At 65.9% G+C, this 56,916-nt stretch carries 50 protein-coding genes, 1 pseudogene and 1 riboswitch; of the genes and pseudogenes, 30 read left to right on the top strand and 21 right to left on the bottom strand.

The features are described 5' to 3' along the window. Nucleotides 1–135: 135 nt before the first annotated feature. The 7 genes from QMA10_RS04770 to QMA10_RS04740 are packed head-to-tail and all read left to right on the top strand — an operon-like array spanning nt 136 to nt 8,061. Complete coding sequence (locus QMA10_RS04770; RefSeq protein ID WP_290166586.1) at nt 136–1,611, top strand: fumarylacetoacetate hydrolase family protein; 1,476 nt, start codon at nt 136–138, stop codon at nt 1,609–1,611. After that, the gene (locus QMA10_RS04765; protein ID WP_290166584.1) at nt 1,608–2,300 is read left to right on the top strand and encodes a GntR family transcriptional regulator; all 693 of its coding nucleotides are present in this window, start codon (nt 1,608–1,610) and stop codon (nt 2,298–2,300) included. The genes QMA10_RS04770 and QMA10_RS04765 overlap by 4 nt, the downstream gene beginning before the upstream one ends. Before the next feature lie 43 nt (nt 2,301–2,343). After that, on the top strand, nt 2,344–3,861 hold the full coding sequence (gene hpaE, locus QMA10_RS04760) for a 5-carboxymethyl-2-hydroxymuconate semialdehyde dehydrogenase (RefSeq protein ID WP_290166583.1): 1,518 nt from the start codon (nt 2,344–2,346) through the stop codon (nt 3,859–3,861). Nucleotides 3,862–3,906: 45 nt separating this feature from the next. Then, on the top strand, nt 3,907–4,992 hold the full coding sequence (hpaD, locus tag QMA10_RS04755) for a 3,4-dihydroxyphenylacetate 2,3-dioxygenase (protein ID WP_290166582.1): 1,086 nt from the start codon (nt 3,907–3,909) through the stop codon (nt 4,990–4,992). 30 nt (nt 4,993–5,022) lie between these two features. Then, nucleotides 5,023–5,808 carry a 2-oxo-hept-4-ene-1,7-dioate hydratase gene (gene hpaH / locus QMA10_RS04750; RefSeq protein WP_290166580.1) on the top strand — a complete coding sequence of 262 codons (786 nt, stop codon included), beginning with the start codon at nt 5,023–5,025 and terminating at the stop codon, nt 5,806–5,808. Then, nucleotides 5,793–6,599, top strand: a complete 807-nt coding sequence (locus tag QMA10_RS04745) for an HpcH/HpaI aldolase/citrate lyase family protein (RefSeq protein ID WP_290166578.1) — start codon at nt 5,793–5,795, stop codon at nt 6,597–6,599. The genes hpaH and QMA10_RS04745 overlap by 16 nt, the downstream gene beginning before the upstream one ends. A 13-nt stretch (nt 6,600–6,612) precedes the next feature. After that, on the top strand, nt 6,613–8,061 hold the full coding sequence (locus QMA10_RS04740; protein ID WP_290166576.1) for an MFS transporter: 1,449 nt from the start codon (nt 6,613–6,615) through the stop codon (nt 8,059–8,061). Here QMA10_RS04740 and QMA10_RS04735 read toward each other — a convergent pair. Beyond that, nucleotides 8,058–8,801: a M23 family metallopeptidase gene (locus QMA10_RS04735; protein ID WP_290166574.1), complete on the bottom strand. Its 744-nt coding sequence runs from the start codon at nt 8,799–8,801 to the stop codon at nt 8,058–8,060. The two genes, QMA10_RS04740 and QMA10_RS04735, sit on opposite strands and share 4 nt — an antisense overlap. Further along, nucleotides 8,798–10,018: a low temperature requirement protein A gene (locus QMA10_RS04730; RefSeq protein ID WP_290166572.1), complete on the bottom strand. Its 1,221-nt coding sequence runs from the start codon at nt 10,016–10,018 to the stop codon at nt 8,798–8,800. The genes QMA10_RS04735 and QMA10_RS04730 overlap by 4 nt, the downstream gene beginning before the upstream one ends. Nucleotides 10,019–10,146: 128 nt before the next feature. Between QMA10_RS04730 and QMA10_RS04725 the strand changes: the two genes are divergently transcribed. The 3 genes from QMA10_RS04725 (at nt 10,147) to QMA10_RS04715 (ending at nt 13,043) form a co-directional block, all read left to right on the top strand. Next, nucleotides 10,147–11,037: an alpha/beta fold hydrolase gene (locus QMA10_RS04725; RefSeq protein WP_290166571.1), complete on the top strand. Its 891-nt coding sequence runs from the start codon at nt 10,147–10,149 to the stop codon at nt 11,035–11,037. A gap of 56 nt (nt 11,038–11,093) precedes the next feature. Beyond that, nucleotides 11,094–12,230, top strand: coding sequence for a serine hydrolase domain-containing protein (locus QMA10_RS04720; protein WP_290166569.1), 1,137 nt, complete (start codon nt 11,094–11,096; stop codon nt 12,228–12,230). A 111-nt stretch (nt 12,231–12,341) separates the two neighbouring features. Next, nucleotides 12,342–13,043, top strand: coding sequence for a maleylpyruvate isomerase family mycothiol-dependent enzyme (locus QMA10_RS04715; protein WP_290166568.1), 702 nt, complete (start codon nt 12,342–12,344; stop codon nt 13,041–13,043). On the opposite strand, the gene QMA10_RS04710 is transcribed toward QMA10_RS04715, so the two are convergent. Next, nucleotides 12,938–14,239 (bottom strand): glycosyltransferase 87 family protein, encoded by a 1,302-nt coding sequence (locus tag QMA10_RS04710; RefSeq protein WP_290166566.1) that lies wholly within the window; start codon nt 14,237–14,239, stop codon nt 12,938–12,940. The genes QMA10_RS04715 and QMA10_RS04710 overlap by 106 nt on opposite strands. A gap of 119 nt (nt 14,240–14,358) precedes the next feature. On the opposite strand from QMA10_RS04710, the gene QMA10_RS04705 reads away from it, so the two are divergent. Next, nucleotides 14,359–15,198: a formate/nitrite transporter family protein gene (locus tag QMA10_RS04705; protein WP_290166565.1), complete on the top strand. Its 840-nt coding sequence runs from the start codon at nt 14,359–14,361 to the stop codon at nt 15,196–15,198. Here QMA10_RS04705 and QMA10_RS04700 read toward each other — a convergent pair. Further along, nucleotides 15,195–16,616: a PLP-dependent aminotransferase family protein gene (locus QMA10_RS04700; RefSeq protein WP_290166563.1), complete on the bottom strand. Its 1,422-nt coding sequence runs from the start codon at nt 16,614–16,616 to the stop codon at nt 15,195–15,197. The genes QMA10_RS04705 and QMA10_RS04700 overlap by 4 nt on opposite strands. Between QMA10_RS04700 and QMA10_RS04695 the strand changes: the two genes are divergently transcribed. The 3 genes from QMA10_RS04695 to QMA10_RS04685 all read left to right on the top strand — a co-directional run bounded on the left by QMA10_RS04695 (nt 16,615) and on the right by QMA10_RS04685 (nt 19,208). Further along, complete coding sequence (locus tag QMA10_RS04695; RefSeq protein ID WP_290166561.1) at nt 16,615–17,550, top strand: DMT family transporter; 936 nt, start codon at nt 16,615–16,617, stop codon at nt 17,548–17,550. The two genes, QMA10_RS04700 and QMA10_RS04695, sit on opposite strands and share 2 nt — an antisense overlap. A 436-nt stretch (nt 17,551–17,986) precedes the next feature. After that, nucleotides 17,987–18,751, top strand: coding sequence for a hypothetical protein (locus QMA10_RS04690; RefSeq protein ID WP_290166560.1), 765 nt, complete (start codon nt 17,987–17,989; stop codon nt 18,749–18,751). A 34-nt stretch (nt 18,752–18,785) separates the two neighbouring features. Next, complete coding sequence (locus tag QMA10_RS04685; RefSeq protein ID WP_290166559.1) at nt 18,786–19,208, top strand: DJ-1/PfpI family protein; 423 nt, start codon at nt 18,786–18,788, stop codon at nt 19,206–19,208. A 43-nt stretch (nt 19,209–19,251) separates the two neighbouring features. Here the strand turns inward: QMA10_RS04685 and QMA10_RS04680 are convergent, their stop codons facing one another. Both QMA10_RS04680 and QMA10_RS04675 read right to left on the bottom strand, forming a co-directional pair. Beyond that, nucleotides 19,252–19,476: a GrpB family protein gene (locus QMA10_RS04680; protein ID WP_290166557.1), complete on the bottom strand. Its 225-nt coding sequence runs from the start codon at nt 19,474–19,476 to the stop codon at nt 19,252–19,254. A gap of 61 nt (nt 19,477–19,537) precedes the next feature. Beyond that, a pseudogene (locus QMA10_RS04675) lies at nt 19,538–19,681 on the bottom strand (GrpB family protein); the annotation flags it as partial. 82 nt (nt 19,682–19,763) lie between these two features. Between QMA10_RS04675 and QMA10_RS04670 the strand changes: the two are divergent. Continuing rightward, on the top strand, nt 19,764–22,217 hold the full coding sequence (locus QMA10_RS04670; protein ID WP_290166555.1) for an alpha/beta fold hydrolase: 2,454 nt from the start codon (nt 19,764–19,766) through the stop codon (nt 22,215–22,217). A 6-nt stretch (nt 22,218–22,223) separates the two neighbouring features. On the opposite strand, the gene QMA10_RS04665 is transcribed toward QMA10_RS04670, so the two are convergent. Genes QMA10_RS04665 through QMA10_RS04655 form a run of 3 tightly spaced genes read right to left on the bottom strand, consistent with a single transcriptional unit; the run spans nt 22,224 to nt 24,470 of the window. After that, complete coding sequence (locus QMA10_RS04665) at nt 22,224–22,490, bottom strand: hypothetical protein (protein ID WP_290166553.1); 267 nt, start codon at nt 22,488–22,490, stop codon at nt 22,224–22,226. A gap of 39 nt (nt 22,491–22,529) precedes the next feature. Further along, on the bottom strand, nt 22,530–23,360 hold the full coding sequence (locus QMA10_RS04660) for a putative protein N(5)-glutamine methyltransferase (RefSeq protein WP_290166552.1): 831 nt from the start codon (nt 23,358–23,360) through the stop codon (nt 22,530–22,532). Between the two features lie 60 nt (nt 23,361–23,420). Continuing rightward, nucleotides 23,421–24,470 carry a DUF4334 domain-containing protein gene (locus QMA10_RS04655; RefSeq protein ID WP_290166551.1) on the bottom strand — a complete coding sequence of 350 codons (1,050 nt, stop codon included), beginning with the start codon at nt 24,468–24,470 and terminating at the stop codon, nt 23,421–23,423. A gap of 512 nt (nt 24,471–24,982) precedes the next feature. Between QMA10_RS04655 and hrpB the strand changes: the two genes are divergently transcribed. The 5 genes from hrpB to QMA10_RS04630 all read left to right on the top strand — a co-directional run bounded on the left by hrpB (nt 24,983) and on the right by QMA10_RS04630 (nt 31,429). Next, nucleotides 24,983–27,751: an ATP-dependent helicase HrpB gene (hrpB, locus tag QMA10_RS04650; protein WP_290166549.1), complete on the top strand. Its 2,769-nt coding sequence runs from the start codon at nt 24,983–24,985 to the stop codon at nt 27,749–27,751. Between the two features lie 63 nt (nt 27,752–27,814). After that, nucleotides 27,815–28,876 carry an FUSC family protein gene (locus QMA10_RS04645; protein WP_290166548.1) on the top strand — a complete coding sequence of 354 codons (1,062 nt, stop codon included), beginning with the start codon at nt 27,815–27,817 and terminating at the stop codon, nt 28,874–28,876. 39 nt (nt 28,877–28,915) lie between these two features. Further along, the gene (locus QMA10_RS04640) at nt 28,916–29,584 is read left to right on the top strand and encodes a response regulator transcription factor (RefSeq protein ID WP_290166547.1); all 669 of its coding nucleotides are present in this window, start codon (nt 28,916–28,918) and stop codon (nt 29,582–29,584) included. Beyond that, nucleotides 29,581–30,849, top strand: a complete 1,269-nt coding sequence (locus QMA10_RS04635; RefSeq protein WP_290166545.1) for a HAMP domain-containing sensor histidine kinase — start codon at nt 29,581–29,583, stop codon at nt 30,847–30,849. Before QMA10_RS04640 ends, QMA10_RS04635 begins: the two co-directional genes overlap by 4 nt. Before the next feature lie 97 nt (nt 30,850–30,946). Then, the gene (locus QMA10_RS04630) at nt 30,947–31,429 is read left to right on the top strand and encodes a hypothetical protein (RefSeq protein ID WP_290166543.1); all 483 of its coding nucleotides are present in this window, start codon (nt 30,947–30,949) and stop codon (nt 31,427–31,429) included. Between the two features lie 152 nt (nt 31,430–31,581). Here the strand turns inward: QMA10_RS04630 and QMA10_RS04625 are convergent, their stop codons facing one another. The 3 genes from QMA10_RS04625 to QMA10_RS04615 form a co-directional block, all read right to left on the bottom strand. Further along, nucleotides 31,582–32,463, bottom strand: a complete 882-nt coding sequence (locus tag QMA10_RS04625; protein WP_290166542.1) for a LysM peptidoglycan-binding domain-containing protein — start codon at nt 32,461–32,463, stop codon at nt 31,582–31,584. Nucleotides 32,464–32,466: 3 nt separating this feature from the next. Next, a riboswitch (cyclic di-AMP (ydaO/yuaA leader) is annotated at nt 32,467–32,619 on the bottom strand. Between the two features lie 558 nt (nt 32,620–33,177). Continuing rightward, nucleotides 33,178–33,822: a response regulator transcription factor gene (locus QMA10_RS04620; RefSeq protein ID WP_290166540.1), complete on the bottom strand. Its 645-nt coding sequence runs from the start codon at nt 33,820–33,822 to the stop codon at nt 33,178–33,180. Further along, nucleotides 33,810–35,117: a histidine kinase gene (locus QMA10_RS04615; protein ID WP_290166633.1), complete on the bottom strand. Its 1,308-nt coding sequence runs from the start codon at nt 35,115–35,117 to the stop codon at nt 33,810–33,812. The genes QMA10_RS04620 and QMA10_RS04615 overlap by 13 nt, the downstream gene beginning before the upstream one ends. Nucleotides 35,118–35,280: 163 nt before the next feature. On the opposite strand from QMA10_RS04615, the gene QMA10_RS04610 reads away from it, so the two are divergent. From QMA10_RS04610 to QMA10_RS04585, 6 genes are all read left to right on the top strand, one after another. After that, nucleotides 35,281–36,036, top strand: coding sequence for an ABC transporter ATP-binding protein (locus QMA10_RS04610; RefSeq protein WP_290166538.1), 756 nt, complete (start codon nt 35,281–35,283; stop codon nt 36,034–36,036). A 2-nt stretch (nt 36,037–36,038) separates the two neighbouring features. Continuing rightward, nucleotides 36,039–38,528 carry an ABC transporter permease gene (locus QMA10_RS04605; RefSeq protein WP_290166537.1) on the top strand — a complete coding sequence of 830 codons (2,490 nt, stop codon included), beginning with the start codon at nt 36,039–36,041 and terminating at the stop codon, nt 38,526–38,528. Between the two features lie 224 nt (nt 38,529–38,752). Next, entirely contained in the window at nt 38,753–40,153 is a 1,401-nt protein-coding gene (locus QMA10_RS04600; RefSeq protein ID WP_290166631.1) for an MDR family MFS transporter, read from the top strand. Nucleotides 40,154–40,364: 211 nt separating this feature from the next. Continuing rightward, nucleotides 40,365–40,697, top strand: coding sequence for an Lsr2 family protein (locus QMA10_RS04595; protein ID WP_290166535.1), 333 nt, complete (start codon nt 40,365–40,367; stop codon nt 40,695–40,697). A gap of 377 nt (nt 40,698–41,074) precedes the next feature. Next, on the top strand, nt 41,075–42,313 hold the full coding sequence (locus tag QMA10_RS04590) for a cobalamin-independent methionine synthase II family protein (protein WP_290166534.1): 1,239 nt from the start codon (nt 41,075–41,077) through the stop codon (nt 42,311–42,313). Between the two features lie 84 nt (nt 42,314–42,397). Further along, nucleotides 42,398–43,678 (top strand): acyl-CoA dehydrogenase family protein, encoded by a 1,281-nt coding sequence (locus tag QMA10_RS04585; RefSeq protein ID WP_290166532.1) that lies wholly within the window; start codon nt 42,398–42,400, stop codon nt 43,676–43,678. A gap of 320 nt (nt 43,679–43,998) precedes the next feature. Here the strand turns inward: QMA10_RS04585 and QMA10_RS04580 are convergent, their stop codons facing one another. After that, nucleotides 43,999–44,580, bottom strand: a complete 582-nt coding sequence (locus QMA10_RS04580; protein ID WP_290166531.1) for a TetR family transcriptional regulator — start codon at nt 44,578–44,580, stop codon at nt 43,999–44,001. Nucleotides 44,581–44,700: 120 nt separating this feature from the next. Continuing rightward, complete coding sequence (locus QMA10_RS04575; protein WP_290166529.1) at nt 44,701–45,522, bottom strand: SMP-30/gluconolactonase/LRE family protein; 822 nt, start codon at nt 45,520–45,522, stop codon at nt 44,701–44,703. A gap of 190 nt (nt 45,523–45,712) precedes the next feature. Between QMA10_RS04575 and QMA10_RS04570 the strand changes: the two genes are divergently transcribed. Continuing rightward, nucleotides 45,713–47,305, top strand: coding sequence for an ABC-F family ATP-binding cassette domain-containing protein (locus tag QMA10_RS04570; RefSeq protein ID WP_290166528.1), 1,593 nt, complete (start codon nt 45,713–45,715; stop codon nt 47,303–47,305). 49 nt (nt 47,306–47,354) lie between these two features. Here QMA10_RS04570 and QMA10_RS04565 read toward each other — a convergent pair whose 3' ends face one another. From QMA10_RS04565 to QMA10_RS04535, 7 genes are read right to left on the bottom strand one after another with little or no spacing between them, the layout of a single operon-like run. Further along, nucleotides 47,355–48,476, bottom strand: coding sequence for an acyl-CoA dehydrogenase family protein (locus QMA10_RS04565; RefSeq protein WP_290166526.1), 1,122 nt, complete (start codon nt 48,474–48,476; stop codon nt 47,355–47,357). After that, nucleotides 48,457–49,674 (bottom strand): acyl-CoA dehydrogenase family protein, encoded by a 1,218-nt coding sequence (locus QMA10_RS04560; protein ID WP_290166524.1) that lies wholly within the window; start codon nt 49,672–49,674, stop codon nt 48,457–48,459. Before QMA10_RS04560 ends, QMA10_RS04565 begins: the two co-directional genes overlap by 20 nt. A gap of 17 nt (nt 49,675–49,691) precedes the next feature. Further along, nucleotides 49,692–50,870 carry a lipid-transfer protein gene (locus QMA10_RS04555; RefSeq protein WP_290166523.1) on the bottom strand — a complete coding sequence of 393 codons (1,179 nt, stop codon included), beginning with the start codon at nt 50,868–50,870 and terminating at the stop codon, nt 49,692–49,694. After that, entirely contained in the window at nt 50,867–51,274 is a 408-nt protein-coding gene (locus QMA10_RS04550) for a MaoC/PaaZ C-terminal domain-containing protein (RefSeq protein WP_290166522.1), read from the bottom strand. The genes QMA10_RS04555 and QMA10_RS04550 overlap by 4 nt, the downstream gene beginning before the upstream one ends. Continuing rightward, nucleotides 51,271–51,720, bottom strand: a complete 450-nt coding sequence (locus tag QMA10_RS04545; protein WP_290166520.1) for a zinc ribbon domain-containing protein — start codon at nt 51,718–51,720, stop codon at nt 51,271–51,273. The genes QMA10_RS04550 and QMA10_RS04545 overlap by 4 nt, the downstream gene beginning before the upstream one ends. Beyond that, the gene (locus QMA10_RS04540) at nt 51,717–52,277 is read right to left on the bottom strand and encodes a MaoC family dehydratase N-terminal domain-containing protein (RefSeq protein WP_290166518.1); all 561 of its coding nucleotides are present in this window, start codon (nt 52,275–52,277) and stop codon (nt 51,717–51,719) included. Before QMA10_RS04540 ends, QMA10_RS04545 begins: the two co-directional genes overlap by 4 nt. Further along, nucleotides 52,274–53,977, bottom strand: a complete 1,704-nt coding sequence (locus tag QMA10_RS04535) for an AMP-binding protein (protein ID WP_290166517.1) — start codon at nt 53,975–53,977, stop codon at nt 52,274–52,276. The genes QMA10_RS04540 and QMA10_RS04535 overlap by 4 nt, the downstream gene beginning before the upstream one ends. Before the next feature lie 188 nt (nt 53,978–54,165). On the opposite strand from QMA10_RS04535, the gene QMA10_RS04530 reads away from it, so the two are divergent. The 3 genes from QMA10_RS04530 to QMA10_RS04520 are packed head-to-tail and all read left to right on the top strand — an operon-like array spanning nt 54,166 to nt 56,821. After that, nucleotides 54,166–54,903: a helix-turn-helix domain-containing protein gene (locus QMA10_RS04530; RefSeq protein ID WP_290166516.1), complete on the top strand. Its 738-nt coding sequence runs from the start codon at nt 54,166–54,168 to the stop codon at nt 54,901–54,903. A 47-nt stretch (nt 54,904–54,950) separates the two neighbouring features. Next, nucleotides 54,951–55,709, top strand: a complete 759-nt coding sequence (locus QMA10_RS04525) for a hypothetical protein (RefSeq protein WP_290166515.1) — start codon at nt 54,951–54,953, stop codon at nt 55,707–55,709. Next, nucleotides 55,706–56,821: an MBL fold metallo-hydrolase gene (locus tag QMA10_RS04520; RefSeq protein ID WP_290166513.1), complete on the top strand. Its 1,116-nt coding sequence runs from the start codon at nt 55,706–55,708 to the stop codon at nt 56,819–56,821. Before QMA10_RS04525 ends, QMA10_RS04520 begins: the two co-directional genes overlap by 4 nt. The last annotated feature ends 95 nt before the right edge of the window (nt 56,822–56,916 follow it).

The following is a 56,916-nucleotide window of genomic DNA, read 5'->3' as shown; positions in this document are numbered from 1 at the left end:
TAGTCATCCGGCATCCGTCGGTTTGTGAAGTGGGTGGGGGATTCGGTTGGGTAAGGAGCAGCCCCACCGCTTGACGTGACCCACTACACATGTAATCCTCATCATATACGATTTCGTACTTGATCCAGGAGAGACATGTCCCCGAGCAACGTAGCCACCACGGACACGCTGAAGCAGGCCGGTAAGGTCATCGCCGTCCACATCAACTACCCCAGCCGGGCGGCAGAACGCGGACGCACCCCGGAGCAGCCCTCCTACTTCCTCAAGCCCGGCTCTTCCCTCGCCCTCAGCGGCGGCACGGTGGAACGCCCGGCCGGTTGCGAACTGCTCGGCTTCGAAGGCGAAATCGCCCTGATCATCGGCAAGACCGCCCGCCGCGTTTCCGTCGAAGACGCCTGGAGCTACGTCGGGGGAGTGACCGCCAGCAATGACCTGGGCGTATACGATCTGCGCTGGGCCGACAAGGGCTCCAACCTCCGTTCCAAGGGCGGCGACGGCTTCACCCCCGTAGGCCCCGCCATTCTGGACGCCGCCGACGTGGACCCCGCAGCACTGCGCATCCGCACCTGGGTCAACGGCGAGCTCGCCCAGGATGACACCACCGCAGACCTGCTTTTCCCCTTTAGTCAGCTGGTCGCAGACCTCTCCCAGCTCCTCACCCTCGAGCCCGGGGACATGATCCTCACCGGCACCCCGGCTGGCGCCTCCGTGGCCGTCCCCGGCGACGTCCTGGAAATCGAAGTGGATGTCCCCGGCACGGGCAAGACCACCGGCCGCCTCACCACCACCGTCACGGAGGGCACGACGGCGCTGGCCGCCTTCGGGGCACAGCCCAAGATTGACGACAAGCAGCGCGAAGAAGCGTGGGGCTCCGCCGAAAAGGCGGGGCTCAAGCCCGAGGAAGAGCAGAAAACCCTCACCCCGGAGCTGAAGGCCAAGCTGGAATCCGTCGCCACCGCCACTCTGTCCTCGCAGATGCGCGCCCGCGGCCTGAACAACGTCTCCATCGACGGCCTCACCGGCACCAAGACCGGACGCAAGGTGGTTGGCACCGCCCGCACCCTGCGCTTTGTCCCCAACCGCGAAGACCTCTTCAAGACCCACGGCGGCGGCTACAACGCCCAGAAACGCGCCATCGACTCAGTCCGCGACGGTGAAGTCCTGGTCATGGAAGCCCGCGGCGAAAAGGGCACCGGAACCCTGGGCGACATCCTCGCCCTGCGTGCGATCAGCAACGGCGCCGCAGCCATCATCACCGACGGCGGCGTCCGCGACTACTCCACGGTGGCTAGCTTCGACCTGCCCGTCTACTGCGCCAACCCGCACCCGGCAGTGCTCGGCCGCCGGCACATCCCCTGGGACACGGACATCACCATCGCCTGCGGCGGCTCCACCGTCCAGCCCGGTGACATCATTGTGGCCGACGACGACGGCATCCTGGTCATCCCGCCGGCCATCGCCGAGGAACTGGTGGAGGCCTGCATCGTCCAGGAACACCAGGAAGAGTTCATCGCCGAGATGGTCAGGGCCGGCCACAGCGTGGACGGGCTCTACCCGATGAACGCCGCGTGGAAGGAAAAGTACGAGGCCTGGGCGGCGGAACAGGCGTGAGCACCGCGTCCAGCAGCAGCACGGAAGCAGGCACCGGTTCCAAGTCGGAGCAGGCCTACGCCCAGCTCAAGGACCGCATCCTGGGCGGCGCAATGAGCCCAGGATACCGCCTGGTGCTCAGCAGCATCGCCACCGACATGGGGTTCAGCGTGGTCCCTGTGCGCGAAGCCATCCGCCGGCTCGAAGCCGAAGGACTGGTGAACTTCGAGCACAACGTCGGTGCCACGGTGGCCGGCATTGACCCGGATCTCTACCTGCACACCATGCAGACCCTCAGCATCATCGAGGGTGCGGCCACTGCGCTGGCCGCTCCGGGCATCGGCGCGGAGGAACTGGCGCAGGCCCGGGACCTGAACAAGCGGATGCGCGAGGTGCTGGCGGACTTCGATCCAATCCGGTTCACCCAGCTGAACACCGAGTTCCACGCCCTGCTGTACGGGCCCTGCCCCAACCCGCACATCCTGGACCTCGTCCACCGGGGATGGACACGGCTGGCCCGGATGCGCACCTCCACCTTCGGGTACGTGCCGGGCCGGGCTCACGCCTCGGTGGAAGAACACGAGAACCTGCTGAACCTGATCGAATCCGGCGCCCCGGCGTCCGACGTCGAGCACGCCGCCCGCGCGCACCGCACCAACACGCTCAACGCCTTCCTGGCCCAAAAAAGCCAGCCCCCGTCACCCATCTGATCCAGAACCACCAAGAACTTTCAACGCAGAAAGAGGAAAACCCATGGCTGAACACTTTGTCCCCGAGAACCTCCCCACCCATATCCAGCACTTCATCAACGGCAAGTTCGTGGACTCCGTCAACGGTGCCACCTTCGATGTGCTGGACCCGGTCACCAATCAGAACTACGCCACCGCCGCCGCAGGCCAGAAGGAGGACATCGACGCCGCCGTCGCTGCCGCCCGCGAAGCCTTCGTCAACGGTCCGTGGCCCAAGATGAAGCCGCGTGAGCGCGCCCGCATCCTCAACAAGATCGCCGACGCCGTCGAGGCCCAGGAAGCGCGCCTGGCCGAGATGGAAACCTTCGACACCGGCCTGCCCATCACCCAGGCCAAGGGCCAGGCACTGCGCGCAGCTGAGAACTTCCGCTTCTTCGCGGACCTCATCGTCGCCCAGTTCGACGACGCCATGAAGGTCCCCGGATCCCAGATCAACTACGTGAACCGCAAGCCCATTGGCGTCGCCGGGCTCATCACCCCGTGGAACACCCCGTTCATGCTCGAGTCCTGGAAGCTCGCCCCGGCGCTGGCCACCGGCAACACCGTGGTGCTCAAGCCGGCCGAGTTCACCCCGCTTTCCGCCTCGCTCTGGGCGGACATCTTCACCGAAGCCGGCGTTCCGGCCGGTGTGTTCAACCTGGTCAACGGCCTGGGCGAGGAAGCCGGCGACGCGCTGGTCAAGCACCCGGACGTGCCGCTGATTTCCTTCACCGGCGAGACCACCACCGGCAAGACGATCTTCCGCAACGCTGCAGAGAACCTCAAGGGCATGTCCATGGAGCTCGGCGGCAAGAGCCCCTGCGTGATCTTCGCCGACGCAGACCTCGACGCCGCCCTCGATTCCGCGCTGTTCGGCGTCTTCTCGCTCAACGGCGAACGCTGCACCGCCGGCTCCCGCATCCTGGTGGAACGCCCGGTCTATGACCGGTTCTGCGAACGCTTCGCCGCCCGCGCCAAGACCATCGTCGTCGGCGACCCGCACGATCCGAAGACCCAGGTGGGTGCCCTGGTGCACCCGGAGCACTTCAAGAAGGTGGCCTCCTACGTGGAGATCGGCAAGACCGAAGGCCGCCTGCTCGCCGGCGGCGGCCGCCCCGAAGGCCTGGAAGAGGGCAACTACATTGCCCCCACCGTCTTCGCGGATGTGAAGCCCGACGCACGGATCTTCCAGGAGGAAATCTTCGGCCCCGTCGTCGCCATCACACCGTTTGACACCGATGACGAGGCGCTGGAGCTGGCCAACAACACCAAGTACGGCCTGGCCGCCTACGTCTGGACGCAGGACCTCACCCGCGCGCACAACTTCGCGCAGAACACCGAGGCCGGCATGGTGTGGCTCAACAGCCACAACGTCCGCGACCTGCGCACCCCGTTTGGCGGTGTGAAGTCCTCCGGCCTGGGCCACGAGGGCGGCTACCGCTCCATCGACTTCTACACCGACCAGCAGGCCGTGCACATCACCCTCGGCAAGGTCCATACGCCCAAGTTCGGGACCGACGACGCCGCCGCGGTTGCCGGCTAAGTTCCGAACTCTTCCCCACATTTCTTGCAAAGGAGCAACAACACCATGAGCGTTTCAGCCATCAACCCCAACCCGATCCCCACGCCGTCCATCCAGCCCCCGGACATTATCCGCTGCGCCTACATGGAGCTCGTGGTCACCGACCTGGCCAAGTCCCGCGAGTTCTACGTGGACGTCCTGGGCCTGCACGTGACCGAGGAAGATGAGAACGCCATTTATCTGCGTTCCCTCGAGGAGTTCATCCACCACAACCTGGTGCTGCGCAAGGGACCCGTCGCCGCCGTCGCGTCCTTCGCCTACCGCGTGCGCACCCCCGAAGACGTGGACGTGGCAGAGGCCTACTACAAGGAAATGGGCTGCCGCACCGAACGCCGGGCCGAGGGCTTCACCAAGGGTGTGGGTGACTCGGTCCGCGTGGAGGATCCGCTGGGCTTCCCCTACGAATTCTTCTACCACGTGGACCATGTGGAGCGCCTGACCCAGCGCTATGACCTGTACTCCGCCGGCGAGCTGGTGCGCCTGGACCACTTCAACCAGGTCACCCCCGACGTTCCCCGCGGCCGCGCCTACCTGGAGGACCTGGGCTTCCGTGTCTCCGAGGACATCAAGGATTCCGACGGCGTCACCTACGCCGCCTGGATGCACCGCAAGGACACCGTCCATGACACCGCGCTCACCGGCGGCGACGGCCCGCGCATGCACCACGTTGCCTTCGCCACGCACGAGAAGCACAACATCATCCAGATCTGCGACAAGATGGGCGCCCTGCGCATCTCCGACCGGATTGAGCGCGGACCAGGCCGCCACGGCGTCTCCAACGCGTTCTACCTCTACATCCTGGACCCGGATGACCACCGCATCGAGATCTACACGCAGGACTACTACACCGGCGACCCGGACAACCCCACCATCACCTGGGACGTCCACGACAACCAGCGCCGCGACTGGTGGGGCAACCCCGTGGTTCCGTCCTGGTACACCGAGGCCTCCCTGGTCCTGGACCTGGACGGCAACCCGCAGCCGCTGGTGGCCCGCACCGATTCCTCGGAAATGGAAGTGACCGTGGGCGCGGACGGCTTCTCCTACACCCGCGGCGACGAGACCGATTACAAGGTCGGCTCGCAGCTCTAAGCAGGCTCACTCCAACCAGAAAGTAGTGCGGTGCTAGATAAATCAACCCTCCAGGCGGTGGCCGATGAGCTGGTCGAAGCCAAGCGGACCCGGACCCCGGTTCCGCGGCTGACCGCCCGTTATCCCGAGATGACCATCGCGGATTCCTACGCGGTGCAGAACCTCTGGGCGGACCGGCTGCTGGCCTCCGGCCGCCGGCTTGCCGGGCACAAGATCGGCCTGACCTCCAAGGCGATGCAGGCCGCCACCGGCATCACCGAACCGGATTACGGCGTCATCCTCGATGACATGGTGCTGGAAAACGGCTGCACCGTGCAGTGGGATGAATACACCCATCCCCGGATTGAGGTGGAACTGGCCTTTGTGCTGGGCAAACCGCTGGCCGGCCCGCACTGCACCATCTTCGACGTCCTGGACGCCACGGACTACGTGGTTCCCGCCCTGGAAATCCTGGATTCCCGGATCGAGATGGAAGGCCGGACCATCGTGGACACCATCGCGGACAACGCCGCGATGGGCGCCATGGTGGTGGGCGGAAACCCGGTGAAGGCCTCCGACGTTGACCTGCGCTGGGTCTCCGCCCTGCTCTACCGCAACCAGGGCATCGAGGAGACCGGAGTCGCGGCCGGAGTGCTGAACCACCCGGCCGCCGGAGTGTACTGGCTGGCGAACAAACTGGCCGCGCACCAGACCTCGCTGGAGGCAGGGGAGATCATCCTTGCCGGCTCCTTCACCCGGCCCATGTGGGTCTACAAGGGCGACACCGTGCTTGCCGACTACGGACCGTTGGGAACCATCACATGCCGCTTCGAGTAGCCCCAGAGGAATCTTTCGCCGCCCGGCTCGCCGCCGGCGGACGCCAGACCGGCATGTGGGTGTGCTCCGGCAGCCAGCTGGTCGCCGAGATCTGTGCCGGGTCCGGCCTGGACTGGCTGCTGTTCGACGCCGAACACAGTCCCAACGGGCTGGAATCCCTGCTCGCCCAGCTGCAGGCCGTCCATGGTTATCCGGTGGCCCCGGTGGTGCGTCCGCCGTCGGGTGATCCCGTGCTGATCAAGCAGTATCTGGATCTGGGGGCGCAGAACCTGCTCATTCCCATGGTGGACACCCCGGAACAGGCCGCTGACCTGGTCCGCGCCGTACAGTATCCGCCGCACGGCATCCGCGGCGTGGGCAGTGCCCTCGCCCGGGCATCCCGCTGGAACCGGATCGACGGGTATCTGCAGAACGCCGCGGAAACCCTGACGCTGCTGGTGCAGATCGAGACGGCAGCCGCCGTGGAGAACGTGATGGCCATTGCCGAGGTCGACGGCGTGGACGGGCTCTTCATCGGCCCGTCCGACCTTGCCGCGTCCATGGGCCATCTCGGCCAACAGGACCACCCTGACGTGGTGGCCGCCGTCGAGCACTGCATCCGCGAAATCAAAGCCGCCGGCAAACCGGTGGGCGTGAACGCATTCGCCGAGGCAACCGCCCGGCGCTACATCGCGGCCGGCGTTGACTTCATCCTGGTAGGCGCCGACGTCGCACTTCTGGCCCGCGGCAGCGAGGCCCTGGCCGCCACCTATGTTTCATCCGCGGACGACGACGCCCGCGCCAGTTACTGAATAAGGATCCCCCATGGCAACAAGCGCGAAAGCCGGCCCACGCGCCGGCGGAGCAAAACCCGGAAAACCCACGCAAGACACCCGCAGAGTGGCCGTAGCCACCCTGATCGGCACAACCGTCGAATGGTATGACTTCTTCATCTACGCCACGGCAGCAGGGCTGGTTTTCTCCCAGCTCTTCTTCAAGCCGGCCGGAGAGGAATTCGCCACGCTGGTCACCTTCGCCTCGGTGGGCCTGAGCTTCCTGTTCCGCCCGCTCGGCGCGTTCCTGGCCGGTCATTACGGAGACAAGATCGGCCGCAAGGCCATGCTGGTCCTGACCCTGCTGCTCATGGGCGGTGCCACCACGCTGATCGGCCTGCTGCCCACCCACGCCACCGCCGGCATCTGGGCGCCCATCCTGCTGGTGCTCCTGCGCATCATCCAGGGCATCTCCGCCGGCGGCGAATGGGGCGGTGCGGTCCTGATGTCCGTGGAACACGCCCCGCGGAACAAGCGCGGACTCTTCGGCTCCTTCCCGCAGCTCGGTGTGCCGCTGGGCATGCTGCTGGCCTCCGGCGTTACGGCGCTGATGACCGGTGTCATCTCTCCCGGTGACGCGTTTGTGGAGTGGGGCTGGCGCGTACCGTTCCTGCTGAGCATCGTGCTCATTGTGGTGGGCTTCCTGGTCCGGATGTCCGTGAGCGAAAGCCCCGTTTTCGAGGAAATCGCGGAAAAGAAAAAGCAGACCCAGATGCCCATCGTGGAACTGTTCCGGAACCACTGGAAGCTGGTCATCCTCGCTGCCCTGGTGTTCGCCGGCAACAGCGCCGCGGGTTACATGACCACCGGCGGGTTCATCCTGAACTACTCCACCAACCCGGACGGCCCGGTTGCCCTGGACCGCACCGACGTGCTGCTGGCCGTCTCCGGCTCCGCGGCCCTGTGGTTCCTGTTCACCCTGATCAGCGGCTTCATGGCGGACAAGATCGGCCGGAAGAACACCTACCTGATTGGGTTCGCGTGCCTGGCACTGACGGTGTTCCCGCTGTTCTGGCTCATCAACTCCGGGGACATCTGGATCCTGTTCCTGGGACTGGCCCTGTTCACGGTTGGCCTCGGCCTGACCTACGGCCCGCAGGCAGCGTGGTACAGCGAGATTTTCCCGGCCTCCATCCGCTTCTCCGGCGTCTCCGTTTCCTACGCTGTGGGCGCCATCATTGGCGGTGCCTTCGCGCCCACCATTGCGTCCGCCCTGGTCAAGGCCACCGGTTCGACGACGGCGGTCTCCGCCTACCTGTTGGTCATGATCGTACTGGCGGCAGCGGCCACCATGATGCTGCGCGACCGGCCCGGGATCGACCTGAGTATCCGCAACCAGGCCGAGCAGGAAGTTGGAGCCACCATCTTCGACAAGCGGCGCGGTGTGTCCACCGATGACGCCATGGCCGGTTCTTCGGCAGGTACGGGCACGCGCGTCTAGCTCCGGACCTCGTCACCGCTGCCCCGGGAAGCTTCCACAATGGAGGCCTCCCGGGGCAGTGTTGTGCGGCGGGCAAGGAACGCGGTGCCGCCGGCCGGCTTTTCAGAGAAGGAACGGAAAACCAGCGGCAGGCCGCGGGCGGTCCACGGATCCGCCCGGTCCATGGCCTGCACATGCACGTGCGGCTGGGTGGAATTGCCGGAGTTGCCGCACTCACCGATCTGTTCGCCTTCGCGGATTTGCTGTCCCGGGCGCACCCGGAGCGAACCGGACCGCAGGTGCATCACCCCCACCACCGCGCCGCCGCCGGGCCTGGCAATGAGGACGTAGTTGCCGCCGATGGCCCCAATTCCACTCCGCAGCCGGGCGGGCTGTCCCAGCAGGTAAGGGATCAGGGCCAGCCGGGAACGGCGGGCTTCGTGGTCGGATTCTCCGTCATGCACTGCCACAACGCCGCCGCTGACCGGGGCGAGGACTGGGCGGCCGAAAGCGAAAAACAGCTCGGGCGGCTCCGTGGCGAGCGCCGTCCGCCACGTGACGGCGGGAGCTGTTCGCCCGGCGTCGTCCACGCCCACAAAATCGATGGCGTAGGTGCTGCCGAGCAGATGGGTGCCGTGACTGGGGACCCGGCGCAGCGGACTGTTCTCCACCTTCCATTTCCCGGTGAAGGGCAGCGACACAGGCACCGCCGCCGACGCGGTCCGGTCCGGACCGGCGTTCCATTCCGAAGCGGGCGTCATGATTCCCCGGCCCCTGCCGCGTCCATGCCTCTGATTCGCCGCCTGTCCCCGGCATAGTGCAGGCTTTCCACGGCCACCAGTGCGGCGGTGAGGGCGGTGACCAGCAGGAGTGCTGTCAGGGGGCTGAGCGGGGGACGAGCGGCCGGCACCGCCAGGAGCAGGGCGGCCGTCCCGAGGCGCCACTTCTCCCAGCCCCCGCCCATCCGCCGCCGGAAGGCAGCACTGCTGAGCACATACAGCGCGGGGCCGGCAAACAGGGTGAACACTCCAAGGACGCTCAGGGCCTTGCCGTCCTCCACATGTGCCAGGGCGTCTTCCACTCCCACCGCAGTGAGGACAATTCCGGCAACCAGGGGCAGATGCAGGTACGTGTAAGCCTCGACAGCGGCAGAAGAGCGGGCGGAGCCGCGCAGGGCGGCAAAATGGTGTTCTGCGGCGATGGCCGTGACATCGAAGTAGATCCACCAGAGTCCAATCGACAGGCAGATGCCCGCCGCCGCTCCGGCCAGCACCGGAATACTCACCGGCACCTCGGAAGCACCGACGCCGATGGCAACGATGGATTCGCCGAGCGCCAGAATCACCACCAGCCCGTACCGTTCGGTCCAGTGCGCCGCGGAGTGGATCCGCCAGTTGCCGTGCCGGGAAATCAGGAAAGTGAGCACGGTGTCCAGCACCATGCCGGCCAGCCACAACCAGGTTTGGGCGGGTCCGCCCAGCAGTGCCCCGGCCAGAACCAGGGTTGCTCCAAGTACCGCTGTAACGGTGAGCTTGCCGATCTGGCGCTGCAGCGGCCGGTCGTTGCCGGCGGCGTAGACGTACAGCCCCAGATGGAGGAGCCGCACCGCCGCGTACGTCAGGGCGAGCACCACCGGGCCGTCGAGTCCGCCGCGGAGATCATCAAACGCCTCCGGAATGGCCAGCGCGGCCATGAAGACTGCCACCATGACGGCGGCCAGTCCAAAGCGCATCAGGCCGGCATCCGCATGGGCCTGGTTCGCGAGCCAGGAAAAGGGAGCCCAGGACCACCAGAGCAGAACCAGGATGACCATCCCCTGCAGCACCCCAGGGAAGGAATGCTCATGCACCATGAACCCGGTGACCTGGGTAAATGCGAACACGAACATGAGGTCAAAAAACAGTTCAAAGGTGGTGACCCGGTGGGACTCATCCGAGATATGGGCCGCCGGGAGCCTCCGGCGCGGCAAATGCGGCATGCCTCCACGATAGGAGCCGTTCGCCGCTGCCAGAAGGGCCCGCCGCGGCAGGTTCTGCTGCCGATTGACCACTCCGAAGATTCCCCGCTAAGACTGTGGGCTGCCGCACCCGTGCGTATATTGATCGCATGCCCAACAAGAATGCGTTCCCGGCCGCCGCCGAGCAGCTCACCATTCCCGTGGCCGCCGGGGGATCGGTGACCGGCATCCTGCGCACGCCGTCCGAGGGGGCACCCCTTGCCGCTGTGGTGATCCACTCTGCGACGGCGGTTGCGCAACGGCTGTACACCGGCTTTGCCGAGTACCTGTGTGAGAACGGATGCGCAGTCCTCACCTACGACTACCGCGGAATCGGCACCTCCGGAAGCCCCAAGCAGTACCGGAACCTGCGGATGCGGGACTGGATGGAACAGGACGTCCCGGCGGCGGCCGAGTGGATGGCCGCCCGCTTTTCCGGTCTGCCGCAGTTCGCCGTCGGGCACTCGCTCGGCGGACAGTCCCTGGTCCTTGGCAGCGGAACCGGGAAGTTGGCCGGCTTTGTGGCCGTGGGCTCGCACGGCGGCGTCACGCGCGCCGTCGAAGTCCGCAGGGAACGGATCCGGGTGACGCTGGTGCTGCGTTTCATTGGACCGATGTGCGCACGGCTGCTGGGCTTCGCTCCGGCACGGCGGCTGGGGCTGGGGGAGGACATGCCCGGCACCGCGGTGCTGGAGTGGAGCCGCTGGTCCCGCAAGCCCGGGTACTTTTTCGATGACCCCGGGATGCGCGCTGCCGAACGGGCCGCCGGGGTAAGGACCGATGTCCTCGCCGTCGGACTCAGCGACGATCTGTGGGCCACGCCCGCCCAGCTTGCCCCGTTCTTCGGCCATTTGGTGAACGCCCGCGTCCAACTCCTCAGCTGCACCCCCGGAGATGCGGGAGTTCCCGCCATCGGACACATGGGTTTCTTTCGGCGCGCGATGAAGGACAAACTCTGGCCGGACATCCTGAACTGGCTGACGGAGCGGATTCCGAACTGATTCCTCCGGGCGGGTTGGTGTTGACCTTCCGTCTGCCGCTGGCGGACAGTTGACGCATGTCAAGAGCCGCACCGTTGTGGAACGCGCTTACTGAAACCGTTGAATCAGGCTGGTGCCCGGGACTGGTGGCGGGCATCCGCATTGACGGTGAGACTGAGATCTTTGCCGCCGGTTTCCTCGACACCTCGGCCTCGGCGCCGATGACCGAGGACACTCCGTTCCGAATCTCGTCACTGAGCAAGCTAATGGGCGGGGCGCTGGCCCTGTCCCTGGTGGCGGACGGAACGCTGGGACTGGACGACGACGTCGCCCGCTGGCTTCCGGCGCTGGCCGCCCCGCGCGTCCTGGCAACTCCGGATGCGCCGCTTTCCGTCACCGTGCCGGCCCGCAGTCCAATCACCGTCCGCCACCTGCTCACCTTCACTGCCGGGTTCGGCATCGACTTTGGCCGCACCCCTTATGCAGCGGCCACAAGGGAGCTCTTGTGGGGACCCAATCCGCCCGGGGTGCCCCCGTCCGAGTATTTGGCACAGGTGGCGGACCTGCCGCTGGCACATCAGCCCGGGGACCGCTGGATGTACCACGCATCAGCGGACGTTCTTTCGGTACTCCTTCCCGCGGCTGCGCTCACGCCGCTGGACCGGCTGGTGGGTGACCGGCTCGCCGGGCCGTTTGGGCTGGCCGGCACCGGGTTCCCCAGCGGGAAGGAGGAGTTTCCCGCCGTGTATGAAGCAACCGATACCGGGTTGCGGGAAGCGGAATCCTACCGGGATGTGTTTGCGGCTCCGCCGGTGTTTGGATCCCTTGCCGGAGGCCTGGTCTCCACGGTTCCGGACTACATGGCGTTTCTGGCGGGTCTGGCCGATGACACCGTGCTGCCGCCTGAACTCCGCGCACAGATGACGGCAGACCAGCTGACCTCGCAGCAGCGTGCCGGCATGATCGATATGGCCGGCCCCGACGAGTCCTGGGGCTTCATGACAGCTGTGCAAATCGGTTTGGGCGCGCCCTGGTCCGAACCGGGCATGTGGGGCTGGGCCGGCGGTTCCGGAGTAAGCGCTGCCGTCTATCCCGGCGGGGATATCGGCGTCGTCTTCTCTCAGCGTTTCATGGGTTCGCCGAACGATACGTTTGATTTCTTCTGGGAACCCCTGGGCAGCATCCGGAACAAGCGCCGGCGGATCGGCTGGTGACGGGCTCCGTTTTGGAGGCGGGCCTTTTGCCGGTGCAGGACGTTTGCTAGAACTGGGGCAGCCGTGCGCACGCAGCACAACACGCCGCAGTCATTACGTGAGAGTGAAATCATGAGCACAGGGAAAAGCACCGGAGAGGACTTGTGGGCCCTGATCCACACGGAGCGCGCAAAGCTGGCCGAGGACCTCGACAACCTCTCCGGTGAACAGTGGCAGCACGGCACGCTGTGCACCGGGTGGACGGTTGAGCAGGTCCTCGCACACCTCACCGCAGCGGCAAGCACCAACCAGCGGCAGTGGATGCGGAGCATGATCAGCGCCCGTTTCCGTCCCGATGTCCATAACCAGCGGCGGGTGGCCGAGCATCTGGGCTTTACTCCGGCGCAAACGCTGCAGGGGTTCCGGGCCGTCATCAACAGCACCACCGCCCCCTCGGCACACACCGCAGCGTACCTGGGTGAAGTGCTGGTGCATGCCCAGGACATCCGCCAGCCGCTGGGGTTACCCCGGACTCCGGCTCCGGAGGCCCTGGACCCGGTCGCCGAGTTCTTTGCCTCCCGGGATTTCGCCGTTCCCAGCAAAACCTATGCCGAAGGTCTGCAGCTTCGGTCAACGGACAGCACCTTCAACGCGGGCTACGGATTCCTGGTCACAGGACCGGTCCTTGCCCTGGTCATGAGCATGGCCGGCCGCGCCGCCTATCTGGATCAGCTCGCCGGGCCGGGGGCCTCAACGCTCCGGGGACGGGTTGAACGGAACCTGGCCAACGTCTCAGCGCCGCCCGCCTCCGGGGCAGGATCCGTTGCCCAGTAAACCAGGGCCAGGATCGGAAGGATCACGCCAAGGCTGGTGAACAGCTCCAGAGCGGCAGGTCCCTGCCCGCTGACCTCGCCGGTGAGGGTCATCGTGACGGTGATGGAAGAGAGCATGAACACGGGCACCATGGCTGCGGCCAGCACGGTTCCCGCCGCGCGCACCCGGGCCGGCCGCCGTCGTACCGACACCCACAGCGCCGGCAGGACCAGGGCAATCCAGACCCAGTGGTGGAACCAGGAGATGGGGGAAATCGCCAGCATCACCACGGCGTTGGCGCTGATCGCGGCCACGGTGTCCCCGCGCATATCGGCTCGGCGGATGGCCAGGAAACCCAGCACGACGACGGCGGCACCGGCCGCCAGCCACAGCGGACGCTGGAGGGCCCCGGGCGTGCCCAGATGCGCGATCATCGAGTTCAGCGACACGTTGTACATGTCGGTGGTGTCGCCCACTCGGCTGGGGTCTGAGAGCGCATCGAACCAAAAGGTGCGCGACTGCGCCGGGGAGGCAAGCCACCCCGCCGCCACCGTGGCGGCAAAAGCGGCCCCCATGGTGAGGACGGCGCGCCAGTCGCGGCGCACCAGGAAAATCAGTCCGAAGGCCAGGGGCGTGAGCTTGATGCCGGCCGCCAGCCCGATCAGCAGACCGCGCGGCACGCGGCCGGCGGGGCGGAGGAGATCCGCCGCGATCAGGAGCATGAGCATCGGATTGATCTGTCCGAAGCCAAGGCCTTCACGCCACGGCCCGAGCAGGCCAATCAGCACCGTGGCCAGGACAATGATTCCGGCGGGACCGCCGAGCACCGCCTGGATCCGGGCGGGGACGGCATCATTGAGCTGCAGGTAGCGGGCCGTCAAGACGGCAACCGCCAGAAGACAGATGCAGGAAGTTGCGGTCAGGAGCACCAGCCCGGCGGCTTCGGGCAGGAAAGCAAAAGGTGCCAGCAGCAGCGCGGCGAACGGCGGATACGTGAACGGCAGCCCGCGGGTGTCCGTCTCCACCAGGCTGGGGTCATACAGCTGGTGCTCGCTCCTGCCCAGGAACGCCAGCGCACCTTCGCGGTACACGGTGAAGTCCAGCCCGTGGATCTGGGCGCCAAGGACTACAAGCGCCAGGGCGGCGGGTAGGCCAAGAATCAGCCAGAGGAGCGCGGTGCGGGGCCGCGTGCCGTGATCAGTCGTCGATAAAGCCATGCCTGCCAGTCTAGTTTGGACCGTGATCTCCCGGCGTTCCCCCTAACTTAGTCAGCAGGCTTAGTGTTGTACCCGGCGCAGTCCGAAGTTCAGGATGCAAACGCAGCGAAGGGAACGGCATGAGCGAGCAACGCCGCAGGGAAATCGGGGAGTCGGAAGCTCCCGTTGAGGACGAACTGCAGGAGTCCTTTGAAAACACCGTCACCGAAGGCGCTGAACGGTTGCACCGTACGTTCCGTGCCGTCCTGGTGACGGGCGTGTTCGGCGGGCTCGAGGTGGGACTGGGCGTCCTGGCTTATCTGGCCGTGATGCATCAAACGGGAGACCATCTCCTGGCCGGAATAGCCTTCAGTGTGGGCTTGATTGCGCTGTTCCTGGCCCACAGCGAGCTTTTTACCGAGAACTTCCTGATGCCGGTGGCAGCCGTTATTGCGAAGGAAGCCAGGCTGCGTCAGCTCGGCAAGCTCTGGGGAGTCACGCTGCTGGGCAACCTTGCCGGCGGGTGGATCATCATGTGGATTGTGATGCAGGCTTTCCCGCAGTGGGAGAGTCTCATCGAGGAATCAGCCCGGCACTTCACCGACGCACCCTTCTCCCTGCAGACCGTTGCGCTGGCGGTCCTGGGCGGAAGCACCATCACGCTGATGAGCCGCATGCAGCAGGGCACCTCCTCGGACCCGGCCAAGATCGTGGCCACCGTGATCGGCGGCTTCCTCCTGGCCGGACTCCAGATGTTCCATTCCATTCTGGATTCCCTGCTGATCTTCGGCGCCATCCAGTCCGGCGCCGGGATCACCTACCTTGAATGGCTCACCTGGTTTGCTTACACGCTGCTCTTCAACATGGTGGGCGGACTGGTGCTGGTGACTGCCCTGCGCCTGGTCCGCACGAAAGAACTCCTCAAGGAACGCCGCGAGGAGGCTCCCGACGATCCCGACGCATCCCGCCGCAGCGGCTAGGGCTTCCCCTGCTGCCGTGCCAGGGCGCTGCCGATAATCCGGGCTCCTTCCGGGAAGGCGCCCGGATCCTGCCCGGAATAGTTCAGTCTGAGATGCGGTCCCGTGGGCTCGGCCGGGAACCACTCGTTTCCGGTGCCGACGACGACGCCGCCGCTCTCACAGTCCCTCACGAGCCGGGGCAGGTCGGTGCCGTCCGGCAGATGCAGCCACAGGTTCAGCCCTCCGCGCGGCAGGACCGGCAGCTCAGCCCCGGGCACATGCTCACGCAGCGACGCCGCCAGCAGATCGCGGCGGTCAGCCAGCTGCCGTCGCAGTCCGCGCAGGTGGGTTCTCCACGCGGGCTGGGTCACGACGTCGAGTGCCACCGCCTGCAGAATTGGGCTGACGTACATGGACTGCGCCTGGGTGTCGGCAAGGATACGTTGCCGGGCCGGTCCACGGGCCACAATTCCGGCAACCCGTACCGCCGGAGACACGCTCTTGGTCAACGACCGGAGGTAGACCACGTGTCCGCCGTCGTCCCGCGCCGCCAAGGGGGCCGGGTCCGCGGTGATACCGAAATCGTGGGCCCAGTCGTCCTCGATGAGGAACGCACCGAACCGGCGCACGACGTCGAGCACCTCAGCCGAAAGATCCGACGCCCACTGGATGCCGGTGGGGTTGGCAAAAGTGGGCTGGGCGTAAAAAGCGCGGGCGCCGGTCTGCTCGAAGGCGCGCACCAGGTCGTCGGGATCGGGGCCGCTGACACCGCTCGGGATCGGAACGACCTCCACCCCGGCCTGCTCCGCAGCGAGGATGGCGCCCCAATATGTGGGCGATTCCATCAGCAGCGGCCGGCCGGAACCCACCAGTGCCCGGAAGGCGGTGCTGAGTCCACTCTGGCTGCCGGGGAGGACGACGACGTCGGACGCCACCGGGGGAGCGGAACCGGCCGGGGCCGCGGCTTCGAGCTCGGCGGCGAACCATGCCTGCAATTCAGGTAGACCAGCTGCGGGGGAACGGCTCAGTGCGGCGCTGGTGCGCGCCGCCCGCGTGAAGGCTGCCCGGACGAGCCGCTCGGGCAGCAGCTCCCGGTCGGGATACCCGGAGTGCAGGGCAATGACGTCATGGGGGGCGGTCCGCAGGGCAGCGGACAACTGAGGCAAACGGGCCTGGGGAGAGCCAAGTGCCGCGGTCTGCCATCCGTAGTCGTGGGCGCGCGCTGTCCGGGCGGCGCGGACAAAGGTACCCACGCCCGGGCGGCTTTCGATGACCCCCTGCGCGCTCAGTGTCCGCAGGGCCTTCTGCACGGTCACCGGACTGGCGGCGTACTGGGCCACCAGCTCACGGGTGGAGGGGATTCGGGTACCCGGCGCCGCCGTCGAAATCCAGGCACGCAGGCCTGTGACGATGCGTACGCTGCTGCTATCGTGAGACATGACACAGCATAGTAGCGCTACTCTTCGACAGGCACCACCGCTATCCACTTCCGGCGCCGGCTTGAAGGCCGGGCTGGGGTGGGGTTTGCTGGGCGTTGCGGCGTTTTCCCTGACCCTGCCGGTGACCCGGATTGCGGTGCAGGACGGCGGACTCACTCCGCTCTTCATTGGTTCCGCCCGAGCCGTTATTGCCGCGCTCCTGGCAGCGGCAGCCCTGGCTTTGACCAGGCAGCATTTTCCGCAGCGGCGGCAGTGGGCGCGCCTGGCGCTGGTGGCCGGCGGCGTCGTCCTTGGATTTCCGCTGTTGACATCCTTCGCGCTGACAACTGCTCCGGCCAGCCACGGCGCCGTCGTCATCGGCCTGCTGCCTGCGGCCACAGCTGTGGCCGCCGTCCTGCGGGGACATGAACGTCCGCCGCTGTTCTTTTGGATCATGGCCGGTGCCGGCGCAGCCGCGGTGCTGGTTTTTGCTGCCCTCCACGGCGGGGGACTTGGCGGCCTCCACTGGTCCGACCTGCTGCTCTTCGGCGCCGTGGCGGCAGCCGCCGTCGGTTACGCCGAGGGTGGTTTGCTGGCGCGGGAACTCGGAGCCTGGCAAACCGTGTCGTGGGCGCTCGTCCTCGCAGCACCGCTGATGCTGGTGCTGACCGGAGTTGCGGTTGTGAGGCAGCCGCCGTCGGGCTCAGCAGGTGAGTGGATGGCGCTCGCCTATCTCGGTGTGGTCAGCATGTTCCTCGGGTTCTTTGCCTGGTACCGGGGACTGGCCATCGGCCCGATGGCCCAGGTCAGCCAGATTCAGCTGGTCCAGCCGGTGCTGACCATTTGCTGGGCTGCCCTGCTTATCGGCGAGCAGCTCACCTGGCCCACGGTGCTGGGCGGAGCTGTGGTGATCGTCTGTGCCGCGGTCTCCGTAAGGGTCCGGCTGCAGCGGTAGCTGGGCCGGTGAGTCCCTGGGCATCTTGGGCACGCATTCTCGGTGTTCCCCCGGAATCCTTGGCTGGGAGGGGCACACGGAATTATCGGCAGAAAAATGACGGTTCAGTTCTCATGTTTGTTTCGTTGTTCGGAGTTGGGATTTTGGTGGGGCCCGAGTGGGCCATGGCGGCGGCCCACGGCCTCACGGACCGGGAACTGGCACGTCGTTCACAAACGTTAGCCGTGCTTCGGAACACGCACTTGCTCGGGAGCACGCCTGCTCCCGGGAAGACCGGGCCGAAGCGGGCCTGAGCGAGATGGCAAATACGTTTGTGCTGCTCGGCAACGAAAGCCCCGGGATCCCGGCCGCGCGACATCACGCCAGCCCAGCGGGCACGGTTGTGGCATGATGTGCGTAACAAAGAGCATTCTCCCTCCGGCAGACGGGTGTCGCCATGAAACGCTCGGTGCGCGCCTACGCCGTGGCCGCCGGTGTCTGCGCTCTGGCGGCAGCATCCACCGGGTGCGGCGAAGAGGTGGGGCCGACGGCGACCGCAACCGAGACGGCTACGGCCACGTATGCATCGATGGGCGCCGCTTATCAGGCCGTTGACACCGTGGCGGGCTGCGACGATGACGAGCCTGAGCCGCCGGACTACTTCCACACGGCGGAGTTCCTGGACGGCGGCGGATCCGTGGCAGAAATCAGAATGTGCACACGTTCGGCCGGGGTTTTCTGGTTCGAAACTTCCGAAGACCGGGCTGCTGTCTATGACCTGGTCGCAGGCACTGGAGGCAGCGACGAGCTGGTGCATTACGCCCAAGGGTACAACTGGTTCCTGGCCGACCTCTCGGCCACCCGCCTTGGTATCCCCGGGCGGGTACTGGACGTGGAGCATGTGGCCGATCAGCTGGATGCCAGTTATTCGGAGGCTGCCATTTACGCCACCGTGACCATGGACGAGCCGAAGTCGCTGCCGCCCCTGCCCGGCGGAATCCCGAGAGGAACTGCCTTCTTTGACGAAGTGAGGCGGAGCGCCCCCACCCTGACACCGGAACGGATTGACGACCAAGGGCTCCTCACCACGGGGTATGTGGCCTGCATCGATCCGGAGAGGGCACCAACTCCCGAGCAGGCCCTGGAGTCCCTCGTGGAGCGCGGCTTCACGGAGGCGGAGGCTGAGGTTATTTTCACGGCCGGCGGGAAGTACCTGTGTTAGTCCATTTGATCCCTGAAAGGAACCTATGAAGCACATGGGTATTCTGCTTTTCGACGGCGTGGAGGAGCTCGACGCTGTCGGGCCCTGGGAAGTTCTGGCCTACTGGACGCGGCACTATCCGGAGGACGGGTACGACGTCGCGCTCGTTACTGCGGACGGGAAACCCGTAACGGCGGCAAAAGGGATGGTCATGACGCCGCATCTGTCACGTGCTGAAGCCCCGGACTTTGAGGTGTTCCTTCATCCGGGCGGTTTCGGCACCCGCGCCCTGACCAAGGATGAGGAGCATCTGGATTGGATCCGCAGCATGCGCTCGGATGTTCCGCTGATGACCAGTGTCTGCACCGGCAGTCTTGTTTATGCGGCGGCGGGGATTCTCGCTGGCCGTCCCGCCGGCGAGGATCGGGCCCGCGAAGTCCGCCGCGGCATCCAGTACGATCCCGAGCCGCCCGTCTAGCCTGACTGTCGCCCAGCGGGTTGTCGCCCAGCCGGGCTGTCATCTAACCGGTGCGCTCATCCAAACCGGCTCCGGCGGCCATTCTGGTCTGTGCCCTGTCCAGGAAGGCGGTCTTTGCGCGGGTGTGGTCGTCGTAATCGGAGGCCGAAGCGTGCTGCACCGCCAGGGTCCGCTTCACCGTTTCGTAGTTCCGTGCTTCGTCCGGGTTTTCGCGCAGCCAATCCCGGAAGACCAGCACATAGTCGCCGAACGGTGAATCCTGCCGCATCTGCCGCCGGCAAGGTTTTGGTGCGGATCTGGAGGTCGATGACGGGTTTCGCTGCAAGTCCGGGAACGGCGGTCGAGCCGATGTGCTCGTAAGTGAAAGAGGATGAGTCCTTCAGCCCGGCGAGTGAGGCTTCGATCCTTATAAGCCAGGCGCGGGCAAGCACCGGCCATGCGGGATCGTACTGACAGATCTCGGCGGCAGGCATCCCCACATCCTAAGGGGTAGCGTCGGTGCAACGTGTTAGCTTCTGATCGAACGGAAATTCACGCAATGACAGGGAGCCCGTGATGGAATCCGGAAATACGTTGGAACACCTGGATGTGCTGATCATCGGCGCCGGGCTGAGTGGAATAGGCGCTGCATGCCGGCTGCTCACCGATCATCCCGGCCGATCCATCGCACTCCTTGAATCCCGCGGCCGTTCAGGAGGAACCTGGGACCTCTTCCGGTATCCGGGAGTGCGCTCGGACTCCGACCTGTACACCTTCGGTTACGACTTCCGCCCGTGGCTGGAGGAAAAGGCCATTGCGGACGGGCCGAGCATCCTGTCCTATCTGAAAGAGACTGCCGCCGAGTACGGCGTGGACGCCCTGATCCGCTACCACCACAAGGTGATTTCAGCGGATTGGTCCAGCCGGGATGCACGGTGGAACATCACCGTGGAGCGCACCAGGACTCCGGAACCCGGCCCGGACTCAGTTTCGGACTCAGCGCCGGCCGAGCCTGAGGGCACCGGAGAAACCCTGCACCTGACCGCCGGCTGGATCTTCAACGCTGCCGGCTACTACCGCTACGACGAGGGATACACCCCCGAGATTCCCGGGCGTGAGCGGTTCAGCGGTCGGATTGTGCATCCGCAGGACTGGCCGGAAGATCTGGAGGTGTCCGGCCAACGGGTCGCCGTCATCGGCAGCGGCGCCACCGCGGTGACTCTCGTACCGGCGCTCGTGGAACTTGGTGCCCGGGTGACGATGATCCAGCGCACCCCCACCTATATCCTTCCCATCCCCGCGGAGGATCCGATCGCGCGGAGGCTGCGCGGCGTCGTCGGACCCGAACGCACCGGAAAGATCATGGCCGAAGTCAGTGCCCGCCGGCAGCGCGCCATCTGGGCCTTCTGCCAGCGCTGGCCCACCCAGGCGCAGAAGCTCATCCGCGGCATCCAGTCCCGTGTGCTGCCGGAGGACTTTGACCTGGACACGCACCTGAATCCGCCCTACCGGCCGTGGGACCAGCGGCTGTGCGCCGTTCCGGACGGTGATTTCTTCAAGGCGCTGGGCAGCGGCAACGCCACCATGGTCACCGGCCAGACGGCCGCGTTTACCGAACACGGCGTGCGCCTGGCATCCGGGAAAGAAGTGGAAGCCGACGTCGTCGTGACCGCCACCGGCTTGTCCCTGCGGATTCTGGGCGGCATGGAGCTGAGGCTGGACGGCGTGCCGGTAAACCTTACGGAGACCGTCGCGTACCGGGGCGTCATGCTCAGCGGCATCCCGAACATGGCGTTTGCCATCGGCTACACCAACGCGTCATGGACCCTGAAGGTAGGGCTGCTGACGCGGTGGTTCTCCCGGCTGCTGACCCGCATGGACCGCCTCGGCCACACCGCCGCCGTTCCCGAGGCGCCGGCGGGCATGCCCACGCGGCCGCTGCTGGATTTTGGTGCCGGGTATATCCAGCGCAGCATGGCTGACCTGCCGCGGCAGGGAACACAGGCGCCCTGGCTCATGACCATGAACTTTTTGGCCGACCGCCGGGACCTGCAAAAGGGGGCACTGGTTGATGGGCATCTGCAGTTCTCGGGTCCGCAGGGGATCCTGCCCGGCACGCAGGAGGAAGACCGCTTTGTAACTCTCGGGTCAGGAGTCCGGCTCTGCTATCGCCTTGACGGACCCGACGACGGTGAGCCGGTGGTCCTCGTGGCAGGCCTGGGGATGGATTTGCTGTCCTGGAACGCTGCGTTTGTGAACGGGCTGGCAGCCGCCGGATACCGGGTGATTCGCCTGGATAACCGTGACGCGGGGCGTTCCAGCCGGATGACTAACCCCGTGCCCAGCCTGCTGCAGCTGGCGCTGGCCCAACCGGTGCCCGGCGCGTACCGGATTGAAGATATGGCCGAAGACGTGGTGGGTCTGCTGGACCACCTTCAGGTGGACCGGGCGCATGTGGCGGGAATGTCCATGGGCGGCATGATTGCCCAATCCGTTGCGGCTCATTATCCGGACCGGGTCCTGACCCTCACCTCGATCATCTCCACCACCGGTGCACGGAAAACCGGCGCTGCGGCACTGTCAACCAAACGCCGGTTTGCCGCCCGGCCGCCGCGGACACGGGAGGAATTCATCAAGGACCGCGTGGGCATGATGCGCCATCTGTCGGGCCGGGTGCATCCGGCGGACCCGGCGGAAGAAGCCCGGGCCGGCGGACTGGCCTGGGACCGGGGCGTGTATCCGGACAACGGAACAGCACGTTCCCGGCACCTCGGTGCCATTAACGCTTCAGCGGACCGGACGGCCGATCTTGCCGGGATCAAGGCGCCAACACTGGTGATCCACGGTGACCGGGACCCCATTGTGCATCCCAGTGGGGGAGCGGCAACCGCTGCGGCCATTTCCGGTTCGCGGCTGGTGACGGTGCCCGGCATGGGCCACTATTTCCATCCCGCCGTGGTGCCGGAGCTGCTGCGGCTCATGACCGGGCATTTTCCGGCGGGACGGACTCCTGAGGAGGACGCGTACTGAGTTGTCCTAGCCGCCCATCCCGGGGGAAACCGGAACGAAATTGATCTTGTTGTTGTCCGGGGCCTGCTTGTTCGCGAGGCGGTTGAAACCTTTGGCGTCCAAACGGTTCTTCGCGCGGAAAACTGCCAGGGCGTCGTCGTACGCCTTGTTGATCCGGGCGCCCGTCAGGACTTCGGTGGTGCCGTCCGTGAAAACGATGCTGACCGGGGCGGACTTGGGGTAGTGCCGGTCCATGCGGATGAAGCCGTCATTGTCCTGCTGAAGAGTAATCAAGGGGTTCCGCCTTAGAAGATGGTGAGCTTCCAGTCTTCCCTATTTCCGGACAGCCGCCGTACCGGGTGCCCGCCGGCCGACGGCGATTGTTGCCTCGGCGTCCCCGCCGGTGATGATTTCGGGACGCAGCCCCTGTGCCGCCAGGAGCTGTGCCACAACGGGCGCCTGCCCTGCGCTGCACTCCACCAGTACCGAACCTCCGGGTGCCAGCCAGTCAGACGCCGACCCGATGATGCGCCGAATGAGGGTGAGGCCGTCAGCGCCGCCGTCGCGCGTGACAACCGGTTCATGATCGCGCGCTTCAAGAGGCAGGGTGTCCAGTTGTGCGGTGGGGACGTAGGGTGCATTCGCGACGACGACGTCCGCCCGGCCGGGCAGGGATGGCGGCAGCGCACTGAAAAGATCGCCGGCCAGAACGGTTGCCCGGCCCGCCAGGTTGATGCGGGCACACGCAACGGCTGCGGGGTGGAGGTCCACGGCGTAGGCCTCCAGCGAATGGCTGGTACGGGAGGCGATCGCCAGGCTGACGGCTCCGGAGCCGCAGCAAAGCTCAATGAGCACCGGCTTGGCCAGGGCGCTGATCAGCGAGATGGCGTGGGCGGCCAGGAATTCCGTCCGCCGCCGGGGAATGAAGACGCCGGGAAAGACCTGTACCCGGAGCCCGCAGAATGCGGCCCAACCGAGGACCTGTTCCAGCGGCAGCCCGGCGCATCGTTGCTGCACCATCCGTTCGAGGTTCTTTAAACCAGCTGACTCAGCGCTGCGCTTGACGGCTTCAGCAAGCAGGAGACGGGCTTCTTCCTCGGCGAAGACACACCCGGCCGCCCGGAGCCGTGCTGCGAGCCGTTCTTCAGGAATGTTCCGGTGCACAGGGATACTGTCACAGCTGCGGCGGCGCGGGGCAAGAGACCGGGCCGGGCGTGCTGCCCGCTAGCTGATCCTCGCCAGCGTAAACATGAAGGGAGGATGGGGTCCGGGCATGTCCATCGCTCCCAGCAGGTTGTCCGCGTCCACTCTGCGGAAGGCATCGTTGATGGGCAGGGCGTCGTAGATCATGGTGGCCGACACTGTGCCGCGGTATTCCATCAGGCGGACCCGTGCCCTTGGTCGGGTTGTTCGGAGCAGCCGCAGCAGCGGGCTGATGACGCGGCCAACGGCCGGACGGCGCAGGACGGGGCCGAGCCTTAGGGCTGTCCGAAGCGGAACAAACCGCGGATTCACCTCGAAGAGGCTGCCGTCCCTGCCGCTGAAGACCAGTGGGTGTGCGGCCTCGGCGCCCTCGAATTTCTTCCCCTGCCAGCCTAAGCTGCCCAGTACACCGTCGAGGGGATGGCCGGTTGGCACTTCTGCCCCCTGCCATGAACCGCTGAGCTCATCGATGCCAACCGGAGGAAGGGAGTCAAAAAACGCCAGGGCCTCAGCGGAGCTGGTTCCGGTGCTGAGGCAGTTCAGTCCGGCCAATGCCGGGGTGAGGCCGCCGGTGGGGCTCGCTGCGTTGGGGCTGGTGCCAGAGGAACTGCCGAGTTGGGCACCGGACAGCGGTGCATGGGCGTTCAAAGGTCCACCGGCACGCTCGAGCGTTTCGGCTTCGGACTGTGCGTCCCTATATCTGGCGGTGAAGGCTCCCGCGGCCGCAGGATTTGTTGCCGGCGAACTGCTTCGGATGCTGCGGTGCTTTCCACTGCTGTTCTCGAACTCCACAACAAAGTCATTTCCCAGCTCTGCTGCAAGGTGAGCGGCCAGCGTTCTTCCCTGCTCTCCGTGAGCCCGGTTCGTAGGCTTTAGCCTTGTGCGCCTGCTGCCGGGAGCCGCGCCGGTGATTGAGGCGTAGTAGCGGTTTTCCCAGCCGGCCAGGTCCGTTTTGAGCTGTTCGCTGAGGTGCGAGTCCCCGAAACTGACGGGGCCGTCAGAAAGCCAGACCGGAGATTCAGCCCATCCGGGGAACAGTCGAACGGGGATGGGAACGTGAGGGGAGTCCACGGGGCCTTCTTCTCTTCGGTGGTTCTAGCGTTGAGGGTGGTTCTAGCGTTGAGGGTGGTTTTAACGTTGAGGCGAATGTATGACAAAGGTGCCGTCCCGGTCAGCATCTCCTCGAAGCGGGTTTCCCGGTTCGCAGCGCTCATCTCGGCCGCCCCGGAGAAAGCCCGGCTGTCGACCGGATATCGCTGGAGGCTGGTGAGCGGGTGGTGAGCGGATGCAACGAGATTCGGTTGCTGGAGGAATTAAAGTCAGCGGCGGCTGCGGCGCAGGCCCGCGCAGGGTTGGCGTGGAAGGCTGCGGCGGTTGTATGCGGTTGCCGGGGCAGGGCGGCTAACAGCCATGGATGCGAAGGCACGATTGGTGCCGAAGGGCTTGGCACGGTTCATAGCAGTGCGGGACCAAACTGCTGGAATTGCAGTAACGATGAGCACTGCCCGGGCTGCGCGGGACACCGCCCGCGCGGTACACGGGACACGGACCAACGGGACACACCGGAGAACACACCGGCCGCCATGCCCGGACAGCAGGCACACGGTGGTCACCACCACTCCTGCCGGACACGGGAGAATGGACCGGTGAGCACACAGCATTCAACCGGCAATCCGGACCGGCCAAACGCCCCGGCCCGGCCTCCGTTCAACCTGCAGCACATCGGCTCGGGACTGGTCTTCGCCGAGGCGCTGCCGGATCTGGAGGCCGTTCTGGACCCGCTGAACGGAAGGAACGCGGCCGTGGTCCAGGCGCCGCCGGGGACCGGTAAAACAACCTTGGTTCCGCCGCTGCTGGCCAATCTGCTCATCAACAAAGCTCCCGCTGAGCCGCAGTCGCGGATTATCGTGACCCAGCCGCGCCGGGTGGCCGCGAGGTCGGCAGCGCGCCGGCTCGCAGTGCTGGACGGGAGCCGGTTGGGCGGCAGGGTCGGCTACACCGTCCGCGGTGAAAGCCACACCGGGCCGGAAACGGTCATCGAATTCGTCACCCCGGGGATCCTGCTGCGCCGTTTGCTGGCCGATCCGGGATTGGACGGCACCGCTGCTGTGGTCCTGGACGAGGTCCACGAGCGCGGGTTGGAAACGGATCTGTTGCTGGGCATGCTCACTGAAGTCCGGCAGCTGCGCGACGACCTCACCCTTGTGGCCATGTCGGCCACCCTGGATGCACCCCGCTTTGCTGCGCTGATTGGCGGCGCAAACGGCAGCGGGGGATTCGGGGACGGCCCGGTTCCCGTCGTCGGCTGCTCCTCGGCACTGTATCCGCTGGACGTCCGGTGGGTTCCGGCGCCGTCCCTGCGGTTGGACGAGCACGGAGTGACCCGCAGTTTCCTGCAGCACGTGGCTGATACAGCTGCCGAAACACACAACGAGCTGCTGGCCGAAAACCCGGAGGCCGACGCCCTTGTCTTCGTGCCGGGCGCCTGGGAAGTTTCCGCAGTGGCCGCACGCATCCGCAGCCGGGCAGGCACCGGAACCGAGGTGCTGGAGCTGCATGGACAAATCGATCCGAGGGAACAGGACAGAGCTGTCTCCGGGAGGTCAGCCGGTGACAAGCCGCGCATTATCGTCTCCACCAGTCTGGCTGAATCCTCCCTGACGGTTCCGGGTGTGCGTCTGGTCATCGATTCCGGCCTGGCCCGGGAACCGCGCCGGGATGCAGTGCGCGGCATGTCGGGCCTGATGACCGTATCCTGTTCCCGGGCTTCCGCGGAACAACGCGCCGGACGCGCTGCCCGCCAGGGGCCGGGGCGAGTCATCCGGTGCTACGACGAACGAACCTTCGGAGCCGCACCCGCGCATCAAACACCGGAGATCTCCGTCGCGGACCTGACGGCTGCAACCCTGGTGCTGGCCTGCTGGGGTGCACCGGGCGGTGAAGGACTGGCTTTGCCGGATACACCGCCGCGCACCGCCATGGCAGACGCCCAAAGCGTGCTGCGGGACCTTGGTGCGGTGGAAGCCTCCGGCGCCGCCACACCGCTCGGTAAAACGCTGGCAGGAATCCCTGCCGACCCCAGATTGGCGCGGGCACTGCTGGACGGGTCCGGTGTGGTTGGCGCTCGTCCGGCGGCCGAGACCGTGGCCCTGGTTGCCGGAGACCACCGCGCGCCGGGTGCCGACCTCACGCGCCTTCTCACCGCGCTGCGCTCGGGACGGGATGCCGGAGAGCGGCGCTGGTCGGAGGACGTACGGCGCATGCAGTCCATTGCCCGGCGTGGCGAAGCAGCTCCGCGCAACGGAACAGCCCGCAGAGAGAAACCGGCCCGGGAGAAACCTGTTGATGTGGCAGCCGCCGACGCCGTGGGCTTCGTGATCGGGCTCGCGTTTCCGGACCGCATAGCCCGGCGGGTGCCCGGCGAAGGACCTGAGCGCTATCTGCTCTCCTCAGGGACACGCGCAGGCTTGCCGGCGGGCAGTCCGCTGACAGGCCATGAATGGTTGGCAGTTGCCGAAGTGACCCGCGCCCAGGGAAGGGACGCAGCGGGAACGGGTGCCGTCATCCGTGCCGCGGCACCGTTGAGTGAGGAAGCTGCTGCTGCCGCGGCACGGCACCTGCTCACGGACACAATGGAGGCACGATTCGTCTCCGGCCGGGTCACGGCCCGGCGGGAACGCCGGCTGGGCGCGATCGTGTTGTCCTCAACGCCTGTCCGTCCGTCTGCTGAGGAGGGGAAACCGGCCGTGGCACGTGCTGTGGCGACGGAGGGCCTCGGCGTCATCGGGTTCTCTCCCGCCGCGGATTCCCTCCGCCGCCGCCTGGCCCTGATCCACCGGGAGCTGGGGGATCCGTGGCCGGATGTCTCGGAATCGGCGCTGCTGGCAAGGTTGGACGATTGGCTGGCACCGGAACTCAACGCGCTCGCCGCAGGTGCCTCCGTAAACGGCATCGATCTCACCGAGCCGCTGCGCCGGCTGCTGCCCTGGCCCGAGGCATCCCGGCTGGCAGAGCTGGCGCCGGAACGGCTGGCCGTTCCCAGCGGATCCCAGGTACGGATTGGTTATCCGGACCCCGACGACGAGGATGGCAGGCCGGTTGTGGCCGTCAAGCTGCAGGAGTGCTTCGGCTGGGCGGAAACCCCGCGGGTGGTTCAGGGCAGGGTGCCGGTGCTCTTCCACCTGCTCTCACCGGCACGCCAGCCCCTCGCCGTCACGGATGACCTGGCTTCATTCTGGGCCGGGCCGTATCAGCAGGTCCGGGCGCAAATGCGCGGCCGGTATCCCAAGCATCCCTGGCCCGAGGATCCCTGGTCAGCGAAGGCCACGGCAAAAACCAAGGCGAGGATGTAGCTGCGACCGGCATCACGTGGGTGGCTCCGCGGCTGCAGCGCGGTCTGCTCATAGGCTTATGGGGTGGCAATTCGAGACTTCCTGGCGGTCCCGGCAGGCCGCGGCCACAGATTCCCGGCGGTGAGGGTTGCCGCCGGCCTCCTGATCCCGTTACTGGTGCTGATTCTCCTCGGCCGTACGGACCTGACCATGTGCGCCATTTTCGGTTCGCTGACAGGAGTCTTTGGCCGCAGCGAACCCCACTGGCGCCGGCTCCGGCATCAGGCACAGTCCGGTGTACTCATGATCCTGACCGTGACTGCCGGTGTCTCCATGTCCCTGGCCGGTCGAAGCGACTGGGAAGTTGTTGCCGCCGCCACAGTCATTGCCGGCATCATTTCCGTTGCCGCCGATTATCTGCGGGTCCGGCCCGCCGGACCGTTCACCTACATCTTCGCTTTCACCGCAACGGCCGCTGCGCCCTTCACGGGAACCGTGGGGGAAGCTGCCCTGGCGGCAGGAGGCGGCGCGGTAACGGCGGTCGTCCTGGGTATTGCCGGGCGCGCCCATGCCCGCCGCCACAGCCCGCACCTGCACCGGCCTGCCGTGCCGCCGCCGAACTGGCGGGCGATCCTGCAGCATTCGGGCAGATACGTCGCCGCCGTGGCAGCGGCCGGTTCACTCGCCGTCGTCGCCGGTCCCGGACACAGCTACTGGGCGATGCTGGCTGCCTGTGCTCCGATTGCTGCCGCAAGTACGGCCCGAGCACCGCTGCGGGCCGCTCATTTCATCGCGGGAACCTACGCCGGAGTGCTGCTCTCCGCGCTGCTCCTCCAACCGGACTGGACGCCGGTGCAGCTGGCTGTCCTGTTGACCCTGCTGCAGTTTGCCGGGGAGATGTATGTTATCCGGCACTATGCGCTGGCCATGGTGTTCCTGACCCCTGTGGCCCTGCTGATGACCGGCTTCGTATCCACCCAGCCGGTCCGGGACCTGACCATTGACCGGGCCGTGGAAACCACCATCGGGGCGGCAGTTGCCGTCGCCGTCGTCCTGCTCACCACCCGCCGCAGGGAACCGCAGGCTCCCTCCACAGAGAGCGCGGCACCACCAGTTGAGGGGTACCGGCAGCCAAACCGGAGCTGACCCCGGGTCCGCCGGAAGCCAGGCATATAGACTCGCGGCATGACGGACCGACCCCGGATTCTCGTCGTGGAAGATGACCGGCAGCTGTCCCGGATGCTGGCGGACCTCCTGGAATCGGAGGGCTATGCCGTCACCCTGGCTTTTGACGGCCAGCGCGCACTCCACGAAGGTCTCACCCGCCCCTACGACGTTCTGCTCCTGGACCGTGGACTGCCCGCCATCGAGGGGCTGGATGTGCTGACCCGGCTCCGCAGCCGCGGGGTGCTGACACCGGCCCTCATCCTGTCCGCCCTGGGCAACCCCGCGGACCGCGTCGAGGGACTGGACCGCGGAGCCGAAGACTACCTGGCCAAGCCTTTTGACATTGACGAACTCCTGGCCCGGCTTCGTGCACTGCGGCGCCGGAACATCACCCGGGTTCCTGTTCTGCCCGTGCCCGGCGGCGTGCTCGACACCGCCGGCCGCACGGTAACAACAGACGCCGGAAACGTGGTGGTGCTCTCGGAGCGTGAGAGTGCCCTGCTGGAACACCTTGCCCGCAGGCCCGGCCAGGTTTTTCCGCGGGCTGACCTGTTGGACGCGGTCTTTCCTGAGGCCGACGACGACGGCGTGGTGGACACCTATGTGCATTACCTCCGGCGCAAGCTCGGCAGGGAAACAGTCCTGACGGTGCGCGGGATCGGTTATCGGCTCGGTACCGGGCCATGAGAATCCGGCGGCGGCTGAGCGGGAAACCGCGCAGCCTGGAGGAGGCTGAACTGCGCCGCGCCGCACTGCGCCTGGCAGTGCAGTTCACCGCACTGACGGTGGTCCTGCTGGGATTGGCTGCCGTCCTCGTGTACGGACTGGTGTCCACCCAGACCAGGAGCGCTGCTGAGCAGACCCTGCTTTCAGCGGTGGATTCCAAGTCTCCGCGGGACGTTCCGCTGGATGTGTTTTTGGCCGTGTACGACGACGGCCGGCTGGCTGTGTCCCGCAATATGCCTTCGGGTTTGCCTGACGAAGAGGCGCTGGCCGACGTTGCAGCAAGCGGAGAATCCCGGCGGGACCTGGTGACTGCAGGGGACCGTAGCTATGAAGTCCTCACTGTCCGCCGCGGAGGTGATGTGGTGCAGGCGGCAGTCGATACGGGGGACGCGGCTGAGCAGCTGCGCCGTCTGGCCCTGGCACTGGTGGTGTCGGTTCTGGCGGCAGGGATCGCCGCCGGCGCGCTGTCGGCCTGGGCGGCGCGGGCTGCCATGCGGCCGATGGCCGAAGCCCTGGCCCTGCAGCGGCGTTTCGTTGCTGATGCCAGCCATGAATTGAGGACACCGCTCACGCTCCTGAGCATGCGTGCCCAGATGCTTCGCCGCCGTCTGTCCGCAGAGGCAGTGGAACCCCGGTTCCGGGACGCCGCGGTTCACGCTGCCGACGAGGTGGTGGAGGACACCAAGGTGCTCAACGGGATCCTCGAAGACTTGCTGATGTCTGCCGATCCCCGGCACACGGGCCCCCTGGAGGAGATCAACCTGGTGGAACTGGCCGGCTCCGCCGTCAACTCCCTGCAGCCGGCGGCTCATCGGCGGGGATTGGTGCTGGAACTGGACGCCCCTGATCCGCAGGTGCCGGTGCGGGGCGGACAGTTCGCACTGCAGCGGGTATTTACGGCCCTTGGCGATAACGCCCTGGAGTATGCCCGTTCACGGGTGCGCTTCTCGGTTCGAAAAAGCGGCCGGGAAGCGGTCATTCGTGTGTCCGATGACGGCCCGGGTTTTCCTCCCGGTTTCAGCAGGCAGGCCTTTGAACGGTTTGCCTCGGCCCGCGACCGGACAGACGAAACATCAGGGCCGCGGCACTACGGCTTGGGACTGGCCCTCGTGGCGGAAATTGCGGCACGGTACGGGGGCAGCGTCCAGGCCCTGCCGGCAGTGAACGGCTCGGGGGGTGTGCTGGAAGTGCGGTTGCCGGCAGCACGGGAGCATTCCCCGGCCTGAGCGGCGGGCAGGAGCAGTGGAAGTCTAAGAATCCTCGAAGAATCGGCTCCGAGAATAGTTGTGTAGGTGAACGACTATATGGAGGTGAACAAACACAATGGCTTTCCGGGATAAGGTTCGAGGCCCGCTGGGTTGGATTCTTGGCGTTGTGGGAGGTCTGGCACTGCTCGGTGGTGCCTTTTTTGCCGGCCTGGCCACTGGTGACAACGGTGTTGACCAGGAACAGGCATCAGTGACTGAGCAGCAGGAGAACCGGCAGCAGGAGGAGAACCCGGAGGAGAACCAGCAGGACCGGGACACGGACAAGGATGCTGAATCCAAGCCGGAAAAGGAGAGGGGCGACGGCGGCGACAAGATGCGCGGCGGCGGAAACGAGCCTCAGGATGACGGGCAGGAACTCCAGGACGGCACTACCGGGGAAGGTACCCCGGACGACCGCCCGGCGGACGACCGTCCGGCGAAGGACCGGCACGGAGACAGGGACGGCCGCGGCCATGGTGACCACCATGAAGACGGTGACCACCATGAAGACGGCGGGAACGGCGGAGACTCAACCACGGAAGAGCAGCCCGCGGCCTGACTGTCAGGCCTCGGCCGGCACGCCACTGACCGAAGATGTGCCCTCATTAAAAAGGAAACGCCCGGCCAATTGGCCGGGCGTTTCCCTACTACATCCATCGGAGCGCAGGTCCGTTCGCTTCCCGCACTCCGGTGGGAGCTATTGGTGCGTGCTTACGCTACGCGGTAGTAGACAGCACCGGAACCGACGTTGGCGCTCTGCTGAACCGTCTGGTTGCCGTTCCATCCGCTGTGGATGGCCTGGCCGTCACCAACGTAGATGGCGATGTGGGCAAGGCCCATGCCGCCGTCGGCGTAGTAGGCGATGTCACCGGGCTGGGGGTCAGATACCGGGGTACCGTAGGCAGCCAGCTGTGCCGGAGCCAGATCGCCCACCGAGTGGCCGGCTGCCCGGAGGGCAACCTCCACCAGGACGGTGCAGTCCTGGGCGGCGCCCATCTGGGCGTAGGCGGAGTTCAGCATGATGGAGTTCGTGCCGCCGACAGCTGTACCCGTGGAAGCAGCCGGAGTCACGGAGGACACCGGGGTGCTGAAGGTGCTGAAGTCGGCTGCGGCCGGGCTGGCTTCCACCGGTGCGGCGTAGACGGCCTCAGCCGGTGCAGCGTAGGCAGCCTGGGCTACCTCGGCAACTGCGCCGCCGGCATACGTGATGACGTCACCGGGGTAGATGATGGATTCCAGCGCAAGGCCGTTCAGGGCCAGGACACTGTCCAGGCTGACGCCGTAGGTGGCTGAAATTGCGCTCAGGGTGTCACCCGGCTGGACAACGTGGGTTGATCCGGTGGCAGCTGCGGCAGGTGCCGGAGTTTCCACAGGAGCGGCTACAGCAGCAGGAGCGCTGTAAGACTCGGTTGAGTCGTTGGCGGTGACGCCTGCCGAGGCGGGGCCGGCCATGCTCAGCACCAGGCCGGAGCCTGCCGCGAGAACTGCAGCGGCGCTGCCCACGGTGCGGGCCTTGCCGCTTGCGGTGTTTGCGATTGCGGCCCACACTCCGGTGTTTCCGGCGCTGTGACGTCCACGAGTATTGTTCAACATAGAGTTACCTCTCCCGATACCTGCGAGGTGAGCTGTCGGATGCGGATGGGAGTCATCCGGCCCGCCGAAGAAAACCTCGGCCGACTTAACCCCAAGGATTCAAAGGAACCCGTAAGTGGTTCCCCCGCCTCTGCCGAAGAGTGAAATTTGTGGACCTTGACCAGCGGCAGAGCTAGGTAACAAGCCAAGGGCGCCGTTTCAGGTAACGGCATGGCTTCAACAGTACAAGCCGATTACGGGAAGGTAACTATTTAGTAACGGACGCCGCAGAGGTGCGTGATCGGGGCCGCTGGAGGGTATCGGTGGCCGGTGGCACAGTAGGCAGCCCAGCCGCTCGACCCCGGCGGTGCGGGAACTTCACGAACACCCGTGATCAGCCGCCGGAACCGTCGGACGGGCGAATCCTTCCGGCCTGCGGCGTGACGGGGTCAACTCCGCGTATCCGTGGACCAGGTCACAGGCTGAAGCCTCAGCCGCCTGTCCGCGCCGGATCCTGTCAGCACGGCCGCCCCTGTTCTGCCGGCAGCGACCCGTGGTCCCCGCCGTCGGTTCTCCCGGTCCCCATGACACAAAATTCCCTTTATCAACACTAGTCACATTCCCCGGATAAAACACATTTCCTCCGCCCGGTTGCGCTGTGCGGGAAATCAGGGCAGAGAGTCCAGAATTTTTTGGGCGGCACAGAGTTGCAGGATTTCGGCACATTCCCGGCGATTAGGAACGCAGGTACGCCAAAGCGGCCAGTACCCGGCGGTGGCCGCTGTCTGACGGAGAAAGCCCGAGTTTCGCGAAGATATTACCGATGTGCTTGCTGACAGCCGTTTCGGAAACGGAAATGGCCTGGGCAATGGCGGTATTGCCCAGCCCCTCGGCCACCAGTCCCAGCACCTGGAATTCCCGCGGGGTCAGCGACCGCACCGGGTCCTGCGTGCCGCGCCGGCTGAAGAGCTGGGCAATGACTTCCGGATCCATCACCGTTCCTCCGGCCAGGACACGCCTCAGGGCGTCTACGAAATCACCCACCTTGCCCACGCGTTCCTTCAGGAGGTAGCCCACGCCCTGTGCACCGGAGGCCAGCAGCCGGCTGGCATATCTGTCCTCTACATAGGAGGACAGGACCAGGACCGGAAAGTCCGGCACCTGCGCACGCAGGTCCAGCGCGGCGCGCAGCCCCTCATTGGTGAACGACGGCGGCATCCGGACATCCAGGACCGCACCGTCGGCGCTCCCTGGTTCAAAAGCGGCGAGCAGATCCTCGGCGTTGTTGGCCGAACCGACCACTTCGAAGCCCTCGCCCTGCAGCAGCAGCTCCAGGCCCGCGCGCAGCAGGGCATCGTCTTCGGCGATTAAAAGGCGCATGGCAGTTCCACTCTTAGATCGGTTGGCCCGCCCGGCGGGCTGGTGAGGATCAGCTTCCCGCCAAAGGCTGAGGCCCGGCGTGCAATTCCCGCCAGCCCGGTGCCCCCGCCGGATTCGCTGCCTGTCCCGGATTCGCTGCCGGAGCCGCTGCCGGGCGACGGCGGAAGTGCAGCCCCGCCGCCGCCGTCGTCCCGCACCCGGACCACCAGCACATCCTCGTGCGGGATTGCCTCCGTGCGCAGGACCACCTCGATGCGGGAGGCGTTGGAATGCCTTGCGGCGTTGGTGAGCGCCTCGGCCAGGACAAAGTATGCGGCTGATTCCACGGCGGCCGGAGCGCGCAGCAGGCCGTGCGCGTCCAGGGCACACGGGATAGGGGAGCGGCTGGTCAGGGCCGAAGCGGCTCCGCCCAGCCCGAGCTCATCAAGGATGGGCGGATAGATATCGTGCACGGCCTCGCGCAGTCCGGCCAGCGCCTCTGTAGCCGCATCCTGTGCGCGGCTGATGAACGGCGCAGCGGCGGCCGGATCGGTCTCTGCTGCGCGCTGGGCCAGCCCGAGCATCATCACCACCCCCACCAGCCGGTTCTGGGCGCCGTCGTGCAGTTCTCTTTCGATTCGGCGCAACTCAGCGGCATGGGCAGTCAGGGCGCTGGCCCGGGCAGTGGACAGATCCTGGATCCTGCGGGAGAGCTCGTCGTACCGGCGGGGCGAAAGAATGCCCAGCGTTCCGCCGCTGAGCCGCCGCGCCAGCCAGGGCGGCAGCAGCCAGGCCGCGTATCCGTAAACCAGGCCCAGCAGGACGGTGGCTCCTGCTGCCGGCCAGCCGGTCACCGGAAAGGCCAGCTCCAGCGGCATATCGGAGGGGAACAGTGTCCAAAACGGTGCCGCAACGACGTAGAGCAGTGCGGCCAGCGGCAGCCCCGCGGCCAGGCAGCCGGCCAGCAGGGCGAACGCTGCGTGGAACAACAGCCAGGACACATCGCGCTTGGTTTCGGGTGCGCTCACCAGCGCCGCGAGTTCCCCGAAGGTATATCTGTCTGCCAGCCGCCGGCGGTCAAAGGGCACCACGGCGGAGCCGTAGGCGCAGGCACGCGCCTGGGCCCGGGACGCCAGCAGGTTCAGAACTGCCAGCAGGCGGGGAACGGGATACAGGCCCACGCCCAGGGGCAGAAACGGAAGCAGGACGACGCCGGCTACAAGGACTCCCAGCGATGCAGGCCAGGCCAGCATTTCACGCAGGAGGAAACGAACGGCGCTCAGACGGGTCTCAAGGCTGGGCCGGGCAGGAAGCATCACCTGCCCGATTATGCCCTGCTCCGGTTCCGTGAGGGGTATAGCCAGCTATACCTCCGATTGGGGTGCAGGCCGTATCGGACCGGGCAGGTCTTCTCCGTAGCGTCGGAGACAGCGAATAACGGCGGCAACCGGCCGCCGGACCGAGCGAAGGACAATGCCCGTGTATACCGATACCAGTGACGCCCCGGAACCGATTGCCCTGCGGCTGGAGGCGGTGTCCAAGAGCTACCGCACCGGAACTGCCCGCGTTCCGGCCCTTCGGGAGGTTTCCCTGTCTGTGCCGGCCGGAACCTTTACCGCTGTCATGGGGCCCTCCGGTTCCGGCAAGAGCACGCTTCTGCAGTGCGCGGCCGGCCTGGACACCCCGGACAGCGGCCGGGTGCTGCTGGGATCCACCGACCTGTCGCGCCTGCGCAGGAGGACCCTGCCGGCTTTCCGCCGCGACCACGTAGGGTTTGTCTTCCAGTCCTATAACCTGCTGCCCCAGCTCTCCGTTGCCCGCAACGTGATCCTGCCGCTGCTGCTGGGAGGGCGCAGTGTGGAACAGGACTGGCTTCAGTACGTCCTGGAAGCTGTGGGACTGACCGGTCTGGAGGAACGGAAGCCGCAGGAACTGTCCGGCGGACAGCAGCAGCGGGCGGCAATTGCACGGGCCCTGATCACGCGGCCCGACGCCGTCTTCGCGGACGAGCCCACCGGTGCCCTGGATTCCGCCGCCGCCCGGCAGGTCCTGGACCTGCTGCGGCACACGGTGACCGATCTTGGGCAGACCGTGGTCATGGTGACCCATGATCCGGCGGCGGCCTGTTCGGCGGACAACGTCCTGTTCCTCGCCGACGGTCAGCTGGACGGAAGCATGGCCAACGCCAGCGTCCGGGACATTACCGAGCGTGTGGCCTACCTGGGGGAGCGGTGAACATGTTTGCTCTTGCCCTGTCATCCATCAGGCACAACCGCGGCGGCTTTGCGGGTGTCTTCATTGCCGTGTTCCTGTGCGCCGGCCTTATCACCGCCATGGGGGTCCTGATCGAATCGGGACTGCGCGGCGGCACCGCGCCCCAGCGCCTGGCCGGTGCCCACGTCGTCATCGGAGCTCCGCAGGCCATGCCCGTGCCCGAAGACCTTGCCGTGCCCTTTCACGAGCGCGTGCTGCTCGCGAAGGACAAAGTGGCCGACATTGCTTCGGTGCCCGGGGTGGAACAGGCGGTGGGGAACGTGAGCATCCCGCTGGCTACCGCAGGGGGGCAGCGTATCGAGGCCGCCGCATGGGAATCGGCGGTGCTGGCACCCTACACGCTGCTCTCCGGCCGCACTCCGCAGGCAGCGGACGAGGTGGTGCTGGACGGTTCCTTCGGGATAAGTCCGGGTTCCAGCATCGAGCTCTCCCATGGGGGAGAACCGGCCCGGTACACGGTCACCGGAATTGCTGCTGCCGGCGGGAGTTCTGCGGACAGGGGAGATGTCTCCGGCGAACCCGCCGTTTTCCTCAGTTCCTCCGGGACCGATACCCTGTGGACGCACGCCGGCGCCGTCACTACGGTGGGGGTGATCGCGGAACCGGGCACTGACCCGCGGAAACTGGCAGCCGCCATCGAAGCGGAAGTGGACGGAGTTGTCGGGTACACGGGAGACCGCCGCGCAGATGCGGAGGCCGCGGGCGGCGCCGCCGGGCGGTCCATGTTGCTGCTGCTCAGCGCCTCCCTGGCCGGGACTGCGGTCATGACGGCGGTCTTTGTCACGGCGGGCACCCTGTCGCTGTCCATCATGTCGCGCCGCCGGGAGTTCGCACTCCTGCGTGCGGTGGGCGCCGGTACCAGGCAGACGCTGGGGATCATTCTGCGCGAAGTGACACTTGTGGCCGGAGTTGCCGGTTTCCTGGGCGCACTGCCCGGATTCTGGCTGGCACGGCTGCTGGCACGGCAGTTTGTATCCGGCGGGATTATCCCCGCAGACTTTGCCCTGGCCTACAGCCCGCTCCCGGCGCTCGCAGCCATAGTGCTGGGCATGGCCGCCGCAGCCGGAGCGTCGCTCACCGCTGCCCGGGGCGCCGTCCGGGCAACCCCCGCCGCGGCCCTGCGTGACGCGGTCACCGAAAACCACGTGCTGGGCCGCAGGCGGACCGTCGCCGGACTGGTCCTGCTGGGAACCGGACTGGGCGCAGCGCTCACCCCGCTGGCTGTTCCCGGACCGGCGGGGCTGACGGCGGCCGCGTCAAGTGCCCTGCTGCTGATTATCGGGGCGGGAGTCCTGGGTCCCCGGATAGTGACCGGTGTCCTTGACGCGGTACGGCCGCTGCTGCGCCGCAGCACGTCCGCTTCCATGGTTCTGGCCGAGGCCGGCACTGCTGCCTTTCCCCGAAGGCTGGCCGCAGGCATGGTTCCGCTGGCGCTGGCGGTGGCTCTGGGATCGGTCCAACTGTTCACGGCACCCACGGTGGAGGCCGAAGCAGCGCAGCAGTCCCGTGATTCAGTCACTGCCGACTACCTGGTCTCCGCGCCCGCCGGGATCTCCGCTGATGTTGCCGCACGAATTGCGGAAATACCCGGCGTGGACGCGGCAACCCCCGTAGCCCGGTCCGCGGTTCTCGCGCAGACCACCTTCCTGGGGATGGAAGACACAGTGGAGACCTATATGATTTCCGGCGTGGGCGCAGAGCACCTGTCCTCAACGCTGGATCCAGGCGCCGGCGAAGGTTCATTGGAACGGCTGGCAGAGCCCGGCACCGTAGCGCTCAGTAAGGAGCTGGCCCGGTCAGCCGGCACCGGGGTGGGAGGAAAATTCTCCTTTCACTACGGGGACGGCACCGAGGCATCCGCCGTCGTTGTGGCAACCTACGAACGGGGGCTGGGGTTCGGTGACCTCGCCGTTGGCAACGGAACCCTGCGGGAACACACCACCTCGGGACTTAACGACTACGTGCTCATCTCCGCGGACACCGGTGCGGACAGCGAACTGGTTGCCGCCGTGGAAGAGCTGGGGCTGACGGTGCTGGACCGTGACGCCCTGGGCGCCGCCGGTGCCGCGGAACGCAGCGCGCAGTCATGGATTTCAGTAGTTGGACTGCTGGTCCTGCTGGGATATGTTGGCCTGTCCGTGGTCAACAGTCTGGTCATGGCAACGGCCCGCCGCCGCCCGGAACTCATGCTGCTGCGTGCGCTGGGCGCCACGGACCGGCAGCTGCGCAGGATGACGGGCGTTGAGGCGGCACTGATGGTGGCCACGGCAGTAATGCTGGGAATCCTGCTTTCCCTGCCCCCGCTGCTCGGCATAGCCTTCAGCGTTTCCGGGCAGCCTGTTCCCACCGTTGTTCCGGGCACTTTCTTCGCTCTGGCAGGGACGACGGCGGCACTGGGCCTGGGCTCCGTCGCCGCTGCCACACGTGTTGCCCTGCGGCCGGTGCGGGAATAAACCGGCCGCGGCGCAGGTTGCGTCCGTTTGCGGGTCCCGTGCGGGGCCCGCATAAGATTGCACCCCGGGCCAGGCCCGTTTTAAACGCCAAACTCCGTGAACAGGACTCCACCCTCTTGAGCATTGACTCGTCTTCCGTCGCCACATCCGCGCCGCCGTCGTCCGCCGAAGCGAAAGGCCGCAGGCCGGCCAATCCCGACGCCCTGGACACGCGCACCAAGACCGTGATCGGGTTGCTGCTCGTCTCGTCCTTCGTGGTCATCCTGAATGAAACCATCATGAGCGTTGCACTTCCGCGCCTGATGGCTGATTTGAATATCACCGCCGGCACCGCCCAGTGGCTGACCACCGGGTTCATGCTGACCATGGCCGTGGTAATCCCCGCCACAGGTTTCCTGCTCCAGCGGTTTTCCATGCGCGGTCTCTTTATGACCGCCATGTCGCTCTTCAGTGCCGGGACACTGCTGGCGGCGCTGGCACCGGGTTTCGGCACCCTGCTTGGCGGCCGCATTATCCAAGCCGGCGGAACCGCCATCATGCTGCCGCTGCTGATGACCACCGTGCTGAATGCCGTTCCGGCCCACCGCCGCGGACGCATGATGGGCACCATTTCGATAGTCATCGCCGTCGCCCCCGCCATTGGCCCCACCGTTTCCGGCATCATCCTCAATGCCCTGGACTGGCGCTGGATGTTCTGGCTGGTCCTGCCGATCGCCGTGCTCTCCCTGGTGGTGGGTGCGCTCAAGGTGCAAAACCTGACCGAACCCAAGAAGGTTCCCTTTGACGTGTTGTCGATCGTGCTGTCCACCGTGGCCTTCGGCGGGTTGATCTTTGGCCTGAGCAGCATCGGCGAAGCCGCCCAGGGCGAGGCCCTGATGCCGCTGTGGATTCCCCTGACCGCCGGGGCCCTGGCCATGGCCGGATTTGTCTTCCGCCAGCTGGCGCTCCAGCGCACCGACAGCGCACTCATGGACCTCCGCACTTTCGCCAGCAAGCCCTTTGTTGTCGCCATTGTCCTGGTCCTGGTGAGCATGATGGCACTGTTCGGCTGCCTGATCGTCCTTCCGCTCTATTTGCAGAATGTCCTGGGCCTCAGCACTTTGAACACCGGGCTGCTGCTCCTGCCCGGAGGCGCCGTCATGGCCATCCTTTCCCCCATTGTCGGAGGACTGTTCGACAAGTTCGGTCCCCGTCCGCTGGTGATCCCCGGCGCGCTGGTACTCAGCGGTGCGCTGTGGGGCATGACCACGCTGGACGAAAACAGCCCGGTACCTCTGGTCATCGTGCTCCACTGCCTGCTCAACACCGGCCTGGGCTTCATCTTCACGCCGCTGTTTACCTCGGCCCTGGGCTCCCTGGACAAGTCCCTTTACTCCCACGGCAGCGCGATCATCAACACCCTTCAGCAGCTGGCCGGTGCCGCCGGCACAGCAGTCTTCATCACTCTGATGACCGCCGGAACCGCTGCTGCGGTCAACGACGGCGCTGCGGGCATTCCGGCCGCCGCAGCCGGTGTGCACACAGCATTCTTCTGGGGTGCAGTGATTTCGCTGGTAGCCCTGGCCGCCTCCTTCTTTGTACGCCGGCCCACCAATGAACTGCCCGACGGCGTGAGCGTCCACTAAACGCCCGTGCCGCGGATGCCGTTGCGCAAAGGTTGGAGGGAATCCGTTTTGCGGATACTCAGACCGATTCGCCGGCAGTAGTGAAACGACTGCGAAGAATTACTTGTGCAGGCTGAAAGCGAAATGTGCCCGGCAGCCTATTCCAGAGAGGCCGACTGACTAAACTGATTGACAGGGGTGGTTCAGAATTAGCGGAAAAGAGAGAAATCACGTGGCTCAGAAAACCCAAGTGCTGTTGATTGATGACCTAACCGGCGAAGACGCGCAGGAAACGGTGAAAGTTGGCCTGGACGGGGCGCAATATGAAATTGACCTGACGTCGGAGCACGCTGCTGAGCTTCGGGAAAAGCTGAGCCCCTATATCTCCAGCGGGCGCCGGCTTCGGGGCGGTTCCAGCGGGCGCAGCGCCCGGCGCGAGAGTGCCCCGCGCAGCGACAACAGCCGAATGATTCGCGAATGGGCTATTGCAAACGGCTACAAACCCAGCGCCCGCGGCCGTATCAGCCAGGAAATCCGGGACGCGTACAACGCGGCCCAAAGCTGAACTGTCCGGATAGTTTCCGCCGGCCGTCCCGGAAGGGACCTCGGATCATGTATGCAGATCCGAGGTCACTGCTGCGGGCTCCGGCGGCGGTCTGTCCGGATGTCTTTTCCCTGCAACATTCCGCCATATGTCGGCTTCCAGGCGTCATATAACGTTCCACTGGGTTTTGTCCGGCCGCACGTGCATGCTGGGACGTGAGCCCCTCCGCACGGCACCCGGCACCCGCCGGGGAGGGGGCGCCCCGCGCGCTGCCAGTGGATATAGCCTTACCCACACCATCCAGAGCAGCTGAGAGACCTGCCTCCGCGACGCTGCAGCTTCCCCCGGACTTCCGTTCCGGAAAGGTGCTAACGGCAGGAACGATGGAAGGAAACCTCATGACGCATGACCACATTCCCGCCACCCACGCCGGCTCCCTGCCCCGGACGCCGGAACTGATAGCCGCCAATGCCGCACGGACTTTTGCGGCCGACGGATTCACCCTGGAACGGAACACCGCATTCGACGGTTTGCTTACCGGAGCCGTCATCGATCTGGTGCAGCGGCAAAAGGATCTGGGCATCACCATTCCGGGCGACGGCGAATACGGCAAGGCAATGTCCAGCCCGGTGGATTACGGGGCGTGGTGGACCTACAGCTTCCAGCGCACCGCAGGTCTGGAACTCACCGAGTTCAATCCCATCACCGCCGGCCCGGTGCGCAGCGAACCCGGGAACGTCCGGCTGACGTCATTCGCTGACCGGAGGGACTGGACCAGATTTGCCGCCGCTTATTCGGATCCGGAAAGCGGAATTCAGCTGGGCCGGAACGCCACCTCGTTTCCCGCGGCTACCGGACCCATCAGCTATACCGGCCATGCTGCCCTGGCCGGCGACATTGACAATCTCAAATCAGGATTGGCAGCAGCGGATCTGCCCACCGGCTTTATCACGGCCCTGTCGCCCGGATCGGCCAGCCGCATCGGCAATGACTACTACGGCAGCGAAGAAGAATTCATCTTTGCGTGGGCCGACGTCCTTCGGGAGGAATACAAGGCCATCGTCGATGCCGGTCTCGTGGTGCAGATTGATGATCCCTCCATTGCCGAGAACTGGGATCAAATCAATCCGGAGCCGAGCGTGGAGGATTACCTTCGCTTCACCGAAATCCGCGTCGAGGCTCTGAACTATGCGCTCCGCGGGCTGCCGGAGGAACAGATCCGTTTCCACGTGTGCTGGGGCTCCTGGCACGGACCGCACACCACCGACATCGAGTTCAGCGCCATTGTGGACCTGGTCCTGCGGATCAATGCCGGCGCCTACTCCTTTGAAGCAGCCAATGCCCGGCACGAGCACGAGTGGACCATCTGGCGTGACAGGCAGCTGCCGGAGGGCAAGGTCCTGATTCCCGGGGTCGTTTCCCACGCCACCAACGTGGTGGAGCATCCGGAACTGGTGGCGCAGCGCATTGAGCGCTTCGCCGGGCTCGTGGGGAGGGAGAACGTCATTGCCGGAACCGACTGCGGCCTGGGCGGGCGGATCCACCCGGATATTGCCGCAGCGAAACTCGAGTCGCTGGGCCGGGGAGCTCAGCTTGCCGGTCAGCGCCTGTTCGCCGGGGCGTCTCTGAACAGGTAGTGCGGCACTCTTGACGGCGTCCGGGACCGTGGACATACTCGGTTACTAAATGATCGTTTAGTAACCGAGTAGGCCGGAGCCGACATGACCGCAGGAATTGCAAACCCATCGGAACTCACTAACCCGGGCGATGTGGCAGGAGCCCCGGGGGCCGCCGGGTTCAGTTTTGATCCGACCGCGGTCCGGGACGTCGACAGCGACCTGTATCTGTTGGACAACCTCCTCGATGAGCAGGCCAGGGATGTCCAGCGCCGGGTGCGTGCCTTTGTGGATGAGGATCTTCTGCCGGTCATCAATGACTACTGGGAGCGTGCCGAGGTTCCGTACGAGTTGATTCCGAAACTCGCTGCCCTGAATATTGCCGGCGGAACCATCCAGGGTTACGGGTGCCCCGGACTGACCCGGCTGGCGGCATCCACGGCTGCTGCTGAGCTGGCCCGCGGGGACGGATCCATCAACACGTTTTTCGGCGTGCACTCCGGCCTGGCCATGGGCAGCATCGATATGCTGGGCTCCGAGGAACAGAAACAGCGCTGGCTGCCCCCCATGGCCAGGTTTGAAAAAATCGGCGCCTTTGCGCTGACCGAGCCGGAGCACGGTTCAGATTCCGTGTCGCTGGAGACCTCTGCGCGTCGCGAGGGAGACGAATACGTCCTCAACGGCAGCAAGCGGTGGATCGGCAACGCAAGCTTCGCCGACGTCGTCATCATCTACGCCCGTGATGAAGCCGACGGTGCGGTGAAGGCCTTCGTGATGGAAAAGGATGCGGACGGCAACCATCCGGCCGGATACAACGCCAAGGTGATCACCGGCAAAATGGGCAAGCGCGCCGTACTGCAGCCGAATATCACCATCGATAACCTGCGGATTCCCGCAGCAAACCGGTTGGAGAACTGCAACTCGTTCAAAGATGTCAACAAGGTGCTGGCGGCCACCCGCGGGGGAGTGGCGTGGGAGGCGCTTGGGCACGCGGTTGCGGCGTACGAGATTGCCGTGGCGTACGCCAGGACCCGGGTGCAGTTCGGAAAGGAAATTGGCCGGTTCCAGCTGGTACAGAACAAACTGGCGAACATGCTGGCACAAGTGACCGCGATCAAATTGACGTGTTTCCGCCTCAACGAGCTGGCCGATGAAGGCACCATGACCAGCCCCATGGCCTCCATGGCCAAGATGTTTGCTGCACGCCAGGGCCGGTGGGTCTGCTCGGAGGCACGGGACATTATGGGCGGCAACGGACTGCTCCTGGAAAACCATGTTGCCCGGCACCTCACGGACATGGAGGTGGTCTTCACCTATGAGGGCACCGACAGCATGCAGTCCCTGATTCTTGGCCGGCACATCACGGGCTTCTCGGCGTTCGCATGACCGGAAGCCCGTGCAGGAGGGGAGCACCGGAAGCAGAGTGCCGGAAGCAGAGTAGCGGGCGGCTCGTAGTGCGAACGCAGTAGCGGGAGGGTACGGAAAAGGAGGGCGGCGCATCAGCGCCGCCCTCCTTTTTGCGCGGTTACTTCGGGAAGCTGTTGTATCCACTCCTATCCAGTCATATAAAATTATCTGGATATAGCCAAGAATCGCCGCGGCACATATAAAATCACCTCACTGGCGCACTTCCACACACCCATCACAACTCTCCATGACGGGGAGGGGTCAGCCGGGGGCAGGAATCAAAACGGGGTATGCATCCCTCAGCGGTGATCTGCTCCGAGCAGCCGCAGAGCCATAAGAGAGTGATGCTCACCGATTTCCGCCGCACTGAGCCGTCCGTCGCCGCGGTACCAGCGGGCAACGTCGATGCACAGGGACAGCAGAGTCACCACTGCCATGTTCGCGTCCGGAACGTTAAACACACCCTGTTTCAGGCCGTCGTCGACGATGGACCGGAATTCTTCCTCCACCTGATGGCGCATCTGGAGGACTTCGGCCAGGTGCTCGCCGCTCAGCGCCGGCAGTTCGAAGTTCACTACCCGTGAGCTGGTGTGGTTGGCCGCCTGCCACTCCACCAGGTTCCGCACCAGGGCGGCCATCCGGTCCGCCGGGCTGTCGTCCTTGAACTTACCTGTACTGGACCGCACCAGATCCAGGGTTTTTTCATGTCCCACCTTGGAGATGCAGTAGAGCAGATCTTCCTTGGACTTGTGGTGTACATAAACCGCTCCGGGGGTCACTCCGGCGCCGGAGGCGATGTCCCGTGTGGTGGTGCCGTGAAAACCTTTTGCAGCGAAGGCAGCAGTGGCGGAGGAGAGCAGCCGTTGTGCTGTATCAGTCATGGCCGTTGTTCCGTATTCTGCAGGCGGGAAATGTTACTGAATGAGCGATCAGCAACCAGCGTAACAGCGGCCGGTTGAAGACCCGGCGGCCGTCTCACCCCAAAGATATCCCGCCCGCGCCTACTTCACTCTGAGCCCCATAACTCGGCCGGTGTGTTCGGCAGCCGGATCCATGACGTCAGGCCACTGCGCCGTCAGCATGAACAGCAGCCCGCCGTCCTCGCCGCCGGCAGCGCAGGAGAAGCAGCCCTGGTCAAGCCGGACCGTTTCAAGCACCGAGCCGCCCTGTGCCACCCGGACACAGCGTTCCCCGGGGACCTCGGCAAACCAGATCCCGCCGGTGCCGTCCCAGCAGATCCCGTCCGGGGCGCCGCCGGCAAGATCAGCCCACAGCGAGCCTGCTCCCAGGGTTCCGTCGTCCCGGATAGGAAAAGCGGTCAGCCGCCCGCCGTTGGATTCGGCCACCACCAGCGTGCTGCCGTCCCCGCTCACCAGCATGCCGTTGGGGAAGGCCAGGCCGCCGGCAACCTGTTCCGCGGAGCCGTCCGGCCGGATGAGGGCAATGGGTCCGTTGGGAACGGCCTGCCCGGAATAGTCGTAGCCGATGCCGTTGACATAGATGTTGCCCGAGGGATGGACCGCTATTTCATTCCACGGGTGCCCGGAGATTCCGTGCAGATCCGCCAGGGGGACCAGCCCGGCGTGCGGCACCTCCAGCAGGACGGCTGCATCACTGCCGGAGACCACCGCCATCCGCCCGTCCGGCAGCCAGTCAAAGCAGATCGGCATTGACGGCACGCCGGCAACCCGCCGAACGTTCCCAGCCGCGTCGAGAGCGGAAATGGTGCCCGCCAGCCAGTCGGCAAACCACAGTTCCTGGCCGTGCCAGCGTGCCGATTCGCCCATTCCCAGGCCGGACACAAGGGCTGTCGCGTCGGACATCGAGCACCTCTCTTCATCGGTAAAGGTGAATCTGCCATGGAATGTACAGTATGGCGCTGCGGCCGCGCTCCGAACAGGGACGGCCGCAGCAGATAGGATGAGTGGCTGGTCAACGGGTGCAATACCCGCCGCGCGGCCCATCCGTCCGCCGGCACCGTTCACCAGTTCCCACCCCGAGAGGAAATCCCGAATGAGCCTGATCAGGCTGCAGGACGTCAACGTTGGCTTCGATAAGACACAGATCCTGCGTGAAGCGTTTTTCCGGCTGGAGCCGAAGGACCGGGTGGGGCTGATCGGCAAAAACGGTTCGGGTAAATCCACTCTGCTGAAACTGATTCTGGAGCAGGTTCAGCCGGACTCCGGCACGGTCAGCGTGGAGCCGGGACTGAAAATTGGCTACTTCTCCCAGTTCTCCGAGCTCAACGGTGAATCCACCATCACCGAGGTGCTTGACGCATTGTTCGTGGAGATCAAAGCCGCTGAAGCCGAGCTTGCCTCCATTGACGAGGCGATTGCCGCGGATCCCGAACCCAAGGCACTGGATAAGCTGATCCGCCGGCAGTCGGAACTGTTCGAAACCATGGACCGGCTGGACGGCTGGGATTATCCGCGCCGGATCGACGCGGCACTGACCACCCTCGGGTTCAGCGCGGCGCACCGCACCTGCCCCATCGATGCCCTCTCCGGCGGCTGGCGCAACCGTGCCGCCCTGGCCAAGATTCTGCTGCAGGCACCGGACGTGCTGCTGCTGGATGAACCCACCAACTACCTTGATGTTGCCGGCGTGGAGTGGCTGGAAGGCTGGTTCCGCGATTTCCGCGGCGCCGCCGTCGTCGTCTCCCACGACCGCAAGTTCCTGGACGCCGTGGTGACCCGCATTATTGAGGTGGAGAACTACCACCTGCACGAATATCCCGGTAATTTCGGCGAGTACGTTATCCAAAAACAGTTCCGGCTCAAGGCGCTGCAGACCCAGTTTGTCCATGAGTCCGAGTTGCTGGCTTTCGAAGCCGAGGGCATTTCCGACCGGCGCGAGGCGGCGAAAGCCGGCAGCGACGGCCTGGGCGGCAGGCTGGCGAAAATCAAGAAAGCCCGCGCTCCGCGCCCCGTGGACCAGATCATCACGGAAATCTACGGCGGTCTGCACGTCAAGGACAACCTGTTCCGGGTGGAGTCCGTGGGCAAGTCCTACGGTGACAGGACGCTGTTCCAGGACCTGAGTTTCGAAATCCGGCGCGGGGACCGGCTGGTGGTCCTCGGTTCCAACGGCAGCGGGAAAACGACGCTGCTGCGTGTATTGACGGGCGAAGAGAAAGCCGACGCCGGCAAGGTTGTCTGGGCCAACGGCGCGAAAATGGTCTCCTACAACCAGGTGCTGGCGGAGCTCGACGACGGTGACACCGTCACCCATTCGGTGAACGCCATGCCGGACAGCCTCGCTCTGACCGCCACGAAGAAATCCGTCAACCGGTTCCTGACCATGTTCCAGTTCTCCGAGGCGGACCTGAAGCAGAAGATCGGCAACCTCTCCGGCGGGCAGAAGGCGCGGGTGGCCATGGCCCAGTGCCTGCTCTCCGGCGCCTCGGTGCTGCTGCTCGATGAGCCCACCAACCACCTGGACCTCTCCAGCACCCAGGTGATGGAGCGGGCGCTGCTGCACTTCCCGGGAGCCGTGGTGGTGGTCAGCCACGACAGGTTCTTCACCGACAAGATCGCCAACCGCCATCTGGTATTCGGGGCCGGCGGCGCCCGGCCCGGCGAGATCGACCTGCGGGTCGCCTAAGCCTCCGGCCGGCGCCTGTCAGGGCAGCCGGCCGGAGGCTTTCGGAGTGTTACGCCGGGGTTCCGATCATCGGTACGGTTTCCAGCATTGATCCGAGTTCGGACATCAGAGCCGGAGCGCTGCCCAGCGAGTATGCGTTCTGCCGGCCCCACAGGAAGTAGCGGTGGATTTGGTAATCGATGTCCGCGCCCATGCCGCCGTGCAGATGCTGGGTTGCCAGCACAACGCGAAGGCCGCCGTGTGCTGCCCACCAGGAGGCAACGAGTGATGCGGATTCCGCGCCGTCGCCTCCCTGGTCAACGAGCCAGGCGGCCCGGCGGGTGGTGAGCTTGATGCGCTCGGCATCAAGATGTGCATCGGCGGCGCGGGCCGAGACAGCCTGGTTGGCCGAAAGCGGACGGTCGAACTGGATGCGCTCGGACGTGTAGGCCGCGGTGATGGCGATGGCTTCTTCACAGACTCCCGCCTGGACTGCTGCCAGCGCGATGCGTCCGAGCATGCGTGCCTGCTGCACCGGCATGGATCCGCCGGTGAGCACTTCGTCATCTTCCACGCGCACCGCGTCCAGCACCACGCCGGCCGCCGCGCCGTGGCTTGTCAGCGACACCGCCTCGCGGCTGACCCCTTCCCGGTCCACCGGCAGGATGACGGCGATCACGCCGTCGTCGGTCTTCACCGGAACGAGCAGGGCAGCCGCGTTGCCGGCACCCGGGACCGCCAGCAGGGTGCCGGAGATCCGCCACCCGCTGCCGTCGCGTTCGCCGCGCACGGCATTGTCGCCGTCAACGGCCGCGTCAATGGCTCCGGCAATGAGGAGTGATCCGTCAAGGAACCCGGGCAGCCAGCGGTCCCGCTGCGCGTCCGTTCCCCAGCAGGAGATCGGGAGTGCGGCCATGGCGACGGCGGCAGCGAAGGGAACCGGGGCAACCCGCCGGCCCTGCTGCTCCAGCACTGCTACCAGCCCGAGCACGCCCAGACCGGAACCGCCGTGTTCTTCGGGCAGGGCCAGCCCCAGGATTCCCGTGTCCGCGAGGGCTTTCCACAGTGCCTCGTCGTGCCCGCCTTCTTCGCGCTCGACGTCCCTCACCCGCGTGGTGGCGGCCATCTGTGTGAAGACTTCCTCTGCCAGCTGGGCTGCTTCGCGCAGATCCTCATCGAGTTCGAACTGCATGTGCCTCTTCCTTCTTCTCTTGGCGGCGGACCGCCACGGTCATTCCCAGTGACTTGGCGGCAACAAGATCCCGCAGGACCTCGTTGCTGCCGCCACCGAAGGTATTGTTCTGCGCACGGCGGGCCAGTGTCTCAACCCGCCCGCTGATGGCTGCACCGCGGGATCCCGGACGCAGCAGGCCTGCCACACCCAGCACGTCCTGCAGCTTGCCGTACACCTCCACTACCGTTTCCGTTCCGATCACCTTCGCTGCGGCTGCGTCTCCGCCGGCCAGCGTGCCGCCCGCGACATCTGCCACCAGGCGAAGGTTCACCAGTTCGGCAGCGGAGAGCAAGGCGTAGACCTCGGCGAGTGTGGAGCGCACCCAGGGCAGGTCCAGGACGTGTCCCTCGCCGTACGGTTCGGTGCGGGCCCAGTCCAGGACCTGACTGAACAGCTCGTTGGCGATCCCGCCCCGTGCTGCCAGGGCAACACGCTCATGGTTGAGCTGGTTGGTGATCATCCGCCAGCCGCCGTTGAGTTCGCCGACGACGTTGCTCAGGGGTACCCGGACATCTTCGTAGTAGGTGGCGGCGGTGCTGATGCCTCCCACGGTGTGGATTTCGGTGGCGGAGAATCCGGGGGCGGTGGTGGGCACCATGACCACCGAAATGCCCTTGTGACGCGGTGCATCAGGGTCGGTGCGCACAGCGAGCCAGATCCAGTCAGCGAAGATAGCGGCACTGGTGTAGAGCTTGTTGCCGTTGATGACCAGTTCATCGCCTTCGATCCGCGCCGTGGTGCGCAGCGAGGCGAGGTCGGTACCGGCACCGGGCTCCGAGTAGCCGATGGCGAACATCAGCTCACCGGCCAGGATCGGCGGGAGGAAGAATTCCTTTTGTTCCCGGGTACCGTGTTTCATCAGGGCGGGAGCCACCGTGTTCAGGCTGACCAGGGACAGGGGGGCGTTGGCCCGGATCACTTCGTCATAGAACACGAATTGTGCTTCGGGGTCCTCGCCCCGCCCGCCGTATTCCGTGGGCCAGCCCAGGCCGAGCCAGCCGTCGGCGCCCATCTGCTTCAGGATCCGTGAGAAGGTCGGGCCGCCTTCGGTCTGTTCCACGAGGTCACGGGCGTCGTCGGCGCTGATGATCCTGGCGAAGTAGGCGCGCAGCTCCGCGCGCAGCTGCTTCGATTCAGGTGAAAGATCTGGATTCATTGTCACTCCTGGGGGCTTCAGTGGTCGGTAGCAAGGATGAGGGCGCTGTGCGGCACGGGTGAACCGCCGGTGACCAGCACATTCGCGAGATTCTTGGGCGGCTGGTTGACCGAGGTGCCGCGGATCAGGCGTACGCCCTCGGCGATGCCGTTCACTCCGTGCAGGTACCCCTCGCCGAGCTGGCCGCCGTGGGTGTTGATGGGCAGCGAACCGGTGAGTTCCAGCTGGCCGTCGGCAATCATGTCCTTGGCTTCGCCGCGCTTGCAGAATCCGTATTCTTCGAGCTGCAGCAGGACCATGGGGGTGAACGCGTCATACAGGATGGCGGCGTCAATACCTTCCTGGCCGTGGCCGGCCTGCTGCCACAGCTGCCGTGCCACCAGTTCGACTTCGGGCATTTCGTCGATATTGTCCCGGTAATAGCTGCTCATGGAGATCTGCTGCGGACCTACGCCCTGCGCGGCGGCGGTGATGATGGCCGGGGGATGCGGAAGGTCGCGGGCGCGTTCGGCACTGACGATCACCAGCGCCTGCCCGCCGTCGGTCTCCTGGCAGCAGTCCAGCAGCCGCAGCGGGTCCGCGATCATCCGGGAAGCCTGGTGGTCCTCCAGGGTGATGGGACGGTTGTGGAACCAGGCCAGCGGATTGTTCGCCGCATGTTTGCGGGACAGCACGGAGATCTGCCCGAAGTCAGCGCTGGTGGCGCCGTACTCCTGCATGTAGCGCCGGGCGAGGAATGCCTCCTGCGCCGCAGGGGTGAGCAGCCCGTACGGGTTGATCCAGTTGCGGTATTCCTGGTCCGTGGTGGTGGCGTAGGCAAACTGCGGGGGACCGGAACCGAAACGGTGTCCGGAACGCTCGTTGAAGGCGCGGTAAACGACGACGACGTCCGCAACCCCGCTGGCTACTGCCATGGCCGCCTGCTGGACGGGCGCGCAGGCGCCTCCGCCGCCGTGCGGGATGCGGCTGAAGAACTTGAGCTCGGGGATCCCCAGTGCCCGGGCCACGGCAATCTCGGGATTGTTTTCCATGGAGAACAGGGAGAAGCCGTCAACTTCCTCAACCGGGATCTGCGCATCGGCGAGCGCGGCCAGCACTGCCTCGCAGGCGAGGCGCCATTCACTGCGTCCGGAATCCTTGGAGAATTCGGTGGCGCCGATCCCGGCTATTGCTGCCTTTCCCGAGAAGCCGCTCATGCCGCAGCCTCCTGCCGGGTCAGGTTCACTGTTGCCGTGACGTGGATGCCGCGGGCATGCGACCCGGTGACTTTCACTGTGGTCCCTGCGTCATCCGCGGCAACGGTCTCTCCGGTCAGGTGCAGGACGTCTCCGGGGTGCAGCGGCATTCCCAGACGCAGGGAGACCGAGCGCAGCCGCGCAGCCGGTCCGGCCCAGTCCGTGACGTAGCGTCCCACAACGCCGTTGGTGGTGTTGATGCTGATGAAGATGTCCGGTGTTCCCCGGTTGATGGCCGCATCCGGATCGTGGTGCACATCTTCGAAGTCCTGCGAAGCGATGGCCCCGGCAACGATGAAGGCGCGGTCGATCGGGACGTCCAGCACCGGAAGCGGTTCTCCCGGCGTGAATCCGTTGCTGCTCATGACACTCCTTGCTGAGTAACGTCTGTTTCCCCGTGTCCGGACCGGAGCCTCAGGCGGGGGAGGATCTCGCCGTGGGCGTGTTCGGCGAAGTAGACCTCCACCGGACAGCCGACGGCGAGCGCATCGTGGTCGGTGGGCTCAAAGTCCGCCACCAGCCGGGTGCCGGTATCCAGGTCCACGAGCCCCACCAGGAGCGGGTAGGTGAAGGCCGGATCCCGGGGGTGGTGCACCACGGTCCAGCTGTGGAGGGTTCCCTGCCGTGAGGACTCAACCGAGTCCCAGTCAAAGGACCGGCAGTGGGGACAGCTGGGCGCGGGCGGATGGCGCAGCGTTTCGCAGTCAGTGCACCGCTGCACGAGCAGGCGGCCCTCCGCAGCGCCGTCGAACCAGAAGACGTTGTCATGCGTCCGCACCAGGTGCGGAACAACAGTGCCGGGGATGGTCATGAGTCCTCCTTGGGCCGAAACCGCAGCAGCGTGAACTTTTCGGTGGCGATGGTGTTCTGTTCGGCGTCCACATACCGTTTGCCCAGGACGAGGAAGAACCCCTCGCCGAGCCCGGTCTTCTTGGGGCCGGCGATGGAGTCGATGGTGATGTGGCAGCTGACCTGCGTTCCCATGGTCAGTTCACGCTCGTAGTCCTGCTCCATCTGCGTGGCCACCACCGAGGTGTAACCGGCCTGGTCCAGCAGGGACAGCAGTTCGGCGTACGGGGTCGCTTCAACCACGCCCTCAGCCCGGGCGCGCTGCACGTCGCGCCAGCGGCGGTAGCCGGACATCACCCAGGTGGAGACCATGGCCGGGGGAGCAATGATGCCGGTGCGGCCGGTCTCCCGGGCCGCTGCCTCGTCGACATAGACCGGGTTCCGGTCATCCAGGGCCTCGGCCCAGTTGCGGATCATAGCCTCCGAGACTCCGTAACGGGCCACCCGGGGAGGCTCTGCCACGGTTCCCGCGAACCGCTGAAGATCCTCGGCGCTCAGTACATGCTGGGCAGTTGTCATCGGGTACCAGCTCCTGCAGTTTCTACAAGGGCCGCAGATGCTGCCGGCAGGGAATTGATGCGCCCCGCAGCGATGAATTGATTGCGCAGGGCTTCGCGGTCTGCATCCTCCATGCGGAGATACGCGCTGCTGCGGCTTCGGGCCCACCAGACGTTCCCGGCTTCCCAGGCCACCCTGCGCAGCGGAGCCTTGTCGATTTTGGCGTTGGCAGTGGTCGGTGCCTGGTCGACCACCCGGATAAACGCGGGACGCCATTTGGTGCCGAGGTCCGGCTGGGCATCGAGGAAGGCCGCCATATCAGCGGGATCGAATTCGGCACCCGGATGGAGCACCAGGGTGCACATGAGCTGATCGCCCGTTAGCGGGTCAGGCACGGCATAGGCATGAACCCCCGAGACCGCCGGGTGGCGCGAGATAATGCGTTCAACGGGAGCGGTGCCGAAGTTCTCGCCGTCCACCCGCAGCCAGTCCGAGGTTCGGCCGCCGAAGTAGAAGTAGCCCTCCTCATCGCGGTACCCGAGGTCCCCGGTCCAGAAGTCCTCTCCGCCGAACCGAAGGCGTTCAGCCATTGCCTCGGGATTGTTGTAATAACCCTCAAAGCGCGGGCCTGCCCCCACCACAACAATCTCCCCGATGGCTTCCTCGGCGTTGAGGAGACGTCCGGTCTCGTCGAACCTTGCCCGGGGGCACTCCGCGCCGTCGGCCGAGCGGATCTCCACTGTCATGCCGGCGGCGGGCAGGCCCAGGGCGCCGGCAGGGGTGCCCGGTACGGGAACGATGCGGATGATGCCCTCGCTTGATCCAAAGCCTTCACGGACCTCGCAGCCGAACCGCCTGCGGAAGCTCTCCGCTTCGGCCGGAGATGCCTCGGAGCCAAACACTGCTTCTAGGCAGTTGTCGGCGTCGGCCGGATCTTCCGGCTGGGCGAGAATGTAACTCAGGACGCGCCCAACGTAGTTTACGAACGTCACTTTGTGCTCGCGGATGTCACGGGCGAAACGGCTGGCAGAGAACTTGCGCACCATGACCACTGTTGCCCCGGCTTCGGCGGCGGTGGCCAGGTTCATCATGATGCCGTGGCCGTGGAACAGCGGCAGGTGCAGGTAGCTGACAGACCCGCGGTGCAGTGAAATGCGCTCCGTGAGGCTGGGGGTTACTGTGCCCAGGCGGCCCTGGGTGCAGATGACGGCTTTGGGGGCACCGGTGGATCCGGAGCTGAACAGCAGCAGGTAGAGCGAGGTTGCATCCGGCAGTTCTCCGGGCAGGGGAGCTCCGGCATGGGATTCGAGCAGCCGGGCGTAATCACCGGACTCCACGTCGAAGATGCGCTCTGCAGGCACCGGCAGTTCGGGGCAGTCATCGGCTGCCAAGTAGAGCGGCTCGCTGATCAGGAGATCGCAGTCCGCGTGCTGCATGTCATGCGTGAGCTCGGCACCGCGCCGTGTCGGGTTGATGCCAACAATCACGTCGCCGCTCAGTGCTGCCGCCAGAAGCCAGAAAACATAGTCGGGGGTGTTCTGCAGCAGAACCCCCACATGGACCTGACTGCGTCCGATGCCCGGCTCAATGGTCCCGAGGATCGCGGCCCGGGTGGACGCCTCATCGATGACCTGGGCCCAGCTCCAGCTCCGCCCCTCGAAGCGAAGGCCCTCATGCTCGTCCTGCGCGCGGCTTCTCACCACTTCTGCGTACGTTCGCACGGCATCCTTTCCTGTTGTCTCTACACGTTTCGCTTCACGCTAGGCGAAGTTTCCGCGCGCTTGGTTCCGGTCCCACTGGGTGGAATCAGCCCCGCGCTGCCCGGTCCTGAATGTGTTTTGCTTGGCGTAACCGGGCCGGCACAAATGCCGGGCCGTGACAGGCCTGATGACGGGAGCGGGAGGAAGGGATGGCAGGCGCAGTGCGCACAGGGGTGCTGGAGCGGATCACGCTCATCATGGACTGCCTCAGCGAGGCGCCCGGCTATTTGTTGCTGGAGGATGTTGCCGGCATTACCGGGCTGCCGCGGTCAACGGCGTTCCGCCTGCTCAGCCAGCTGACCGACCGTGCCTGGGTGCAGCATGATGCCGAGGGCTATGTGCTGGGACCGCGGCTGTCCTACCGGGGCCTTTCCTCTGATTTCGAAGGCCTGCGGGCTGCCGCGCGTCCGGAGCTCATTGATCTGGCTGCGGCCACGGGGATGGTCGCTCACCTGGGCATCCTGCGCGGCGGTTTTATTGATTACGTAGACAGGACCGGGGCCGAAGGCCAGGCAGGAGTGAGTACCCGGATCGGAACCCGGATTTATGCTCCGGAGTCCGCCTCCGGCATGGCGATTCTCTCCTGGCTGGACGCTGCGCAGGTGGATTCCGTCATCGCCGGGGCAGGGGTGGAACGTGCTTCCGGACGCAGTGAACTGAACCGCCGGCTCAGTTCGGTCCGGCGGCGCCAGGGCATTGCTTTCCAGGACGGCAGTACCCGCCCAAGCGGCGTGAGCTCCGTGGGCGCCGCTATTTTGGGAGACGAGGGACCCGTCGGAGCAATCTCCCTGGCCCGCAGGGGAAGCATCCCCGTGCAGTCAGTCAGTCCCCTCCTGCTGCGTGCCGCTGATTCGACAGCAGCCGCGTTCCGCGCCGGGCACTGCTAGCCTTGCCAAACAAATGTTAGCTAGATGAGGTAGCCATGCTTGCCGACTTGGCATTTTTTTCCTTCGTTGAACTCACGGATCCCGGATCCCACGCTGCCTACAACCGCTGGCATCAGCTGGACCACCGGCCGGAGAACCTCGCGCTGCCCGGAGTTGCCTGGGGCGACAGGTGGGCGCGGGTTCACCGTGATCAGGCCGCCCCGGCGCAGGATTCCGGCTTGGCGGCCACGGATTACGTGGCCATGTACTGGTTCCGGCCGCCCGTCCAGGAAAGCGTGGCCGCGTGGGACGCCCTCGGTGAAGCTTCCTTTCAGTGGGGACGCGGTCCCATCATCCCCGGTGTGCGGCGACCGCTGCTGGCATTCTTCCGTCCGGTGAAGGGCTACGCGGCGCCGCGGGTGCTGGTTGGCCCCGATGTGCTGCCTTACCGCCCCAACCGAGGTCTGCACATCACCCTGACCCGTTACGCCGAGCCGCACGGCCGGCAAACACATGACAGCTTCGCGTGGGAGGACACTACGCTGATACCGCATCTGCTGGAGGTAGACGGGGTGGCTGGAGCCTGGACCTTTTCCTTTAGCCACCCGCAGCGGCACAGCTCATTGCCGTTCGGCGGCGTGGTGGAGGAGCCGCCAGGAGGGCTGCGCATCCGGATGCTCTATCTTGACGGGGATCCGGAGCCAACCGGAGCAGCGATTGAGGAAACGGAACGCCGGATCAGTTCCGATTCCGCGGCCCCCGCCGGTGCCGGCGAGGTGCTGTTCTCCTCACCCCTGCGCTCCATTGTTCCGTGGACTGACTGGTGAACGCCGCGCGGGGCAAGATGGAAGCTGCCCGGATCCACCCCACGAGCGCAGGTCAGCTGGCAGCACTGCGGGCCCGGGAACTACCGCCGCCGGAACGGGTGGCCCCGAATGTGTGGGCCATCGCGTCGCCAATCCCCGACGGCGGCGTCAGATACACCCTCAGCTATGTTCTGCTTTCCGGCGACTCATCCTTCCATCTGCTGGACCCGGGCTGGGACTCGGCGGAGAACCTTGACGCCCTGCGCGGCAACCTGCGGACAATCGGAGTTTCGCTGGACGGGCTGTCGACGATCATCGCCACTCATCACCATCCGGACCATCTTGGAATCGCGGGGACGCTTCGGGACATCACCGGGGCAAAGGTGGTGCTGTCCCGAGCTGAGCGGGCTGTCCTGACCCATCAGCTGGGTCCCTGGCGCCGGGACCTGGAGGCGTATGACCGCGTTCTTGACGGTTGGGGCGTACCCGCCGGACGACGTGCCGAGCTTCGAGCTTCCTTCGGCCGGGCGCCGCTGTTCGCGGACATTGAACCAGATCTTCTCCTTGAGGACGGAGACGTTCTGGAGCTTGACGGCCACTGCCTGACGGCCCTCTCCACTCCCGGCCATACCGGCGGACACCTGTGTTTCGTGGACCGTGAACGGCGCGTGGTCTACGGCGGCGACCATGTTCTGCCGCAGATCTATTCCGGCGTTGGCCTGGGCGTCCTGCCCGGCGCCGAGCCGCTCCCCGACTTTCTGGCCTCACTGCAGCTGATGCGCCGCTATGAGGAGTATGAGGTCCTGCCCGGGCACGAGTACCGGTTTCGGGGCCTGGCGGCACGGGTGGATGCCATCGCCGCGCATCATCTGCGGCGTACCCGCACCGTTGCGGCACTGGGTGCGGAGATGGGAAACGCGCCCGTCTGGGATTATGCGCAGCGTCTGCGCTGGACACCCAGCCGGGACCGGCTCGAGGGTTTCTACCTGAACTCTGCCCTGCGCCAGACCGAAATGCACCTGAACCTGGCACGAAGCGGGCTCCTGGAGGTACTTCTGGCCCGGCATGAAGGCCTAGCCGGCCAGACACTTCCGCAGAACATCGGGAATCCGGATGGGTCGCTGATCGGGTGAAACCGTGACAAGCCAATTGGATGCCCGTGCCACGAGCGTCTCATCGGCGCGGCGCCACATTTCAAAGTCGAAGCGCACCGAGGACGTTCCCATCT

The organism is Arthrobacter sp. APC 3897 (genome assembly GCF_030407495.1).
Classification (GTDB): domain Bacteria; phylum Actinomycetota; class Actinomycetes; order Actinomycetales; family Micrococcaceae; genus Arthrobacter_B.
This window is presented reverse-complemented; position numbering and strand designations above follow the sequence as displayed.

Coding starts and splice junctions, on each gene's coding strand:
- QMA10_RS04770 (WP_290166586.1), top strand. CDS start 136: ATGTCCCCGAGCAACGTAGCCACCACGGACACGCTGAAGCAGGCCGGT.
- hpaE (WP_290166583.1), top strand. CDS start 2,344: ATGGCTGAACACTTTGTCCCCGAGAACCTCCCCACCCATATCCAGCAC.
- hpaD (WP_290166582.1), top strand. CDS start 3,907: ATGAGCGTTTCAGCCATCAACCCCAACCCGATCCCCACGCCGTCCATC.
- QMA10_RS04745 (WP_290166578.1), top strand. CDS start 5,793: ATGCCGCTTCGAGTAGCCCCAGAGGAATCTTTCGCCGCCCGGCTCGCC.
- QMA10_RS04740 (WP_290166576.1), top strand. CDS start 6,613: ATGGCAACAAGCGCGAAAGCCGGCCCACGCGCCGGCGGAGCAAAACCC.
- QMA10_RS04735 (WP_290166574.1), bottom strand. CDS start 8,801: ATGACGCCCGCTTCGGAATGGAACGCCGGTCCGGACCGGACCGCGTCG.
- QMA10_RS04730 (WP_290166572.1), bottom strand. CDS start 10,018: ATGCCGCATTTGCCGCGCCGGAGGCTCCCGGCGGCCCATATCTCGGAT.
- QMA10_RS04725 (WP_290166571.1), top strand. CDS start 10,147: ATGCCCAACAAGAATGCGTTCCCGGCCGCCGCCGAGCAGCTCACCATT.
- QMA10_RS04720 (WP_290166569.1), top strand. CDS start 11,094: ATGTCAAGAGCCGCACCGTTGTGGAACGCGCTTACTGAAACCGTTGAA.
- QMA10_RS04715 (WP_290166568.1), top strand. CDS start 12,342: ATGAGCACAGGGAAAAGCACCGGAGAGGACTTGTGGGCCCTGATCCAC.
- QMA10_RS04710 (WP_290166566.1), bottom strand. CDS start 14,239: ATGGCTTTATCGACGACTGATCACGGCACGCGGCCCCGCACCGCGCTC.
- QMA10_RS04705 (WP_290166565.1), top strand. CDS start 14,359: ATGAGCGAGCAACGCCGCAGGGAAATCGGGGAGTCGGAAGCTCCCGTT.
- QMA10_RS04695 (WP_290166561.1), top strand. CDS start 16,615: ATGACACAGCATAGTAGCGCTACTCTTCGACAGGCACCACCGCTATCC.
- QMA10_RS04700 (WP_290166563.1), bottom strand. CDS start 16,616: ATGTCTCACGATAGCAGCAGCGTACGCATCGTCACAGGCCTGCGTGCC.
- QMA10_RS04690 (WP_290166560.1), top strand. CDS start 17,987: ATGAAACGCTCGGTGCGCGCCTACGCCGTGGCCGCCGGTGTCTGCGCT.
- QMA10_RS04685 (WP_290166559.1), top strand. CDS start 18,786: ATGGGTATTCTGCTTTTCGACGGCGTGGAGGAGCTCGACGCTGTCGGG.
- QMA10_RS04680 (WP_290166557.1), bottom strand. CDS start 19,476: ATGCGGCAGGATTCACCGTTCGGCGACTATGTGCTGGTCTTCCGGGAT.
- QMA10_RS04670 (WP_290166555.1), top strand. CDS start 19,764: ATGGAATCCGGAAATACGTTGGAACACCTGGATGTGCTGATCATCGGC.
- hrpB (WP_290166549.1), top strand. CDS start 24,983: ATGCCCGGACAGCAGGCACACGGTGGTCACCACCACTCCTGCCGGACA.
- QMA10_RS04640 (WP_290166547.1), top strand. CDS start 28,916: ATGACGGACCGACCCCGGATTCTCGTCGTGGAAGATGACCGGCAGCTG.
- QMA10_RS04635 (WP_290166545.1), top strand. CDS start 29,581: ATGAGAATCCGGCGGCGGCTGAGCGGGAAACCGCGCAGCCTGGAGGAG.
- QMA10_RS04630 (WP_290166543.1), top strand. CDS start 30,947: ATGGCTTTCCGGGATAAGGTTCGAGGCCCGCTGGGTTGGATTCTTGGC.
- QMA10_RS04625 (WP_290166542.1), bottom strand. CDS start 32,463: ATGTTGAACAATACTCGTGGACGTCACAGCGCCGGAAACACCGGAGTG.
- QMA10_RS04620 (WP_290166540.1), bottom strand. CDS start 33,822: ATGCGCCTTTTAATCGCCGAAGACGATGCCCTGCTGCGCGCGGGCCTG.
- QMA10_RS04615 (WP_290166633.1), bottom strand. CDS start 35,117: ATGCTTCCTGCCCGGCCCAGCCTTGAGACCCGTCTGAGCGCCGTTCGT.
- QMA10_RS04605 (WP_290166537.1), top strand. CDS start 36,039: ATGTTTGCTCTTGCCCTGTCATCCATCAGGCACAACCGCGGCGGCTTT.
- QMA10_RS04590 (WP_290166534.1), top strand. CDS start 41,075: ATGACGCATGACCACATTCCCGCCACCCACGCCGGCTCCCTGCCCCGG.
- QMA10_RS04585 (WP_290166532.1), top strand. CDS start 42,398: ATGACCGCAGGAATTGCAAACCCATCGGAACTCACTAACCCGGGCGAT.
- QMA10_RS04580 (WP_290166531.1), bottom strand. CDS start 44,580: ATGACTGATACAGCACAACGGCTGCTCTCCTCCGCCACTGCTGCCTTC.
- QMA10_RS04575 (WP_290166529.1), bottom strand. CDS start 45,522: ATGTCCGACGCGACAGCCCTTGTGTCCGGCCTGGGAATGGGCGAATCG.
- QMA10_RS04570 (WP_290166528.1), top strand. CDS start 45,713: ATGAGCCTGATCAGGCTGCAGGACGTCAACGTTGGCTTCGATAAGACA.
- QMA10_RS04565 (WP_290166526.1), bottom strand. CDS start 48,476: ATGCAGTTCGAACTCGATGAGGATCTGCGCGAAGCAGCCCAGCTGGCA.
- QMA10_RS04560 (WP_290166524.1), bottom strand. CDS start 49,674: ATGAATCCAGATCTTTCACCTGAATCGAAGCAGCTGCGCGCGGAGCTG.
- QMA10_RS04555 (WP_290166523.1), bottom strand. CDS start 50,870: ATGAGCGGCTTCTCGGGAAAGGCAGCAATAGCCGGGATCGGCGCCACC.
- QMA10_RS04550 (WP_290166522.1), bottom strand. CDS start 51,274: ATGAGCAGCAACGGATTCACGCCGGGAGAACCGCTTCCGGTGCTGGAC.
- QMA10_RS04545 (WP_290166520.1), bottom strand. CDS start 51,720: ATGACCATCCCCGGCACTGTTGTTCCGCACCTGGTGCGGACGCATGAC.
- QMA10_RS04540 (WP_290166518.1), bottom strand. CDS start 52,277: ATGACAACTGCCCAGCATGTACTGAGCGCCGAGGATCTTCAGCGGTTC.
- QMA10_RS04530 (WP_290166516.1), top strand. CDS start 54,166: ATGGCAGGCGCAGTGCGCACAGGGGTGCTGGAGCGGATCACGCTCATC.